The organism is Micromonospora sp. DH14 (assembly GCF_029809455.1).
In the GTDB taxonomy this organism is placed as follows: domain Bacteria; phylum Actinomycetota; class Actinomycetes; order Mycobacteriales; family Micromonosporaceae; genus Micromonospora; species Micromonospora parva.
Genome location: NZ_JARVKT010000009.1, coordinates 168609 through 226279, shown reverse-complemented (window position 1 = coordinate 226279; position 57671 = coordinate 168609). Strand labels below are relative to the sequence as shown.

Here is a 57671-nt window from a genome sequence, read left to right as displayed (position 1 = left end):
GCACCAGGAGTGCCTGGCCCGCCAGCAGGAAAGGTCGCCGACCGACACGAGCGAGTACTTCGCCGACTGCGCGGATCTCGACCCGGTTCGCCAGGAACGGCTGCCGATCGCCGCCGACTTCCTGCCGGGGGTGTTCAGCTTCGCCGAGCAGGCCGAGTCGCTGCTCTATTTCCTGATCGCGTTCCTGGTGCTGTTCGGGTTCCTGGTCGGCGCCTCCTACATCGGCGCGGATCTGAACTCGGGCGGTGTGGTGAATCTCCTGCTCTGGAGACCGCGTCGGTTGACGGTGCTCGCGGCCAAGTTGGGCACCCTGCTGGGCGCGGTGCTGGCCCTGTCCCTGCTGGCGTCGGCGGCCTACCTCGCCACGTTCTGGGTGATCGGGCAGAGCGCCGGGTTGCCGGGCCGGCTGGACGGTGACTTCTGGCGTTCGCTCGGTGCGCTGCACGGCCGGGGCATGGTGCTGGTGTTGCTGGCCTCCGCGCTGGGCTTCGCGATCGCCACGCTGGGCCGGCACACGTCGGCGGCGCTGGGTGCGGTGGCGGCGTACGCGGTGGTGTGGGAGTTGGGCGGCCGTCTGGTGCTGCAGATCATCGACGCCCGGCGGCCGGACCGACTGATGCTCTCCAGCTACATCGGGGCGTGGCTCAGCGGCGAGTCACGGTTCTTCGACCCGCAGCTCTGTGCCGCCACCGCCGGCACCGGCTACTGCTCGGGCCTCTACACCCTGACCTGGGGCCCGGCGCTGCTGGTGCTGGTCGCGTTGACCGGCGGGCTGACCGTGCTGGCGTTCGCCGTGTTCCGTCGCCGCGACCTGATCTGACGCCGCACCGGGCCGCCCGTCCCGTGATGGGCGGCCCGTCGCACCGGGGCGGGCCGGTAGGCGGCAAGGGCTTGCGACTCACCGAGCCGCGGTGAAGTATTCCTTCACATGACCGCCGCAGCGGGCTCAGCCGACGGTGGAGCCGAACACCTCGTCGCGCACCGCGTCCAGGGCGGTGCGCAGCGCGCCCTGGAGGATCGGCTCCTCGGTCAGCCCGGTCGGCACCACCCGCGGCTGGACCAGGGTGATCGCCGCGACCTCCTGCTGCACCCGGTCGGCGAGGGCCGCCCCACCGGCCTGGCCCACCTCGCCGGCGAGCACGACGAGCGGTGGGTCCAGCACCACGCAGGTGCTGGCCACGCCGAGCGCGAGCCGGCGGGCCAGCTCGTCGAGCATCGGGCCGCCGTCGGTGCCGGCCGCGACGGCCGCGCGGACCGCCTCGGCGGCGTCGGCGTCCGGGTAGCCGTGTTCAGCGGCAACCGCGCGCACCGAGTCCGCGCCGACCAGCTGCTGGAAGGCCGGCTTGGCGCGCCGGGAGACATCACGCGGGATGGGCGCGCCGGGCACCGGCAGGTAGCCGATCTCGCCGGCCGCACCGCTGCTGCCGTGGTGCAACCGCCCGCCCAGCATGATCGCCAGGCCGACGCCGGCACCCACCCAGACCAGCACGAAGTCCGCCAGCCCCCGGGCGGCGCCGGACTGCGCCTCGGCCACCGCGGCCAGGTTGACGTCGTTCTCGAAGACCACCGGCGTGTGCAGGTCGTCCCGCAGCGCGGCGAGCAGGCCGCTGTGCCAGCGGGGCAGGTTGAAGGCGAAGGTGATGTCGCCGGTGCCGGGGTCGACCAGGCCCGGCGTGCCGAGCACGATGCGTCGTACGCTGCTCAGCTGCGCCTGGGCGCTGCTCGCCGCCTGCACGACGGCGTTGTGCACCACGCCCACCGGGTCGTCGGTGTCCCGGGTCGACTGTTCCACCCGGCCGATGACGGCACCGGTGATGTCGGCGCACGCGGCCACCACCCGGTCCGGCCCGACGTCCACGCCGACCACGTGCGCGCTGCCCGGGCGGACCGCGTAGAGCTGGGCGTTCGGCCCGCGCCCGCCGGCCTGCTCGCCGACCCGCGCGACGAGGCCGCGCTCCTCCAGCCGCTCGACCAGCTGCGAGGCGGTGACCTTCGACAGCCCGGTCAGCTCGCCGAGTCGGGCCCTGGTCAGCGGGCCGCGCTCAAGGAGCAGCTCCAGTGCGGCACGGTCGTTGAGCGCCCGCAACAGGCGGGGGGTGCCGGGCAGCCGGGTCGCACTCATGACACGTCCTCTAGTTTTAGTAAACTTTGCTAACTGTAAACCGACCTGCGAACGGGTAGCCGTAGCGTAACGGCCACCCGGCGGTGGGACGCTCGGCCAAGTCGGCAGGGCCAGGACCACCACCGGTACGACGTTTCGTACCCGCGGGACACCGAAGGGGGAAGATCACGTGGGGTTGGATCCAGGACTGCGCCGGCTGGCGCTGGGCACGCTCCTCGCCGCGTACCCGGGACCGGTCCCGCCGGACTGGGCGGTCGACCTGCTGGCCGACGGCCTGGCCGGGCACACCCTGTTCGGCACCAACGTGCACGACCCCGCCCAGGTGGCGGCGAGCACCGCCGCGCTGCGCGCCGGTCGGCCGGACGCGCTGATCGCCATCGACGAGGAGGGCGGTGACGTGACCCGGCTGGCGCACGCCACCGGCAGCCCGTACCCCGGCAACGCCGCCCTCGGTGCGATCGGCGACGTGGCCCTCACCCGGCGGGTCTACCAGTCGATCGGCGCCGAACTGGCCGCGCTCGGCATCACCGTCAACCTCGCCCCCACCGTCGACGTCAACACCGCCGACGACAACCCGGTCATCGGCACCCGGTCCTTCGGCGCGGATCCGGTGCGGGTGGCCGCCCACTCGGCCGCCGCCGTGACCGGGTTGCAGGCCGCCGGCGTGGCCGCCTGCGCCAAACACTTCCCCGGGCACGGCGCCACCGTCAAGGACTCCCACCACGAGCTGCCCACCGTGGACGCGGCGCTGAGCCTGCTCCGCCAGCGGGACCTACCGCCGTTCGCGGCCGTCGTCGCCGCCGGCGCGCGCGCCGTGATGACCGCGCACATCCGGGTGCCGGCGCTCACCGGCGCCGACCCGGCCACCTTCAGCCGCGCCGTCCTGGTCGACCTGCTGCGCACCGAGTACGGCTTCACCGGCACCGTCATCACCGACGCGCTGGAGATGAAGGGGGCCGCGGTGGCCGCCGGCGGCGTCGGGCCGGCCGCGGTCCGGGCGCTGAGCGCGGGCGCCGACCTGCTCTGCATCGGCGCGCGGGTCGACGCCGAGCTGGTCGAACGGGTGGCCGCCGAGATCGTCGACGCGCTCGCCGACGGCCGGCTCGCGAGGGCGCGGGTCGAGGAGGCCGCCGGTCGCGCCGCCGATCTCGCCGCCTGGACCGGGGCCGCCAGCGGGTCGCCGGCGATCGAGGACGCCGATCTGGGGTACGCGGCGGCGCGCCGGGCGGTCCGGGTGGACGGCCTGCTCACCGGCCTGGACCAGCCACTGGTCGTGCAACTGCACACCGAGTCGACGATTGCCGAGGGTCGGGTGCCGTGGGGCCTCGGTCCACACCTGGACGGGGTGCCGGAGATCCGGGTGATCGCCACCGAGACCGACCCGGCCACGCTGCGCGGGTTGGCCGGCGACCGTCCCATCGTGCTGGTCGGGCGACACCTGCACCGGCTGCCCGGCGGCCCGGAGCTGATCGCCGACCTGGCCGCCCAGCACCCGGTGACAGTGGTGGAGATGGGCTGGCCGGCGCAGTGGCGGCCAGCGGGCGTCCGCGCCTTCGTCACCACCTACGGAGCGAGTCACGCCAACGGTCGCGCCGCCGCCGAGGCGCTCGGCCTGGCCGGTTGACCTGCACGCTACGTCACTGAGCAATTTGGTCCGACCTCCGGACCAGCCGCAGGTCAAGTCCACTTTTCGACACTCCGAACCGACAGCTTCAGCCTTGCCCCGAGCGGGTTAGATACGTAGCGTGATCGACACGTAGCGGCTCGCCCACTGCGGCGGCCGTTACACCCGGAACCGGGGCCTGGGGGGAGGTTGCGGACCGTGGATCCGGCCCGGGATCCACGGTCCGCGCCCAATGCCGGCTCAGCGCGGGTAGACCCCGTACGCGCGCCAGCCCCGGTCCGGGAACCCGGCCGCTTCGGCCACCCGGGCCGAGGCATGATTGTCCCGCTCGTGCAGGTAGGTGGGCACCGCACCCTCGTCGAGCACCCGCCGTGCCGCCTGGGCCACCAGACGACGGGCGAGGCCGCGCCCCTGGGCTGCCGGCACGGTGCCAACTGCCAACTCGTGCCCGTACGCGTCGTGTCGTTTGATCCCGGCACCGGCCAGGTAGGCGCCGTCCGGGGCACGAACCACGAGCACCGGCCGGTCGAAGAGCCGGAGCCAGGGCGGCAGCCCGGCAGCTGTCGGTTCGGTCCACTCCCCCACATCGGGCAGCGGCGCGGGGGCCACGCTCCACCGGAAGGGGCCGTCGTGTACGCAGAATTCGGGCCGGCCGACGGCCTCCGGCAGCGCGGCGAGCAGGCGGTTCGGCGTACGGCGGGCCAGCGCGCGGATCGCGGCCACGCGGTCCGGTGCCACGGAGAGCACGGTGCTGCGCCCGGTGTCCACGGCGAGCGCGGGGCGCAGTCGGCCGTCCCAGGCCGGTTTGGCCCGTCGCTGCGAGGCGACCACGTGCAACCCCGGCCCGGCCGGCCACTGGCCGAGCCAGCTGGCCAGGTGCAGGTGAAGTCGCCGGTCGAGCATGCGCACCTCCCCGGTCACCCGACCCGTCGTGGATCACCGTACGCCGGACGGCAGGGCCGGGCGCAGGATACGTCAGAGCCGAGTGGGCAAGGGGTACGGGAACCAGTGGCACAGATCGACCGTCATATGTATTTCCATATCTGGACACCTTTCTTTGGGACGGTGAACGCATGCCGATTCAGCCGAACGACCACTACGAGCAGGACCCTGAGCGACTCTGGCGGGCGGCGGAGGCCGTCGGCGGCAATCCGCCCCAGCCGCGCTACCGCAACCCCCGGACGATCGGCAGCGGCGACCTGTCGTGGGCCGGGCTGAACAAGCTGCCCGCCGGCAGCTCCAGTCGGCACCGCCTGAACACCCACTGACGCCGGCCGTCACGGCGCGCGCCGGGGAGCACGGGGGGCGACACACCGGGGGAGGTCCAGCGGCGGCTTTCGCACACCTGTCGGGTAATTTCTTGTGGTCCCTCATCCCGGCCTACGACAGGAGAAGCTCCGCGCATGGGCAAGAAGACGATCCACGTCTCCGACTTCACCGGCACGGTTCTGCAGCAGGACGACGAGGTGGTCCGCGTCGTCGTGCTGGAGCACCCGGACCTGGTCGCCGGGCCCGTGCAGTTGGACGCCACCCCGGGCGAGGTGGAGAACATCGACGACGCCGCGCTGGACGTGGCGGTGGTCGAGATCCACGACCGGCACGGCGGCGGTGAGCCTCGCCGGGTGGTGCTGACGGCCAGCGAGTTCGACGCGATGGCCACCGACGTGCCGATGGCACAGCTGCTGAAGACGGCCGAGCGGGTCCGTCCTCCCAAGGCCCGCAAGAGCGCCGAGAAGATCGACTACGGCACGCTGGAGCACGCCGGAAAGCCGCACCGGGGCCGGGTCACCGAGGAGGAGGCCCGACTGGTGCGCGAGCAGCTCGACGAGGTCAACAAGCGCCTCGCCGACGCGGGCGTGCGCCAGATCGACCCGACCGATCCGGAACACGCCATGCGTTACGGCTTCCCCGAGCTGCCCTGACCCCGGGTTCTCACTTCTTTCCGACGATGGCGGCGAGGGCGGCGGCCAGGGCGGACTCGACCGCCGCCTTCTCCAGGCCGAGCGTGCTGAGCACGCCGTCGCCGTCCTCCTGCTCGAGCAGGGCGAGCAGGATGTGCTCGGTGCCGATGTAGTTGTGCCCGAGGCGCAACGCCTCCCGGAAGGTCAGCTCCAACGCCTTCTTCCCCCGCGCGTCGTACGGGATGAGGTCCGGCACCTGGTCGGCCCGGGGCGGGAGGACTGCAGTGACCGTCTCCCGTACCGCCTCGGGGGTGGCGCCGCGAGCGGCCATCACCCGGGCGGCCAACCCCTCCGGCTCGGCCAGCAGGCCCAGCACCAGGTGCTCCGGGCCGATCTCGGCGTTCCCGCTGGCGCGGGCCTCCTCCTGGGATGCCATCACCACGTTGCGGGCGCGCGGGGTGAACCGGCCGAAGCCGGCGTTGGGGTCGAGCGCGGCGGCGTCGGTCGCCTTCGGCACGAAGCGCTTCTGGGCAGCCTGCTTGGTGACCCCCATGCTGCGTCCGATGTCGGTCCAGGAGGCGCCCGAGCGCCGGGCCTGGTCGACGAAGTGCCCGATCAGGTGATCGGCGACCTCACCGAGGTGGTCGGCGGCAATGACCGCGTCGGTGAGCTGGTCGAGCGCGTCGCTGTGCGCCGTCTTGATCGCCTGGATCAGGTCGTCGAGCTTGACGTGGTTACCGATCTGGAGAGGATCTGTCATGCGTCAACCATAGGTTGACGCACCGCACGCGTCAACCATGAGTTGACGATCGCTTCTGCTCAGGCGGCGTACTCCGGCAGTAGCTGGGCAACGGCCGCTGGCGAGGGCATGGCGGCGATCTCCTCGGCGACCACGCGGGCCGCGTCGCGCTGCGCGGCGGTGCCGTGCCGTGGCAGCAGCCGGTGGACCTGCTCGGCGACCGCAGCCGCGTCCACCTCCCCGGGGAGGAGCCGAAGACCGAGCCCGGCGGCGGCGAGCACCTCCGCGTTGGCGAACTGGTCCGCGCCCTGCGGCAACAACACCTGGGGTACGCCCGCCGCGAGCGCGCCGAGGGTGGTGCCACTGCCGCCGTGGTGCACCACCACGTCGGCCAGCGGCAGCAACTCCGCCTGCGACACCCACCGGTGGACGCTGACCTGGTCGGGGATCTCACCCAGCTGTTCCACCGGCACCCGGCCGGCCGCGACCACCACCTGCGCGTCCAGCGCCGCCAGACCGGCGACGGCAGTGCGCAGCAGCTCCGGCGTGCCGAACGCGGTACCGAGGGTCAGGTAGATCAACGGGCGGGAGGTCCGGAGGGTCACCCGCCCGGGCAGCGGAGCCGGTGTCGAGAAGGCGACCGGCCGCAGCTCGATCCGGCGTTCGGTGGCGAGGAAGCCCCTGTCCTGAAGCGACGGCGGCCAGATGTCCAGGTGCGGCCGACCGACGACCTCGGCATTCCTGGTGGGCAGCTCCAGACCGATGCCCTCGGGAAACATCCGGCCGAACCCGTGCCACAGACCCGGGGTGCCGGCCCGGTGGGCCGCCACCGCCGCCCCCGGCAACCCCCACTCGTGCACCACCAGGTCGGGGCGCAGGCGCGCCAACTCCGGTGCGAGATCCTCGGCGTACACCTCGTAGAAGGCGTCGCCGGGGCGGAACGGCCGCAGGCCGAGCGCGGCCAGTGGCGCGTGCACCTCCGTACCGGCGGCGAAGTGGACCTCGTGCCCGGCGTCCCGGGCGGCGATCGCCAACGGGATCAACGGATACGTGTGACCGACTGACGCAAGACTGGCGAACAGCACGCGCATGGCGTCGGACCCTACCCGCCACACCGGGGCCCCGGCGCCGGCCCAGATACCGTGGGCTCCGGTCGAACGCGGTCACCGGCGGGAAGGGCGGGTCATGCGTCTGCACGTGGGGTGCGCGATGTGGAGTCACCGGTCGTGGCCGGGCCACCGGCTGCCGCCCACCGAGCGCCTGCGCCACTACGCCAGCTGGTGCGACGCGGTGGAGGGCAACACCACGTTCTACGCGACCCCGGCCCGGGACACCGTCGCCTCGTGGGCTGCCCAGACGAGCCCCGACTTCCGGTTCGTCCTGAAGCTCCCCAAGGTCATCACGCACGAACGGCGGCTCACCGACGTCGGCGAACCGCTGCGCGCCTTCCTGGACGCGATCGAACCGCTCGGCCCGCGCGCCCACGCCCTCTGGATCCAGCTACCCGGCTCGTTCGCGCCCGGCGACGTTCCGGCCCTGGGCCGTTTCCTGCAACAGCTTCCGCAGTCCCACCGGTACGCGGTGGAGGTCCGCCATCCCGCGTTCTTCACCGACGCCCACCCAGCCCGACTGCTCGGGGCGACCCTCGCCGCCGCCAACGCCGAATGGATCCCCTTCGACACCACCGCCTTCTTCGCCAGCCCACCAACCAGCGACGCGGAACGGGACGCCTGGACCAGGAAGCCGCGCGTGCCGCTGCGATCGCTCGCGCTCACCGACCGGCCGATCGTGCGCTACCTCGGTCGCGACGACCCGACGCGCACCGTCGAGGGGTGGCAGCGCTGGATCGACGTGACCGTCACCTGGCTGCGCGAGGGGCGCGCCCCGACGGTGTTCATCCACACCCCCGACAACGCCGACGCACCGGCGCTCGCCCGCCGGTTCCACGACGAGGTACGGGCGCGCGTACCGGGACTCGCCGCGTTGCCCGAACCGATCCCGGTCGAGCCGCTGACCCTGTTCTGACCGGGACCGCTCAGCCCTGCTGGTCGAGCAGTTCGTCGAGGTGGGTCGCCGTGCTGATCAGCGACAGATGGCTGAACGCCTGTGGGAAGTTGCCGATCTGCTCACCGGTCGGCGCGATCTCCTCCGAGTAGAGGCCCAGCGGGTTGCTGTAGGTGAGCATCTTCTCGAACGTCAACCGGGCGTCGTCGATCCGGCCGGCCAGCGCGAGCGCCTGCACGTACCAGAAGGTGCACATGTTGAACGTGCCCTCGGTGCCGGCGAGACCGTCCGGCGACGCGCTCGGGTCGTAGCGGTAGACCAGGCTGTCGGAGACCAGACCGGTGTCCATGGCGCGCAGCGTCGACTCCCACATCGGATCGGTGGGCGAGATGAAGTTCAGCCCCGGCATCGCCAGCAACGAGGCGTCCAGGATGTCCGAACCGTAGTGCTGCACGAACGCGCGTCGCTCCCGGTGGAAACCACGGGTCATGACCTGCTCGTAGATGGCGTCACGCTCGGCGGACCAGCGGGCGATGTCGCCGGGGCGGCCCCGGCGCCGCGCTATGCGGATGGCCCGGTCCAGCGCGACCCAGGACAGCACCCGGCCGTACGTGAAGTCCTGCCGACCGGACCGGGTCTCCCAGATGCCGTCCTCGGGTTGGTTCCAGTGCTCACAGAGCCAGTCCATCAACCCGGCCGTCTTGCGCCACCCCTCGTACGGCGCGATCAGGCCGTTGCGGTCGGCGAGCTCCAACGAGACGAGCGCCTCGCCGTAGATGTCGAGTTGGAGTTGGTCCGCCGCTCCGTTGCCGATCCGCACCGGCGCCGAGCCGCGGTATCCCTCCAGGTGGCCCAGCACCTCCTCGGGGAGGTCCGGTGAGCCGTCGATGCGGTACATGATCTGCAGGGGCATGGCGCCGTCGCGTGCCTCACGGATACGCGCGTTGAGCCAGAGCAGATACCTCTGCGCCTCGTCGGTGAAGCCCAGGCGCAGCAACGCGTGCACGGAGAAGGACGCGTCCCGGATCCAGGTGTAGCGGTAGTCCCAGTTCCGCTGCCCGCCGATCTGCTCGGGGAGCCCCGCGGTGGGCGCGGCGACCAGGGCGCCGGTCGGCGCGTACGTCATCAGCTTGAGGGTCATCGCCGACCGCTCGACCACCTCCCGCCAGCGGCCCTTGTAGCGGGAACCACCCACCCACCGTCGCCAGTGGTCGCGGGTCTCGGCGAGCAGTTCGCACGCCTGCTCGGTGCTGAGTGCGCGGGGCGCGCGCGGGGCACCGACCGTCTCCAGGGCAACCCCGCCGATGTCGCCAGCCTGCAGCGTGAACCGCGCGGACACGCCGTCGGCGTCGCGGTGGAGGTCCCCCACGTGGAACGCCCGCTCCACGTCCTTGAAGGCGGCGAGGGTGAAGGTCAGCGTCGGGCTCCGGAAGAGGTCACCCTCGGGGTGCACCTCCAGCTCGAACGGATCGCGCCCGTAGTTGAACCGTGGGCGGCACTGGACGCGGAACCGCATGGTCCCCCGGACCATCCGGACCAACCGGATCAACCGGTGCTCATCGGTGGCCTGCGCACCGGTCACGGGCATGAAGTCCAGCAGCTCACCGACACCGTCGGCGGTGTGGAAGCGCGTGATGAGGATTGGCGTGCCGGGCAGGTAGAGCTGTTTGCTCGTGTAGTCGACACCGTCGGGCGAGAGCTGGAAGTGGCCTCCGTTGCGGCGGTCCAGCAGCGCGCCGAAGACGCTCGGCGAGTCGAAGCGGGGCGCGCAGAACCAGTCGACAGTGCCGTCCGTGCTGATCAGTGCGGCGGTCTGCAGATCACCGATCAGACCGTGGTTCTCGACTGCCGGGTAGCTCTCCACGCTGTCCCCCGCCACTCGTACGGGCATTGGCGGGGACTACCCGTGAGCTGACGAAAGATGCCGCCCGTCGGTGTCGGTTCTGGCCCGGTACGACGCGTACCGTCGACATCGGCCCCGTCCCGGCACCAACGCCATCGACGAGAGGACAACACATGAGCCTGCGCGGATTTGCCACACTGAACATCTGGGCGGACGACGTGGCAGCGGCCACGCGGTGGTACGCGGACCTCCTCGGCGTCGAGGCGTACTTCATGCGCCCGGGCCCCGACGGACGCCCGGCCTACACCGAGTTCCGCATCGGGGACTACCAGGCCGAGCTGGGCATCATCGACCGCAGGTTCGGGCCGGCCGGCGCGGCGGGCGGGCCCGGCGGTGTGGTGATGCACTGGCACGTCGACGACCTCGACGCGACCGTCGAGCGGCTGTTGGCGATGGGCGCCACCGAGTACCAACCGATCACCGCGCACGGGGACGGGGGGTTCATCACCGCGTCGGTGGTCGACCCGTTCGGCAACGTGCTGGGTGTCATGCAGAACCCGCACTACCTCGACGTCCTCGCCGCATTGAAGGCGACATGACGGTTAGTGGGCGGGATTCGGGGTGTGCGGTAGTTTGCCCAGCTGGCGCCAGTTCGTCTCGGCGACGTCGACGCCGTAGTGCCTGGCCGCGGCGAGGATGTTCTGGAAGGCCAGGTCGCGGTCGGCGTCGGTGACGCCCTGCACCTGGTCGAACCGGGCGATGGCGTTACGGACATGACCCGCGTCGGTCATCGGCTCCTTGCGCTTCCCGGGGAACGCGAAGACGCTCTCCGGCAGCTCACGCTTGTCCTTGTCCGACAGGGTGCCGTGCTTCTCGTGGGGCTTCCAGGTTGATGTCATCGCCCAGCATTACCCGCATGCGGCCCGGTAGCACCTCCGGAGCCGGCATTATCCGGACGATCGCCACCGACAGGATCCATACCATGCCGGCACCACCGGTGGAGCCGGGGGCCAGGCCCGTGTCGGCCTGGCCCCCGGGGTCTGGCCGGTCAGCTACGCAGCGTCCACTGCTGGTTCGTGCCGCCGTTGCAGGACCAGAGGATGATCTTGGTGCCGTTGGCGGTGGCGGCGCCATTGGCGTCAAGGCAGAGCCCGGACTGGGCGTTCGTGATGGTGCCGTTGGCGTTGACGTTCCACTGCTGGTTCGCACCGCCGTGGCAGTCCCAGATGATGACCGCGGTGCCGTTGGCCGTGCCGGCCCCGGAGGCGTCCAGGCACTTGTTGCCGTACACGGTCAACTGCTTGCTGGCGGTCTGGGTCCACCGCTGGTTGCTGGCGGTGGAGCAGTCCCAGAGTTGGGTCTGGGTGCCGTTGGTGGTCGAGGAGTTGGGCACCTCGACACAGCGGCCGGACTGGCCACCCACGAGCTGCCCGTTGCCCGTACCGCTGCCACCGCCCTGCTGCTGCCGGACGATCGACGTCGACTCGGCCGACCGGTTGCCCTGGGCGTCGACGACGTAGAGCCGGTACTCGCCCTGGGTGCTCGGCACGGCGATGGACGTCGCGGTGCCGGACGCCCTGGTCATCGTCGCCCCAGCGGTGAAGGTGGTGGTGCCGTACGGAGCCAGCCAGACCGACTTGGTGGCGTCGCCGGTGCTGCGAATCGGGATCGACGCGGTGGCACTGGTGACGAAGGTGCTGGCCGGCAGCACGTAGTTCGGCGCGGAGAAATTGCTCGCCGGAATGATGTCCCGGTACGCGTCCTCCAGACCGGAATTCGCGGCGATTCCGTACGCCGTGGCCGGCCAGACATAATCCGAGGAGACGATGATGTCGCCGATCGTGCTGTTCGGCAGGTTCTTGTTCGAGACCTTGTTGATCGGCCCGTAGATCTGCGTGATGCTCAGGTCGTGCTTCCGGCCGAAGTCGTCCGAGTTGATCATCCAGGTGACGTTCTTGTCGATACTCAGGACATTGTCCCGGAAGGTGATGAACGCCGATCCCTCATCCGGGTGCAGGCCGTACTTGTGGCCGGACGGAACACCCTGCAGATAGTTGTTGGTGATGGTGGTCCCGGGCTGACTGCCGAGCGTGTAAATGGGTGCCGTGTCGCTGAGTCGCTGCACCGTGTCGATGATGTGGTTGTAGCTGATGGTGTTGTTCCGCGCGGTCGTGGTCGGTCGGTTCGGCACGATCGAGCCCGACGATCCGTCGAAGTTCCACCAGCCCCACCCCAGTGTGATGCCGGACCACGGGGCCTTCTCGATCCGGTTGCGCTGAATCGTCAGGGTGTCGACGAAGTACGCCGAGATCGGGCTGTGCCCGTTGAACAGCACCGCGCTGTCGTACAGGTAGTTGTTCTTGATGTCGATGTTCTTCGGTAGCCCTTCGACCTGCGGGAGGTACTTCTCCCGGTTGGTCGACGTGCCGTCTCCGATGTAGACGTGCTGGGGATGGCCGACATTGATGGCCGACCCGGCGATGTCGTTGGTGGCGTTCCCGATCAACTGGGTGCCCTGCACGTCGTTGACCATGCTGATCCCGTCGGCGCCGGTGTGCTCGATCCGGTTGCGTTGCAGCACGAGGCCGTCGGCGTTCTGGATCTGGACGATGCCGGGGGTGACGTCCACGTTGCGGTAGTGGTAGACGTGGAAGTTGCCCTTCGCGTACGCCTGCGCGCCGAGGTTGCCCTGCTGGGCCTGCTTGAACGACGATCCGGCGACGTTGAACAGGTTCCAGTCCGAGTGCCGGATCGTCAGCCCGGAGAACGTGATGTTGCGGGCGTGGCTGGTCGTCGAGGTGCCGGCGACCCGCAGCACTGTGGTCACGTTGTTCGGCGCGTAGACCGTCGCTGTCGACATGTTCTCGGCGCTGGCCTTGTAGTAGTAGACCGTCTTCGCACCCTTGTCGTAGTAGAACTCACCGGGCGCGTCCAGGAACTCGTAGGCGTTCATGAGCTTGTGGGTGCCGCCGACCTGGGCGTTGCCGTTGAAGGCCCCCTGGGCGATGGCCGCACCCGGCTGCTGGAACAGGGCGACCCGGCTCCCGCCGTCGGTCGTCACCTGCCGGACGCCCACGATGGCGGTGGTCCAGGTCGTGCCCGTCTCGATCTCGATGTCGTCCTGGTTGCGCGCGATGGCGGGGAAGTCGTTCTGGTTGTACCTGGCGCCGTCGCACTGCGACCCCGACTCCCAGGCCCAGGCGGCCTGGCCGGCGGTGATGTTGTACGTCCCGAAGCACCCGCCCGAGCTGACCGTCTTCGTCGCCATGACAGCGCGCTTGTCGTTGACGTAGAGCGCCCGCAGCTTGTTGGCGCGGTCGAGCGGCGCCTTCCAGATGTTGCCGCTGTGCTGGGTCCACCCGGTCACCTGGACGCCGCCGTCGAGGATCGGCTTCTCGTTGGAGTAGGCCCCGTAGCTGACCCGGAATCCGTTGGTGCCGGAGTCGCTCGCCCCGAATTCGATCGTGCTGCTCACCGGATAGGTGCCGCCACGCAGATAGACGTTGATGTCGCCGGTCATGTTCGCGCTTATCGGGCGAACGACGTCCCGGGCCCGTTGGATCGTCTTGAATGGGGACTGGAACGTGCCTGGATTGGCATCGTTGCCGTCGGGGGCCACATAGTAGGTCGCCTGGACTGCGGCCGAGGCCGGCAGTTGGTGTGTCAGCACGGCCGGCAGCATGGCGGCGACAAGCGCCGCCGCCGCCAACAATGACGTTCGCGCGGTGGGTATGGCTGACTTCACGTCTGTTCCTCTCACTGGTCGTCGACGTGTGGGCGCCCAATGTGGGTATCGAGCGACGAGTACGGAACAGGGACGCCACCAAGGCCGGCGGGGACTTTCGTCGCCCCGACCGCACTCTTTGTTAACCGCCCCGAAATTCTTAGTGGGAGCGTAGGTCACACGTCTGACCAATGCAACCGTCAATTGGGGGGCGTCTATGCCTAAATGCGCCCGGACCGGGCAGATCGGCCAGGGCGCTCGGGTGGCCCCGGGTGCGTCGTCCGACGAATCAGCACCGACGAGCTGACCCTCGCCGGATGTCGGTGCCACCAACTGCGCTGACTCGAGACGCGGCCGCACGCGCGCGGTGCGCTGACCGGCCACGAGTGTTCACTGTGACTCCAGGCCCGCCGGCGAGGGGGCACAGGTGGCACGACGCTCCTTTGGAGCTGAATCGTTTACGACATCGCCACCACGCGGTCCCCCATGACGCCGCCGCCACGCGGTCCCCTCGCGCGGTTCGTCGCGACACCACCGCCACGCGGTCCCCCACGACGCCGCCGCCACGCGGTCCCCTCGCGCGGTTCGTCGCGACACCACCGCCACGGGTTTCCTCGCCTGATTCGTTTGCGGCATCAGCTCCATAGGCACGGCGGTACTGCGCCCCGCCCACACCGACGCTGACCTGCACGGCGAGCTGACCGACCACCAGTTCGGGGCCGGGCCGACGATCGACCCGGCCCCGAACGCCGGTCAGCTGATGGAGAACTCCGCCAGCCGCAGCGGGGAGTCGAACACCAGGTACAGGTCGCGGGTGCCGACGGCACGGGCCAACTCGGTGCTGGTGCTGACGTACCGGTAGTCGTCGCCGGTGCTGGGCACGGTGGCCGTGCCGAGCAGCCGGCCGGTGGGCGACCCCAACCGGATCTGGATGGTGCCGGCACCCGCACCGGCCTTGGCGGCCTTCGCGGTGAAGGTGCGTGCGTCGGCGCGCAGCGCGGAACCGTCGAACGAGATCCACTGACCGGCGGCGGTGGCACCGACCGCCGTACCGCTGGGTTTCGTCTCGTCGACCAGCCGGACCCCCGCGTACCTGTCGAAGTTCTCCGCCCTGGTGGGCCGGGACAGGTCCCGCGCCGGGATCGTCTCACCGCGGACCCGGACCGCGGCGCGGGCCCGGATGTCCTCGGCGGACGCCCCGACCATCAGGTCGTGCACTGACGACTCGACCACCCACCGGCTGCGGGTGACGTCCCAGTGCGCCAGGTCCGCGGCGGGCAGGCGCAGGGTCACCGTACGGGTCTGCCCGGGCGCGAGCCTCACCTGCTGGAACGCCTTGAGCTGACGGACCGGGGTGATGTCCCGCGAGGTGCGCTGGTGGGTGTAGAGCTGAACCACCTCGGTCCCGGCCCGGCTGCCGACGTTCGTCACGTCGACACTGGCCGTGATGGTGCCGTCGGCTGCCACCGACTGGGCGCCGGCACGCAGCTGGCCGTACCGGAACCTGGTGTACGACAGCCCGTGGCCGAACGGGTAGAGCGGCTTCGCGGTGCTGTACAGATAGGTCTGCCGGGACGAGATGATGTCGTACTCCAGCAGGTCCGGCGGCAGTTGCGAGTCCGACCGGTACCAGGTCTGGGTGAGCCGGCCGGACGGGTTGCGGTCGCCGAACAGGACGTCGGCGACGGCGTGACCGGTCTCCGCGCCCGCGTGGGTGGTCCAGACGATGGCCGGTACGTGCTCCTGCTCCCACCGGATGGTGACCGGGTAGCTGGTCTGGAGCACCAGCACGGTCCGCGGGTTGGCCCTGACCACGGCCTTGACCAGCGCCTCCTGGCCGGCGCTCAGCGCCGTGGAGGTCCGGTCGTGCGCCTCCCGCCCGTTGATGAACGGGTTGCTGCCGACCACCAGCACAGCGGTGTCGGCCGCCTTGGCCGCCGCCACCGCCCGCTGGATGCCACTGCTGATCAGCTCGCGACTGAAGTGGGTCGCGGCGGCCGGGGTCGATGCGCCGAGCTTGAGGGCGCCGTCGTCGCCGATCGTCACGTACGTGTCGGCCCCGAACCAGCTCTCCTTGGTCTCGTAGCCGACGTAGCGCAGCACCACCGTTCCGTCCGGCTGCGGCTCCAGCTTGAACTGCTGCTGGACGTACCAACCGTTCGGCTGCTCGTCGCGGGTGACGAACGGCCCCCAGTTGTAACCGAGGTAGCGGCCGTTGGCGGCGTTGCGCAGCGTCACCACGTCCTGCCCCCAGTCGACCACGTCGAACTGGGCGACGAGCGCCGGGGTCGCGCCGGTCCCGAGAACCGGGTTGGCGTCGGTGGTGCCGGTGGCCGAGACGTACTTGCCGGTCCGTACATCCTTCAGGGCGATCCGGTCCGCGCCGTCGAGCCCGCTCACACTGGCCGAGTCGCCCAACCGTTCACGGATGCCGTCCAGCGCCGTCACCTGGTACGGCAGGTCCCCGCCGTACCAGTCGGAGTAGAGGGTGTCGCCCAGCGGGCCGAGCACCGCCACCTTGCGGGTCCGGGCCGGGTCCAGCGGTAGTGCCTGCCGCTCGTTCTTCAGCAGCACCATCGCCTCGCCGGCGGCCTGCCGGGCCAGTCGCTGGTGTTGGGGGCTGTTGATGACCTCCGGGGTGATGCCGCCGTACCGGCCGCCGCCCGGGTCGAACTCACCCAGCCGGAACCGGATGGTCAGGATGTCCCGGATCCGGGCGTCGACGTCCGCCTCGGTGATCAGGCCGGCGGCCAGGGCCTGCTTGATCGCGGTGACCGTCGGCTGGGCGTTGGTGTCGTCGGTGATGAAGCTGCTGAGCCCGGCCTTGATGATCGCCGCGTTCGCCTCGGCCTGGGTGCTGTAGTACTTCTGCGAGTTCACCAGGTTGTTCGGCGCCCAGGCGTCCGTGACGTTCATCAGGGTCTGGTCGGTCCAGCCGCGGACCACGGTGTCCAGGTCCGGGTCGACTGTCGCGGGACGTCCGTTGACCAGGTTGTAGGCGGCCATCATCCCGGTCGCCGCGTCGGCGGCGATGGCTGGTTTGAAGGCGGCGCGGTCGTACTCGTTGAGCACCCGAGGTGGCACGTTCGAGGAGGTCACGTCCCGCCGGACCTCGTTGTTGTAGGCCAGGTAGTGCTTGAGGGTCGGTGCGCTCTTCAGGTGGTCCGGGTCACCGCCGGTCATTCCCGAGCCGTACGCGGTGGAGATCGCACCGGTGAGCAGCGGATCCTCGGAGTAGCCCTCCTCGTTGCGACCCCAGCGGGGGTCGCGCAGCAGGTTGACCACCGGCGCCCAGAGGTTGAGCCCCCAGACCCGGGGGTTCTGCGCGTGGTAACCGCGCGCCTCGTCGCCGACGGCCGAACCGACCTGCCGGATAAGGTCGGTGTTCCAGGTGCTCGCCATTCCCACCGGTTGGGGGAAGGCGGTGCCGCGAGCCTTGACCACCGCACCGCCGTTGTCGATGTCGGTGGACCAGGCAACCCCGTGCAGCGCCTCGGTGCCGGTCTTGAACAGGCCGATGCCCAGCCGGGGAACGGCCGGCTGGTACTGGTGCAGCCAGGAGATCTTCTCGTCCTGGGTGAGACGGCCGAGCAGGTCGTCGACCCGGGCGCTCACGGGCAGGTCGGGATCCCGGAACGGGTAGGTGGGCTCGGCGAGCGCGGTGCCGGGAACGGCCGGTAGGGCTAGCAGGGCAAGCGCGAGCGCGGTGATTCCGCGCCGAAGGCGCCAGTTCCGCATGCGGTTCTCCTCATGTCGTACGACAGACGCCCATGCGGGCGCCGAGGCCGTGTGACCAGGCTCGACACCCGGCTGACGGGCCTGAACGACGAATCGTCGAAGCGCTTCGACGACCCGGCCGCGTCACGACGGCCATGATTGTGGTGATCCGCGCAACTATAGATGTGCGCCAATGACTCGGCAATACCGGTCGGCAGTGCCCGCCGTTGGATCTCAGCGCCGGACCACGTCACCCGACGCCGGCTGAGCGGCGCCCCCGAGCGAATCAGCGCGGTTTCAGCACCCTTTCAGGCCGCTCAATACGTTCGCGGCATGACACCCAAACGTTGCACGCGCGCCAGGCGCGGGACCGCCGTGCTGGCGATGATCGCGGTCACCGTGGCGAGCGCGCTCCTCGGCGAACCCGCGTCGGCCGATCCCGTCCCCGTCCCCATCCCGCAGACCGCCCTCACCGATCGGGCCTTCGGCCAGGTCGCCGAGACCCACCTCCAGGGTGCCGATCGGATCACGGCGGCAGTGCTGTCGGCCGAATTCGTCCAGTGGCACCGGCTGCACCCGAACGCCACTGCCGAACAGGCACAGACCCAGCTCACCACCCGCAAGCAGCTGCTCGACAGCTCGCTGACCGCGTTCGACCGGCTCCTGCCCGAGCAGGACCTGCTGCTCAGGTCCGTCGACATCCTGCTCGGTGCGCCCGGCGGCGACACCCGGACCTCGCCGGAGATCACCGGCCTGGTCGGGGCCGTCATCGGGAAGACGGTCGAGGCGTGGGACACCCGTGAGGAACTCGCGTCCGGCGCGCTGCGGACCGCCCAGTGGCTGCGCGGTCGTGACGACGCTCTCGCCACGGTCTGGTCCGCGATCCGACAGGCGGCCGCAGCCAGCGCACCTGTCGCCACCGCCTGGAACGCCGTCCTGGGCGGACCGTTCGCTGTCGACATCACCAGCAGTTACCAGGACCTCAGCCAGGATCCCGGGCTGTCCCACGTGGACCTCGCCGCGATCCTGGCGTTGCAGGGCGACTCCGGGGCGTTCGTCGCGGCGGCCAAGCAGCAGTTGGCCGCCCTGCACGCGCAACTGCTCGGCCTCAGCCTGGAGATCCGTCTCGAAATCGGCGAGAACAACCAGAAGTGCCCGCCCGAAGGGCCGCCGAGCGCCGCGTGCACGGCAGCGGCGAAGAAGGCCGCGGAGGACCGGGACAAGGACCGGCAGCAGACGATCTCCGACGTCAAGGCCGGGGTGGGCATGGTCTCCACCCTCATCGGGTTCGCCGACCCCGACGCCGGCAAGAAGTCCAAGGTGATCGGCGAGGCGGTGCTCACCACGATCAGCGCGATCTCCAAGTACGCGGCGGCGATCACCGGCCGCGGCCTGGCGGGCTCGATCTTCAGCACCGCGACGCTGGCGATGACCGGGAACATCTTCGGTGCGGTGATGTCGGTCGTCGGGCTCTTCGGCAGCAGCGCCCCGTCGCTTGACGCGCAGATCCTCGCCCAGGTCAAAGCGTTGCGCGACGAGGTGCGGGCCCTCGGCGACGAGATGCGCGCCAGCTTCGCGCGGGTCGAGGCCCAGATCAACACGGTGTACGCGAACATGATGGCCCAGTTCGACAAGTTGAACGCGGCGATAGCCGGCAACACCGCGCAGATCACCCTCGTGCAGCAGCAGGTCGCCCAGCTCGGCCTGCGCCTGGAGGACATCGCCGCCACCGTCCTGGCCGCGATCGGCGACGCCACCCTGCACGACGCCCGCGCCGACATCAACAAGTACCTCGGCTACCTGGAGAACTTCGGCCAACCCATCCCGACGTACAACGAGTTCGTCGGCCCGGAGAACGAATTCCACCTGGCCGCGACGCAGTTGGCCAGCGGCGCCGCCTTCGTGGTGCCCAGGACCGACGCCGACAACCCGGCGATCGACCCGACCACCGTCCTGAACAGCTTCGGCGAGGCCCGGTCGATCAACTACCTGGCCCGGGTCGCCAGCGGACGGGACCCGTCGATGGTCGAACCGTCGACACCGGTCGGCAACCCGACCGTGTGGAACCTCGGCGCGCAGGCGTACGCCATGTTGATGCTGCAGAACCCGACGTACGCCGCCCAGGTCAGCACCGGACGCGCGGCGCAGATCGAGGCGGAGGGCACCCGCATCGCCGACCTCGCGGCCAGCTTCGGTCGGCCGGCCAACGGCAACGCCAACGGCCTGATCACCGGGTTGGTCGACGAGTACGTCGGTGCCACCAACGAGCTGTCGACAGCGCTCGCCGCGGTACGGACCAACGAGGTCCAGGCCCGCTACGAGCCGGACGCCAACGGCGTACAGGTGAGGACGCCCAAGAACTACGACCTGTTCTGGGACACCGACAAGCCGCTCGCCCCGGCGCCGACGAAGCCCGACGAGGCGACGGTGCCGTCGTGTGCCGGCAGCAGGCAGATCGACCGACCCGGCAACGTCCGCTACGACCTGATGTCGAACGTGGTGCGGGCGCTCCAGTACGCGTACACGCCACGCCTCGACGAGCCGCCCGCCGGCGTACGGGAGTTGCCCGAGGTCGGCTACTGCTACACGCCGAGCTGGGTGCACACCCGGACGACGGGCTACGGCACCGGGGTGATCCGCTACTACGGCAAGCTGCGGTTGCAGATCCACAGCCGGTTCCGGCTGAACTCGACAGCGGCCTGGCAGAACTCCCGGACCGCCGACTACACCTGGCCGGACGAGCAGGTCTACCAGATCGACTGCGAGCTGTTCAGCTGTGACAGCGAAACCACCCCTGAGCAGGGCCTGACCCAGAAATGGCCAACCGGCCGGTACGCCTTCGCGAGCGCCGCGACGGCCACCAACAACACGGCGCTGGACACCACGCTGACGCCGACCCTGCGCGGTTTCCTCCAGGCCCGGCAGAAGCTGATGTACGACCGGGTCCGGGACCAGAGCACGCAGGTTTCCGGGCCGATCCCCACCGCCCTGAAGAAGGTGAACACCGCAGCGCGGCTGTTGCAGGCGTACACCCGGTTGGGTCTGCCCAACGCCCTCGACTCCGACGACGTGTTGTCGGCGAACCTGTTCGGGCAGTACCAGCTTCCGGTGAACATGCCGACGGACGCCAAGATCGGCAATGCCTACGCCAGGGCAAGCGGGAACTACACCCTCTGCGGGCCCACACCGTGCCCACTCGACCCCAGCCGTCCGCTGCGCGACCAGGTCAGCCTCAAGGTGCCCTGCGAGCCTGCTGTCGACTCGTCCAACCTGCCCGGTGACCCCCTCGGCGACTGTCTGATCACCAGCGCGCGGTCCCGCGCCAACGCGCTGATGCAGCGGTACGAGGTCTGGGCGGACCAGATGACCGCCGGGCTGCACCACGAGCGGGTGCCGTGGATGAACGACACCCTCGTGGGCCTGCGCATCACCACGCGCCTGTCCCACGCCAGCTGACTCAGGCGTTGCCGGCGCCTCCGGGCGCCGGCAACGTGTCACCCCACGCAGAAGGCGCGCGTCGCCGACGCCCACACGGTGATGATCACCACGTTGAGTGAACTCTCCCCTGACGGAAGGGTAGCTTCGCGGTTGGCTGTCGAGGCGAGGCCCGGTGGCTCCTGCGGTGACGGTGACCGACTCCGGGCCCGTTGAACAATCTGTCGCTGACCGGTGGGCAGCTGCCCGACCTGGGGCGAACAGTGCGCGTCCACGGGACGCCCGAGTGGAAATGGCTGTATGTCTTCTGTGCTGTCCGCTGTCAATCGACCGCGTCTGTCCCGCCCGTCCTGGCTGTCGCCGAAGGTGTTCCGCACGGAGGTCCTCGCCGGTCTGGTCGTCGCCCTGGCGTTGATCCCGGAGGCGATCTCCTTCTCGATCCTCGCCGGGGTCGACCCCCGGGTGGGGCTGTTCGCCTCGTTCACCATGGCGGTCACCATCGCGATCTGCGGCGGCCGCCCGGCGATGATCTCCGCCGCGACCGGGGCGATCGCCCTCGTCGTCGGGCCGTTGGCGAAGGAACACGGGCTGGACTACCTCATCGCCGCGGTGATCCTCGGCGGCGCGATCCAGATCCTGCTCGCCGTGCTCGGCGTGGCGAAGCTGATGCGGTTCATCCCGCGCAGCGTCATGGTCGGTTTCGTCAACGCCCTGGCCATCCTCATCTTCGCCGCCCAGTTCCCGCACCTGCTCGGCGTGCCGTGGCTGGTCTACCCGCTGGTCGCCGTCGCTCTGGCGATCATGGTGGGACTCCCCCGGCTCACCCGCGCCGTTCCGGCACCGCTGGTCGCCATCGTGGTCCTGACCATGGTCACCGTCTTCGCCAGCGTGGCGGTGCCCACCGTCGGCGACGAGGGTGCCCTGCCGGACAGCCTGCCCACCCTCGGCCTCCCGCAGATCCCCTGGACCATGAGCACCCTCACCCTCGTCGCCCCCTATGCCCTGGGGATCGCGCTGGTCGGGCTGATGGAGTCGCTGATGACCGCCAAGCTGGTGGACGACATCACCGACACCCCCTCCAGCAAGACCCGCGAGTCCTGGGGCCAGGGCGTCGCCAACATCGTCACCGGTTTCTTCGGGGGAATGGGTGGCTGCGCCATGATCGGCCAGACGATGATCAACGTGAAGTCCTCCGGCGCCCGTACCCGGTTGTCGACCTTCCTGGCCGGTGTGTTCCTGTTGGTCCTGGTGGTCGCGCTTGGTGACGTGGTCGCGGTGATCCCGATGGCGGCGCTGGTCGCCGTGATGATCATCGTGGCGGTGTCGACGTTCGACTGGCACTCCGTCGCCCCAGCGACGCTCAGGCGGATGCCGTACGGCGAGACCGTGGTCATGCTGGCCACCGTCGCGACCACCCTGGCCACCCACAACCTCGCCATCGGCGTCGTGGTCGGCGTCCTGACCGCCATGGTGATCTTCGCCCGGCGGGTCGCCCACCTGGTCGAGGTCACCAGCGTCCTGGACCCGGACGGCACCACCCGGATCTACTCGGTGCACGGCGAGCTGTTCTTCGCCTCCAGCAACGACCTGGTGGGCCAGTTCGACTACGCGAACGACCCGGAGACAGTGGTCATCGACATGACCCACGCCCACGTCTGGGACGCCTCATCGGTCGCCGCCCTCGACGCCATCACCACCAAGTACGCCGCCCGCGGCAAGACCGTCGAGATCATCGAGCTGAACAAACCCAGCGCCCAGATCCACGACACCCTCGCCGGCCAACTCGGCGTCGGCCACTGATGGTCACCACCAGCCGGGACGACACCGGGTCGGAGCAGCAGCACCGCTCCGACCCGGCCACCGGCCGCCTCATGCAGATCGGCGAAGCCGCCGACCGGGTCGGACTGAGCATCCGCACCATCCGCCACTACGAGGAGGCCGGCCTGATCGTGCCCTCCGCCCGCAGCGAGGGTGGCTTCCGCCTCTACACCCAGCCCGACCTCGACCGCCTCGCCGTGGTCAAACGCATGAAACCCCTCGGCTTCACCCTCGACGAGATGCGCGACCTCCTCGCCGTCCTCGACGCCCTCGACACCGCCACCGGCGTCGACCGTGCCGCGCTGCTCGACCGGCTCGCCATGTTCCACACCGCCGCCTCCGCCCGCGTCACCGCCCTGCGCGACCAACTCGCCCTGGCCGAAGGCTTCGCCGACACGCTCAGCGCCACACTCGACCACCATCAGCGCCCACCCGTCTGAAGGCCCCCAATCGGCGGCGATCGACGGAACAGGGCCTACCGTCGTTGATATGAGCAATGACCCTCAGACCTGGGTGCCCGAGTCGTGCACCTTGCCGAGCGCACAACAGCCACTGCGACTGGCCGAATTCGACGACCTGTTCGCCACCGCCCTGCTCCAGCAGGAACGGTTGTCCCCCACCGCACTGCGGTGGCGTCTCGACCCGGCCGCCGAGGCGACCACCCGGGACCTGACCGCCCGGGAAAGCTCCTGCTGCTCGTTCTTCTCGTTCACCATCGCCGCCGACGCCGGCGCGCTACGCCTCGACGTGCAGGTGCCGGCCGCGCACGTCGCCGTCCTCGACGCGCTCGCGCTGCGCGCCGCCGCCCGGATGACGGCGTGACCGGATCGCCCAGCAGCCACGTCGCCACCGCAGCCGGGCCACGCCCGCGGCGATCCGCCCCAGGCGGCCCGGCGGCAGCGACTGCCGACGCCCGACCAGCCCACCGGCCTGATCGTGGACCGCGCCACCTCGGTACGGTCCACCGGTGACCGTCGTCCGCTCGATCCTGCTGTTCATCGTCGCCGCCCTGTTCGAGATCGGCGGGGCGTGGCTGATCTGGCAGGGCTGGCGCGAACACCGCGGCCTGTGGTGGATCGCCGCCGGGGTCATCGCCCTCGGCGCGTACGGATTCGTCGCCACCTTCCAACCCGACCCCAACTTCGGGCGCATCCTCGCCGCCTACGGCGGCGTGTTCGTCGCCGGATCCCTCGCCTGGGCCATGATCGTCGACAGGTTCCGGCCCGACCGGTGGGACGTCATCGGCGCCGGCATCTGCCTCGTCGGCGTCGCTTTGATCATGTACGCGCCGCGTTCGGCAGGCGGCTCCTGATCGCCGCAGAGCGGGCGGGTCGATCGCGCCGCTCAGAGTTGGCGCAGGATCACCGGGTCCTTGATCTTTCTGGTCGGCCGCGATCAGCGTCGCCGCGACGTCCGTGACGGTCGCCTTCAGCAGCCGTCTGACACGGCGTCCGGCGAAGGTGGGTGGAGCAACGCGGCGCAGCGCCGCGCGGGAGGGGCCCGGCCCGGTCGACCAGGGAGTTCGGCTGATCAAGCGGGTAGGCTCGTCACCGCTGCGTGCTGCGCTGACCGCCCGGCACCGAACAATCACGCTCGCGCCGCTCCAGGGGGACGTCACCACGTGAGCACCCACTCGATGTTGCTGTTCGTGCTCGCCGCCGTCGCGGTGATCGTCGCCGTGCGGTGGGTGGCGGCCCGCACCGGACTGCCGGCGGCGGCCCTGCTGCCGCTCATCGGCATCGCGTACGCGCTGCTCCCGGGCCCCAACGTCGGGCTGGATCCCGACCTCGTGCTCATGGTCGTGCTGCCGCCGCTGCTCTACAGCGCCGCACTGGACTCCTCGCTGCTGGACATCCGCCGCAACCTGCGCATCGTGGTCAGCCTCTCGGTCCTGCTGGTGCTTCTCACCGGCGTCCTCGTCGGCATCGGTTTCCATCTGTTCGTCGCCGGCGCCACACTTGCCGCCGGAATCGCGGTCGGCGCCGCCGTCGCACCACCCGACCCGGTGGCCGCGCTCGCGGTGGGCCGCCGGGTCAACCTGCCACCGAAGATGGTCACGATCATCCAGGGTGAGGGACTGCTGAACGACGCCACCGCCCTGACGATGCTCAGCGTCGCGGTGGCCGCCGCGGTGGGCGGTGAGTTCTCGTTCCCGGCCGCCGTCGGCCAGTTCGTGCTGGCGGCGGTCGGCGGGGTGGCGGTGGGAGCGGCCATCGCCTGGCTGGTACGTCTGGCCCGACCGCTCACCACCGACCCGCTGCTGTCGAACGCCATCTCGCTCGCCACACCGTTCGTGGCCTACCTGGTGGGTGAGGAGCTGCACGTCTCCGGTGTGCTCGCCGTGGTGATCGCCGGTCTGATCGTCGGCCACCAGACGCCCCAGCTCGGCTCCGGCGCCGCCCGGTTGCAGACGAGCGCCGTGTGGCGGCTCGTCGACTTCCTCCTCGAAGGCTTCGTCTTCCTGCTGATCGGCCAGCAGCTCCCCGAGGTCGTCAAGGGCCTGCGCCAGTACGAGACGTCCACCATCGTCATCGCCGTCGCGGTGTCGGTCGGGGTGGTGCTGCTGCTGCGCCCCGCCTGGCTGGTGCTGACCCAGTCCCTCCCCCGGTCGCTGCACAGCCGGTTGGGCGGCATATCCGAGCAGGACGACCCGGACGAGCCCGGTAGCGCCCGGCAGGTCGCCCGCGCCGACCGCAACGCCGAACGGCTGTCCCTGCGCGAGGTGACGGCGCTGAGCTGGTCGGGCACCCGTGGGGTGATCAGCCTGGCCGCTATCTTCACCCTGCCGTTGACCACCAACAGCGGCGCCCCCTTCCCCGACCGGGACCTGCTGCTGTTCTGCACCTTCGTGGTCGTCCTGGTGACGCTCGTCGGGCAGGGCCTGACGTTCGCGCCGCTGGTGCGCAGGCTGGGCCTGCGCGCCAACGAGGCCGACCAGGCCCGGGTACGCAACGAGGCCCGCTCGGCGGCCGTCGAGGCCGCCCTGGCCCGCCTGGACGAGGTCGCCGCCGCGGATCCGGGCAGCGCGGTGGCCGTCAACACCACCCGTACGCAGCTGCTGGCCCGCCTGGCGCGCTACCGCGGGCGACTCGACCTGCTCGAGCAGAGCGGGTCGTCGGAGCTACCGACCTCCCCGCAGTACGAGACGGCGCTCCAGGTCCGCCGCACGGCGATCGACGCCCAACGGGAGGAACTCGTCCGCTGGCGGGACAGCGGTCGGCTGCCCGACGAGGAACTGCGCGTCCTGGAACGGGAACTCGATCACGAGGAGTTGCTGCTGCCCAAGCGGACGTCCAGCTGACCGGCCGACAGTGCGGTCAGTCGTGCTGGCCCCGGCCTATCGCCCCCCGCACCAGCGCCGCGGCCTTCTCGGGGTCCAGGCCGCTGGCGATGAGCAGGTCGTGGGCGATGGTCCGGAACTCGCCCACGGCGATCATCCCGGAGTAGCCCAGACGGTGACTGTGCAGGTGGGTGGGGTCGCGGACGGACCCGCCCTGCGCGCGTCCGACCAGCTCGACCGCCTCCAGGATCCGCTCGCGCGGCTCCCGTGGCTCCTCCCGGGCGATGATCGCGCCGCGCAGGTCCTGCGCGCTGTCGGCCAGCAGGTCGATGGCGGACGCGAGTTCCTCCGGCAGCGGCTCGTCGTCCTTGAGCGCCGTCGTGAGCCGCCTCGCCAGAGATCGGCAACTGTGCAGGCTGCGTTCCAGATGCCGGATCGACTCCGCGTGTAAGGCGAACGAGTCGCGTTCGTGCCAGCGCAGCGGCGCGAGTCGTACCACCTCCTCGGCGGCTTGCAGCCCGTCCCGTAACGCGACGATCTGCGGGCCGAGGTTCCGCAGGTCGCGCAGGCCCTGCTCGGCCTGCCCGAGATCACGCACGCGCAGCGCCGCCGCCACGTGGTGCATGGCGGTCACCGCGGGACCGACCACTGGCTCGGCCAGTCGGTGCAGTGTCCGCCGCGGATGGATGGGCACCAGCAGCAGACTGACCGCCAGCCCGATCAGCCCTCCGACCGCGGCGTCCACGAACCGGGGAATGGACAGGTCACGGACCGGTGGTTCGAGGGTGGCGATGAGCACGGCCGTACCGCCGGCCTGGGTGAGCAGCGAACCGCCACCCTTGAGCAGGATGGCCACGATGATCGCCAGCAGGACCACTCCACCGGTCTGCCACGGCCCGATGCCGAAGAGCGGCATGAGCGTGTCCCCCACGGCGAGCCCGAGCACCACCCCGACCAGCAACTCGATGGTGCGCCGCAGGCGGGAGCCCATCGCGGCGGCCGTGATGCCGACCGCCGTGGTGGGCGCGAAGACCGGGGACGGATTGCCGAGGAACTGGTACACGACGAACCAGGCGAGCCCCGCCGCGATGGCGGCCTGCACGGCGAGCAGACCGTAGAGCCGGAACCGCCAGGAGCGTACGCGCCACGCCTCCCGCGCCCGCTCCCGCAGGCTGCCGAACACCCGGTCGACGCGAGAACGCCCGTGTGGTGCCGAATCCCGGTCGGCCGCCGAATCCTCGCTCGCGGGCATGTGCGCCGCTTACCCACCGAACGAGGACCTATCCGCGCTGCGACGCCCACGCGGGGCCCTGTTGACCGCTGCCCCGCCGGTGCGGGTGACACCGACCGGCGGGGCAACGATCACGGTACGCGGACTACCTCTTGGTGATCTTGATCGTCGCCGTCCGGTAGTTGTTGCGCCTGTCGTTCTTCGTCGGGTCGTAGTTCTTCTCGATGTTGCCGGCGCTGTCGACCGAGAACCAGCGGAACGTGGTCGTCTCGGTCACGTGGAACACCTGCCCCGGCTCACGGAACTCGGTGGCCGCGTAGCGCGGCGACTGGAGCGTGGGTCGGCTGCCGTCGGTCGTGTAGTAGATGGTGGCCGGCTCGCTCGTCTCGAAGCGTACGTCCACCGGCCCGCGGTAGGTCCCGGCGCCGGGAACGAGCTGCGATGTCGGGTTCTTCCTGTCCCGTCCCCAGTCCGCCGCCACCCGGAACATCTCCATGATCCCGTTGGCGTACTCCATCGTCTCGGCGTGGCCGCTGACCAGCTCGGGGTTGCCCGCCCACTCCGGCTGGAACGAACCGCCCTGCCAGTTACCGGTGGCCGGGTTGTAGACGGAGCCGCCGACCTCCCAGCCGAAGGCGTAGATCCCGTAGGTGTGGTACAGGTCCTCGCGCACGTTGCCGGCGGAGGAGTAGAGGACGTCGGACGAGCCACCGACGTTCTCCGGAGTGACGACGGTCTCCCGGTGCGCCTTGACCTGCGACAGGATCCGGGCCGCCGACTGCCAGTAGAACGCCTCGTCACCCAGCGGCGGACGCGGCGTGGTGATCCGGCCGTCCGCGATGTACGCGCCGGGCTGCCAGAACAACTGGCCGCCGTTGGAGTGCACCGACATCATGAACTTGATGTTCTTGTACTTCTCGACGAGCCAGATGATGTTCTTCGACTCGGGCTCGGACAGCTCCTCGGGGCCCTGGTAGGTGCCGCTGACGCAGTTGGTCGACCCGCCCGCGTACCCGTCGTGACCCGACCCGACCCGGTAGTTGCGGTTCAGGTCGACGCCCCAGGAGTTCCGCTGCCCAGGATCGGCTGTCGCGTCCGGGCAGTGGTTCGTCATGTTCTTCCGCTGCGAGGCGAAGTTGTAGAAGCTGTAGTTCGCCCCGTCGGGGTTGTTGGAGAGGATGAAGAAGACGTCGGTGTTGTCGACGATCTCCTTCGTCTCCCGGTCGGACCGGTAGTTGTGCACCAGACGCTCGGCCGACTCCAGGCTGGTCGTCGCCGGCACCCACTCGCGGGCGTGGTCCTGCGCCTGGATCAGGACACCGGGCTTCTTGCCGTCACGGTGCTTGCCGATCCGCAGGACGGGAATCGTGACCGGCCCCCGGGGCACCTCACCCTCGGGTGCGCCGACGCGCTTCTGGTCGAGGAAGTCGGTCAACGCGACCGGGCCGGCCGTCGGCGCGACGACGCCGGTGCCCGTGTTGGTGCGGTACGGGTGTGCCCGGTCGATGAGGCCCTCAGACCGGGTCCGCAGCGCGTCCGCCACCTGGGTGGCCGTGCTCGCCGGAGCGCCGGAGGCGTCGGTGGCGAGCAGGACGCGGACCGCCGTGCCGGTGACCTCAACGGCGAGCGGCAGGTCCGCCTCCGGCCGGTCCACGAACTCGACGGTGACGTCGTTGCCGCCCTCGTGGCCCCACGCCGCCGAGCTGACCACGACCGCCGACTGCCCCGTACCGCCGATCGTGGCCTGCGCCTTGCGCTGGTAGCCGTTGGTCTGGTTCGGGAGGTAGACGATCTCGGCGATGTCCGGGTACTGGCGGGCGATCTCCTTCGCCCGGCTGTAGAGCTGCTGCGGGTGCTTGTACCCGTCCACGAAGTCCGACTTGTAGGACGGGTCCGCCGTCAGCGGCGGCGGGGCGTCCTCCAACCAGTCGGAGACCTTGCCGGTGGCGACGCCACCGGTCGAGCTCGTGACCCGGATCTGGGTCGGCCGCGCGTCGAGCTTGAACAGGTTCCGGTGGAACATGTACTGCCCGGAGTCCACGAAGCGGCTCATCGTCCGGGCGAAGCCGAACGACGTGCCCCGGCCCGAGTCGTTCTCCAACTGCATCTCGACCACCGGGTCCGCCTGCTGTCCCTCGGTGGTGCGCGCCTCGACGTACAGGAAGCCCTGGCCCTTGGTGGTGAACCAGTCGGCGCGGGCGATCCGCACCGTCGCGTCGTGGCTCGCCGGCTGCGCCGCGCGGGCGGCGGCGTTGCCCTGGAGGCCGCCGTCGGCCTCGTCACTCCAGACGAAGCCCGCGTCGTCGGCGAGGACCTCGACGCCCATCGCCGTCAGTTCGGTGATCTGCTCGGCGGTGACCGCCGCCTCGCCCTCGATGCCGGTCGGCACCCGCTTGAGACCGTGTTCGAGGTCGAAGCCGGCGGCGACGACCTTGTCCAGCATGTCGGCGCCGGCCAGCTTGACGTGTACGCGGCGGACCTGGTCCCGGTTCTCCAGCTGGGATCGTGCGGAGCCGGCCGTGGCGGCCGACTGCGCGGGATCCGCGCCCGCCGGCCCGGTCGACACGAGGACGCCCGCCAACAGTGCGGGCAGCGCCACGAACGCGATGCGCCGTTGTCTGCGTCGCATTGTCCCCTCCTTCTCCTTGCGACAGGTGGATGATGTGCTCGCGACCATCCACAAGGGAGGATGGTTGACGCTCGCGCACCCTGGGTCGGGGCACGGTGACGGTTGGCGTAGCGAGGAGGTCCGGGAGGCCGTGCGCGAGTTGGCTGAGCGTATGCGGATCTTCGACGGCATCGGCTCGGATCAACGTAATTTGAGCATTACTTGAGGCACCGCACGACGTCGCAGCGCGCCCGGGGTGACGAGCTGTCGCGCGCCCTCGCCGACTCCCGTTGACCGGCCGTGGTTGATCCGGCACCGTGCTCAGTCTGTGTGACCTGGGCGGGTCTCAACCCATCTTCACGGTGTACGAGAACGTCCCGTGAAGGCGAGGTTGTGAGCGTGACCTGTCACGCGTACCCGAACAGGACCGACCTGTCGGGGCGGACGGACTGCTGGCCGCGCGTGGTCACACCCTGAGCGAGGTGTTGGGCAGCCGATGAGGCGTTCGGCAGCGCTGATGCGTCGCGCTTTCGGGATCTACATCGGGGCGGCGCCCTGGGCGGCGGCGGTCAGCCGACGTGGAGACCGAGCACAAGATCAACCGGCGGCTGATGACGCTGCGGCGCACACACACCAGCCTGCTCATCTCGCACCGTCTCAACACCGTCCGGGAGGCGGACAGCATCGCTGTCCTCTCCGGCGGCCGCATCTTCGAACAGGGCAGTCACGACGAGCTGATGGCAGCGGGAGGACGCTATGCCGAACTGTTCCTTCTCCAGGCGTCCGGTTACGACGACGCGATCACCACTCGGACCTCGATGTGAACGCTAACACGCTGCTTCGGGTGTCGCTGTTGGGTCCGCTCGAGGCATCCGTGCTGGGGCAACCGATGCCCGTCGGCGGCCTGGGGCGACGGGCGCTGCTGGCGGCGCTCGCCGTCAACCTGGACACGGTGGTCGGCGTCAACCGTCTCGTCGAGGTCATCTGGGACGATCAGCCGCCGATGACGGCGACGACGAAGCTACAGGGGCACATCTCCGCCCTGCGGCAGAGCCTCGTACGCCTCGGCGGCCCGGACGCCGTGCACATCCTGCAGACCCGCCCACCGGGGTACGTGTTGTGCGCGCGGCTCGCGTCGACCGACCTCGCCCGTTTCGACGAGCTGACACGACGTGGCGCTGCCGCACGTCTACCCGACGGTGCCGAAGACCGCGTCGCGGCGCTCTCCGCGGCACTGCGGCTGTGGCGGGGGGACGCCTGCGTCGACGCCCGCGCACCCGGGGTGGCGGTCCTGGCGGCGTCACTGGACGAGCGACGCTGGCGGGCGATGGAGGACCTCGCCGAGGCGCAACTCGTCCTCGGTGACCACAACGCCGTCATCGACGCGATGGAGCCCCTCGTGCGCCGATGGCCGTACCGGGAACGGGCCTGGGAGCATCTCATTGAGGCGCACATGAGACGCGGCGACGTCGCCTCCGCCCTGGCCGCCCACGACCAGCTGTGCGAGATCCTGGCCGGGGACCTCGGGGTGACACCCGGTCGACGCATCGGCCGCCTGGTCAGCATCATCCGCGCCGGCAACCAGCACTGACACCGAGAGCCACGGCGGCACACCGCAGCGTTAGCGAATCGTAAGTGGTCGATGACATCGTGCCCCTGTCGACGAGCCGCCGTATTGGCGGAGAAGAGGAGAGGTCAGATGATCAGCAGGTTGAGCGACAAGCTACTGGCCGCGCTGCTACCGAAGGCCAAGGCGTCCGCGTGCAACATCTGCACCCTTGCCTATACCGGGTGTGGGGGGCCGTTCTGCTATTACTACTACACCAAGTCTGTGGCGGGTCAGGTCCGTTGCTACGCCAACACGGCGAAAAGCTGCGATGCGCCCTACGTCAGCTACAGCCTGGGCTGCTGCTGAACCTCGTCGATCAGCCGCCGCCGGCCTGGCCTCACCGCCCGGCCGGCGGCGGCATGCTGGAGAGCCAACGATGGAGGGCGGGATGCGTCGATGCTGGGGATAGCCGCAGCGCAATGGCGGGTACGGCTGCGTCGGTCGCTGGCCCTGCTGTCGATGATCGCCATCGCGGTGGCGGGATTCACCCTGCTGACCGGAGCGGCGGTCACCGCACGTCTGGACGCCGTGGGCGCCGCGACCGCCAACTACCGCCCCGTCTACGACCTCCTGGTCCGCCCGAAGGACGCGGTGCTGCCGCTGGAGCGGGACCGCAACCTGGTCCAGTCGGGTCAGTTGGCGGGCATGCGCGGCGGTATCACCATGGAGCAGTGGCGTGCGGTCCAGGCTGTGCGCGGGGTGTCGGTAGCCGCGCCGGTCGCGATGATCGGGTACGTGATGCGTACCGTGCCCGTCACGGTCGACCTGTCCGAGCACCTCGACCCGACCGCTGAGCGCCAGGTGCTGCGGGTGCAGCCCACGTGGGTGACGGACGCCGGGCTGAGCCGGATCCCGGACGGGCCGGCGTTCCTCTACGCGACACGCAACCAGGTGGAGGTGACGCCCAACAGCGAGCTGAAGAGCGGCGGGGGTCTGCCACCGCCGGAAGAGGTCGACGCCGACGGCCAGCGGGTGCGGATCTGCCCGCCGGCAGCGGGGACCGACGCGGACGAATGGCTCTCGCCCACGGACCCCCGCGCCCGATCGTCGTTGACCTGCGTCGGCGGCACCGGGTCGACGGATCGCGAGGGAAAGCCGACGCGACCGACCGTCACGCTGGTGTGGACGGTGCCGTTCCTGATGGCCGCGGTCGACCCGGATGCGGAGGCCGCGCTGGCCGGACTGGACCAGGCCGTCACCTCCGGCCGCTACTTCACCCCGGCGGAGGCGCCGACGTCACGGCGACTTGACCAGATGCCGTACCCCTACTCGGTGTTACCGATCCTGATCGCCGACCAACCCCAGGTCGATCGGACCCTCGACGTCACCGTGCAGCGCCTGAACCCGGACGCGACCGAGCTGGTCCGGACGTCCGCCGACGACCAGCGGCTGCGCGCGGCCCTCGGTGACCAGTCGGGTACCCCGATCGGCCAGAAGTCGACGTCGGTGGTGGAGCCGTACCGGGACATGGTCGACCGGATGCTCCGACCGGGGGAACTGGGCGTCGAGTACGACCTGGCCACGACGAACACCATGTGGCTGCACCAGTTCTGGACCGTCGGGCCGGCGAAGATGGTGCCGGACGGGGACGGTCTGCGCGCCCAGCCAGATCCGTACGATCTCAAGATCTGGGGCCAGGGGGCCGACGACGGCGGGTCGTCCCGGCACGTTCCGATGGAATTCGCGGACACCAGCGTGCGCAGCGATGTCGCCGTCCACCGGAACCTGGCCCACGGCTACGAGCCGCAGCCCGGGGACGTGAACATGCCCGATGCGGCGCTCGGCGCGGTGGGCACCTTCGACCCCGCCAGGGTCTCGCTGGGCAGCGCGTTGTCGGCGGTGCCCATGGACACGTACTTCAACCCCGGTGCCGCCGGCGCCGACGCGGCGTCCCGGCAGGCGTTGGGCGGCCGGCACCTGGCCCCGAACGCGAACGTCACGGGACTGCTCAGCCAGCCGCCGCTGATGCTCACCACGATGTCGGCCCTGCCCGCCATCTTCGACCCGGGCGCCTACAGCACCGAACCCAGCTACCCGGAATACCAGCTCAACACGGCCGCCCCGATCAGCGTGGTGCGGGTCCGGCTGGCCGGGGACGTCGGCATCGACCCGGTCTCCCGGGAGCGGGTCCGCGTGATCGCGGAGGAGATCGCGCAGCGCACCGGCCTCCAGGTCGACATCACGCTGGGATCGTCGCCGACCGCCATGACGGTGCACTACCCAGCCGGGAACTACGGCCGGCCCGATCTCGCCGTCGCCGAACCGTGGGTGCAGAAGGGCGTCGCGGCCGTGCTCGTCCGCGCGGCCGACCGCAAGAGCGTACTGCTGTCCGTCCTGGTGCTCGCGGTGTGCGCGCTGGCGGTCCTCAACGCCAACACCGCCGCCATCCGCGCCAGACGCACCGAGTTCGGCATTCTCACCTGCCTCGGTTGGGGCCGAAGACAGCTCCTTCAGTTGATGTTCATCGAGATCGTCGGCATCGGGCTCGCCGCCGGCATCGCGGGCACCGGCATCGCGCTCGGGATCGCGTTCGGTCTCGGGTTGCACATAGCCTGGACGCACACCCTGCTGGCCGTACCCGCGGCGGTGGCCCTCGCCCTGCTCGCCGGTGGCTGGCCGGCCTGGCGGGCCGCCCGACCCGATCCCGGCGAGATCATCCGCCCCGCCGTCCTGGGTCTCGCCGTACGCCGGCAGGCCCCCCGCCGGCTCGCGACCCTCGCCCTGTCCAACCTTGCCCGCACACCCGGCCGGACCGTGCTCGGCGCGCTGAGTCTGATGATCGGGGTGGCCGCGCTGACCATGCTGCTGGCGATCACGTTCGCGTTCCGTGGGGCGCTCACCGGCACCCTGCTCGGTGCTGCCGTCACCCTGCAGGCCCGCACGGTCGATCACATCGCCGTCGCGGTCACCATCGTGCTGGGCATCGTGTCCGTCGCCGACGTGCTCTATCTCAACATCTCCGAGCGCGCCGCCGAATTCGCCCTGTTCGGTGCCGTCGGCTGGACCGACACGATGCTGAACCGGCTGGTCCTCGTCGAGGCGGCCGGCATGGGCGTCATCGGCGGTACGCTCGGTGCCGGCGTCGGCCTGGGGGCGGCAGCTGCCTTCGCCGGAGGCATCACCGCGCCCATCCTCTGGTGTGCCGTGGCAGCGCTGGCCTTCGGCGTCGCCGTCTCCGCCGTGTCGGTGGTGGTGCCGATCGCCGTGCTCCGCCGACTGCCCACCGCCCAACTGCTCGCCGACGGGTGAGCGGCAAAGGAGTAGGTCCATGCAACGGACGTCAGCTGCGGCGTCGACCACCGCCACCACGTCGTTGGTTCGTCTCACCGGTGTGCGGAAGTCCTTCCCGCTGCCCGACGGCGCGCCACTGGTCGCGGTCAACGACGTCAGTCTCTCGATCGCCCCTGGCACCGCTGTCGCGTTGACGGGGCCCAGCGGCTCGGGCAAGTCGACGCTGCTGCACCTGATCGGCGCCATCGAACGCAGCGACGGTGGATCCATCGACGTCGCCGGCCAGGAGGTGACGGGGCTGTCCGGCCGGGCGTTGGCGGCGTACCGGCGGGGGATCGGATTCGTGTTCCAACGGTTCCACCTCCTGCCCACCCTCACCGCCCTGGACAACGTCGTGGCGCCGCTGATTCCGTTCCGAACCGACTTCGACAAGGCCGCCCGCGCCCGGGAGTTGCTGGCGATGGTCGGGCTCGCCGACCGGGCCGCGGCCCTGCCGTCGCGACTCTCCGGGGGCCAGCAACAGCGAATCGCCATCGCCCGCGCACTGATCAACCAACCTGCGCTGCTGCTGGCCGACGAGCCCACCGGCAACCTCGACAGTCAGACCGGCACCGCCATCGTCGACCTGCTGCTGCGGCTGCGCGACGAGCAGGGCACGACGCTGATCATGGCTACCCACGACACGGGCATCGCCGCGCGCTGCGACCGGGCCGTGCAGATGCGGGACGGCCATCTCACCAGCCTGAACTCCTAGGGCGTGGGTAAACTTCCCCGGCCGTCCAGAGTCGACTGACGCCCGCATCCAGCCGGTACGGTGAACCGACCGTCGGTCGGACCGGCCGGCGTGAAGGAGGGCTGCGTGGCGTCCAGGAAAGCCGACATCGCTGCCGAGCAGGCGTACTTCGACGCGGCGGCGGCGCACCGCGACCGGCGACGCGAAGGGCTGCGGCAGCTGCCATCCGCAGCCGCCCACACCGCCGCCGCCACCCACCTGCGGCGGTACGCCGACGCCGCCGAGCGGGCGCTGGGCGCGGCGGACGAGGCGGTGGCGTTCGGCCGGGTCGACACCGAGACGGGCGAGACCCGCTACGTCGGGCGACACCTGATCCGGGACGTCGACGGCGAGGTGCTGGTGGTCAACTGGCACGCGCCGGCCGCCGCCGGCTGGTTCGAGGCCACCGTGGGCAATTCGGCGGGGGTGCACCGCAAACGCGCCTTCACCTGCGCCGGCAACACCATCGAGGACATCACCGACACCATCCTCGCCGAGATCGGCGAGGCGGTGGACGCGCACCTGCTGGCGGAGTTGACCCGCGGGCGCACCGGCACCATGCGGGACATCGTGGCCACCATCCAGGCCGCCCAGTTCGCGCTGATCCGCGCCCCGCGCGACGAGGTGCTGGTGATCGAGGGCGGCCCGGGCACCGGCAAGAGCGCCGTGGCGCTGCACCGGGTCTCCTGGCTGCTCTATCAGCACCGCGACGAGATGGCGCCGCCGGACGTGCTGGTGGTCGGGCCGCACCCGACCTTCGTGCGCTACATCGGCCAGGTGCTGCCGGCCCTCGGCGACGACGGGGTGGAGCTGCGCGACATCAGCCGGCTCGCCCCGGACGCGCCGCGCGGGCGCACCGAACGCGACGCGGTCACCCGGATCAAGGGCGAGGCACGGATGGCCGGCCTGCTGGCCCGCGCGTTGGACGCTCGGATCGGCACCCCGGACCCAGCCGAGCGGCTGCTGGTCGGCGGCCGGTTCGTCACGCTACCCGGCGTCGAGGTCGCCGAGACGCTCGCCACGGTGCGGGCCGCCGCCCTGCCGTACGCGGACCGTCGACGGCTGCTGCGCGACCGGCTCGCAGTCCTGGTCGCCGCCCGCGCCGGCGTGGACCCGACCCGCTCGGACGCGGTCGGGAATCTCACCGACCGGCTCTGGCCACCGCAGACGCCCACCGGTTTCCTGCGCGACCTGCTCGGATCCACGGCGCGGCTGCGGGCCGCCGCGGCGGACGAGTTCACTCCGGCGGAGGTGGCGGCGCTGCACCGACGCGGCGCGGACCGGTTGTCCCGGGAGACCTGGTCGGCGGCGGACCTGCCGCTGCTGGACGAGTTGGCGCACCTGATCGACGGGCCGGGCCGCCGGTACGCGCACGTGGTGGTGGACGAGGCGCAGGACCTGTCCCCGATGCAGTTGCGCGCGGTGGCGCGGCGCAGCGCCAATGGGTCACTGACGGTGGTCGGCGACCTCGCCCAGTCCACCGGCAGCTGGGCGCGTGACTCGTGGGACGAGGTGCTCACCCACCTGCCGTCGACACACCCGGCCCGGATCACCCCGCTGCGGTACGGCTACCGCGTACCCCGGCAGGCGTACGCGACGGCGGCGCCGCTGCTGCCGGTGGCCGCGCCGGGCGTGACGCCGGTGGAAGTGGTCCGGGACGGGCCGGCGGACACCGGCGTGCACCGGGTCGGCCTGGCCGAACTGCCCGGCCGGGCGGTCACCGTGGCGCGGGAGCACGCCGAGGCCGGCCGGTTCGTCGGCATCGTCTGCCCGCCCCGGCAACGGCGAGCGGTCGAGGCGGCGCTCGCCGCCAACGGCATGACCTGGAGCAGCGCCGACCGGGGCGAGTTGGGCGGCGCGGTCAACCTGATCAGCCCGCAGGAGGCCAAGGGCCTGGAGTTCGACGCGGTGGTGGTGGTCGAGCCGGTGGAGATCGTGGCCAGCGACGAGCGCGGTCACCGACTGCTCTACGTGGCGCTGACCCGCACCACCGGGCACCTCGACATCGTCTGCACAGGTGATCCGGTGCCGCTGGACGCGCCGGTGCGGCCCCGGCCGCTGGCGGACGTCGAGCCGGGCGCGACCTTCACCCGGCGGGAGGCGCACCGGCTGGCCGAGCATCTCGCCGGTCAGCTGCGCGGTGCGGCGCCCGAGGCGTACTGGGCCGACGTGCTGGCCGAGCTGCGGGCCACCCTCCTGCCGGAGGGCGCGGTCAGCTCCGGGCGGCCGACGGACGGCTGATGGCGGCCGAGTCGAGCCGCCGGCCCACCGTCCACTGGAGGATGTCCTGCTCGATGTCGGCCTTCTTGGCCTTACTGGGCACCGCGATGCCCAGCTCCTTGGCCAGCGCCCGCAGCTTCGCCACGGTGAGCCGCAGGTCGGCGAGGTAGCGGGCGCCGGCCGCCCGGTCGCCGATCGCCGCGAGGTCGGCGCGGACCCGCTCGGCGTCCACGCCGGAGGTGGTCGCCGCGGCTGCCGCCCGGGGGGCGGGCCGCTTGTCGACCACGGCCAGCTTCGCCGTGCCGTCGGCCAGCGCGGCGAGCTGGTCGGCGGGCAGCGCGCGGACGAACTCCGCCACCCGCAGGAGTACGGCGTGGGCGAGGTCGGCGGGTTCGGACACCGGTGGCTCTCCTTCTAGAGGCGGGTGCGGGCCAGGAACTCGCTGGCCAGCTGCTGGAGCTCGTACTGCACCCGGTCGTTGGCGTTCGGCACCAGCACGGCGGGCAGGTGCCGTTCGCCGGCCGTGCCGAACAGGGTCTTGTTCTCCCGGATGGTCTGCCGGAACACCGGGACCTCCAGGTTGTCGGTGAGCCGCATGTAGTTGCGCGACGCGGTGATCGGCCCACCGGCGGCGTACTGGATCATAGTGAACACCACGCCCAGATACTGCGGGTCGATGGTCGGGCCGGGGGCTGCCACCCGGTTGAAGTCGCGGACCAGCTCGGAGACCTTGCTGCGTAGGTAGTCGATGCCGAGCGTGGAGAGGTAGTCCGGCTTCGCCGGGGTCAGGATGTGTTCGCTGGCCACGATGGCCGTCCGGGTGACCATGGTGAAGTTGGGCGCGCAGTCGATCAGGATGTCGTCGTACCCGGCGAACTCCTCGGTGGCGAGCGCGTCGGCGAGCGCCCGGTGCAGCGGCAGGAAGTGCGGGCTGCCGTGCTGGAACCGGGACCCCCCGAGCGCCGCGGCGAGATCCAGGTCGACGTCGACGAGTTGCAGGTGGGAGGCGATCAGGTCGAGCCGGCCGCCGTCGGGCAGCAGCGCGTTGACCGGCCCCGGGGTGAGCACGTACGGGTGCAGTGCGGCGGTGGGCTCGTCGGCCAGCACCGAGCCGAACCACTGCAGGACGGTCCTCTCGTACGCGAGGTCGGTCTCCCACTCGGCGGCCGGGTAGAACGAGAAGGTGAGGCTGGCCTGCGGGTCGAGGTCGATCAACAGCACCCGGCGGCCCCGGGCGGCGAGCTCGGCACCGAGGTTCATGGTGATCGTGGTCTTACCGACGCCGCCCTTGTAGTTGATGACGGACGTGATGCTCATGCCGGTCCCCGCATCGCGACATGCTCTCAGGAACCGGCTCATCGGTACAGCTGCTCCCGGAACGGCAGTAGCCCGCCCGACCGCCCGCGACATCCGTAGCGCCGAGTGGATCAGCGAACCTAACGAATAGCTGACATGCGACGGCCAAGCTTGCTGGCATGCGAAAAGCGGACATGAAGACGACCGGCCTGGCGGTCCTGCTGCTGTCGCTGACGGCCTGCGGCAGCGACCCGAAAACGCCGGAGCCGCAGGTGGCGGCGATCCCGGGCGCGAGCGTGTCGGCGAGTGTCAGCCCGGCCGGTCCGACCAGCGGCGCCGATCGTCAGCTCCCCCTCGGCGCGTCCAAACAGGAGATCGACCGCCTCTACGACGCCTATTACGCCTGCTGGACCCAGCACGGCGTGCCGTCAGCGCCCGCACAGGGCGGAAGCGGCGGCCCGCTTCTCAGTTACAAGATGGACCAGAAGAAGTATCAGCCAGCCGTGGACGCCTGCGCCGACAAGGAGCCGCTGGGCCCTCCGGAGCTCGACCCTCAGCAGAACCCCCACTTCGCCGACGACCTCCGCGAGCAGTTGCAGTGCGTCCGGAGCCACGGCCTGTCGATGGAGATCCGGCAGGCGGGCTCCGACAACCCCAGCATCTGGGTCGCGCCGGAGACCAAGGCCAACCTCGAAAGGGCGAACAGCGCCGCGGGAATGGAGATCCAGCGTCAGTGCGAGATCTCGGCCTTCACGAAGAAGTAGTCGACCGTGCGGACGAAAACCCTCATCATCATCGCGTGCGTGGCGCTCGCCCTGGGCGGCGTGGTCTACGCCGTCCACACCAACACCGGCGATGACTCTCCGGCCGCCCAGCCGGCCGCGGCGAAGGTGGCCACGGCCGAGGTGGTCCGGACCGACCTCTCCGACTACTGGACCGAGAGCGGCACGGTCGGCTATCGCAAGCAGCGCACCCTGCGGGGCGTCGCGCCCGGGGTGCTGACCTGGCTGCCACGGTCGGGCAGCACCATCGCCCGGGGTGACACCCTGTATCGTCGCGGCGACCGTCCGGTCACTCTCTTCTACGGGTCGTCGCCGATGTTCCGCGACATCGACACGGTCGGCATGGTCGGCCGCGACGTCAAAGTGCTGGCCGACAACCTCCGGGCGCTCGGCTACCAGATCGGGCGCCAGCCGGCACCGGGAACCCGGGTCACCGTTCAGGGCGGACCAGCACCGGCCCAGAGCAGCCAGGCCACGAACGACGAGGCCAGGCCGGAATCGCCGGCGGCAACACCAGGTACGGGCACCTACAAGACCGTCGTGAGCAGCCAGGACGCCGTCTTCACCCGATCACTCAAGGATGCCGTGCAACGCTGGCAGGCCGCCAAGGAGATACGTCCGGCCACCGGCACCGTGGCACTCGGCGACATCGTGGTGTTGTCCGGTGCGGTGCGGGTGGGCGCGGCTTCGGCGCAACTCGGCGACGACGCCGCCGGCAACCTGATGGCGATCAGCGATCAGGCCAAGGTGGTGTCCGTCGAGATCGACGCGAGCCGGGCCAACGACATCCGTAGCGGGCAGAAGGTGCAGATCACCTTGCCGGACAGCGCCGAAACCAGCGGCACAGTCAGCTCGGTGAGCAGCAACATCCAGGCCGGCCCGTCGGACGGCGGCGACCCCGGCCCGGAGGGCCCGAAGGTGCAGGTCGTCATCACGGTGGACAAAGCCCCGGCGATCCAGAACATCAGCTCGGCATCCGTCGAAGTCCGGTTCACCGGCACCACCGAACGCGACGTACTCGCCGTCCCGGTGGGCGCACTGCTCGCGCTCAGCAGCGGTGGCTACGGCGTACAGATCGCCGACGGCGCGCTGACCGCGGTGAAGGTGGGCCTGTTCGCCGACGGCATGGTGCAGATCACCGGTACGGGAATCACCGCCGGCACCCGGGTGGTGACGACGTCGTGACCGCGGTACTGGAGATCTGTGGTGCCAGCCGGCGCTACGGCGAGGACGTGACGGCGCTGCGCGACGTCTCGTTGCGAATCGACGCGGGCGAGTTCGTCGCCATCCTGGGACCATCCGGATCGGGAAAGTCCACCCTGCTCAACATCATGGGCACGCTGGACCGGCCTACCGAGGGCCGGGTGCGGATCGGCGGGCGTGACGTCACCACGATGTCCGACCGGCAACTGTCCAGCCTGCGCGGCCGCTGGCTGGGCTTCGTGTTCCAGCAGTTCCACCTCACCGACGGGCTGACCGCGACCGAGAACGTCGCGACCGGCCTGCTCTACGCAGGCGTGCACCGCCGTCACCGCCGGGCGCTGGCCCTGGCGGCACTGGAGCGGGTCGGCCTGGCCCACCGCGCCGGCCACCACCCGCAGGCGCTCTCGGGCGGCGAACGCCAACGGGTGGCGATCGCCCGGGCGCTGGTCAATCAGCCCGCGCTGGTGTTGGCCGACGAGCCGACCGGGGCGCTCGACGTGGCCACCGGCTCGGCCGTGCTCGACCTGCTCACCGAGCTGAACCAGGGTGGGACCACGATCGCGCTGATCACCCACGACCATGAGGTGGCCGCCCGGGTGCCCCGACAGATCCGCATCCTGGATGGCCGCCTGGTGTCCGACTCCGCGTCCAGGGGTGAGCCGGCATGAGGGCTACCCGTCAAGCGGCGAGCGTGGACCGGGATGCCGCGCCGGTCCGTCTGGCCCCAGCCGACCTGGTCGGCCTGGGCCTGCTCGGCATCCGCACGCGCAAGGCGCGAGCCGCCCTGTCGGCGCTCGGCATCGCGATCGGCATCGCCACCCTGGTCCTGGTCACCGGGATACCCGCGTCGAGCCAGCGGGCGCTCGATGAGAAACTGGCCGCCCTGGGCACCAACCGACTGCAGGTCACGCCGGCGCCCAACCGCGAACCACCGGTCAAGCTCCCCGTCGAGTCGGTGGACATGGTGTCCCGGATCGCGCCGGTCACGGTGGCGAGCGCGACCGCCGACTTCGGGCTCAACGTCGCCCGCTCCGACCGGGCCGGTGCCGGCGACTACAACGCCATCGCGGTTGTCGCCACCAGGTCGAACCTGCTCGCGGCGATCGCCGGCCGGGTACGCGCCGGCCGTTTCCTGGACCCCGCGATGGCGCGCCTGCCGACCGTGGTCCTCGGCTCGGTCGCCGCCCAGCGGCTCGGCTTCGCCACCGTCGACCTCTCTCAGCCCGTCCAGGTCCACCTTGGCGGGAAGCGGTTCAGCGTGATCGGCATCCTCGACCCGGTGGCACTCGCACCGGAGATCGACCGCTCGGCGATGATCGGCTGGGAGGCCGCCGACCGTTGGCTGCGTTTCGACGGACACCCGACCCGGATCTATGTGCAGACCACCGACGCCCAGGTGATGGCGGTGCGCTCGGTCCTGGCCGCCACGGCCAACCCGGAGCATCCGAGCGACGTACTTGTCAGTCGTCCCTCGGACGGGCTCGCCGCAAAGCAGGCGGTGCAACAGACCTTCAGCTCGCTGCTGCTCGGGCTGGCCGGGATCGCGTTGCTCGTCGGCGGCATCGGGGTGGCCAACACGATGTACATCTCCGTGCTGGAGCGACGCCGCGAGATCGGGCTGCGCCGAGCCCTGGGCGCGAATCGGGGCCAGGTGCGCATCCAGTTCGTGACCGAGTCGATCGTGCTGTCGACGCTCGGCGGAGCAGCCGGGGTGGTGACCGGCGCGGTGGCCGTCGCCGGCTACGCCACCCTCCAACACTGGCCGGTGACCATCCCCGAGGCGGCGGCCGTCGCCGGGATGGGAGGTGCGCTGGTCATCGGGGTGTTGGCTGGGGTCTATCCGGCGATGCGGGCGGCCTCGCTCGACCCCACCGAGTCACTGTCCAGCGTCTGAGCTGCCGTTAGGAATCTGTCAGGTCGGGCCGGAAAATGGTTCGGTGCCGCGGCGGCGGCCTACCATCGCCGGCATGTGTGCGATGGTCCTGGTCGCCGACGACGATCTGCGGCACGCGGAGGGGATCCGCCGCTACCTCGTGGCCGCGGGCCACGAGACGATCGTGGTGCACGACGGGCGGGCGGCGCTGGACGCCGCCCGCCGCGACCGGCCCGACCTGCTGATCCTGGACGTGATGATGCCGGGAATGGACGGCTTACAGGTATGCCGCACCCTACGGCAGGAGTCGGAGGTACTGGTGCTCATGCTCACCGCGCGCAGCGCCGAGAGTGATCTGCTGCTCGGACTGGAACTCGGCGCCGACGACTACCTGACCAAGCCGTTCAGCCCGCGGGAACTGGTGGCCCGCACCCGTACCCTGCTGCGCCGCGCGGCCCGGGGAGCGCCCGCCCCGGCCGGCCGGGGCATCCGGCAGATGGGTCGGCTCAGCGTCGATCCGGTCGGGCATCAGGTGACGGTCGACGGCGAGCGGATCGAGTGCACCCGTGGCGAGTTCGCCATCCTGGTCGCCATGTCCGAGCAACCGGACAGGGTCTTCACCCGAGCACAGCTACTGCACCACACTCGTGGCATCGACCGCAGCTCCACCGAGCGCACCATCGACGTCCACGTGATGAACCTGCGCCGCAAGATCGAATCCGACCCGAGGCGTCCCGAGCAGTTGCTCACCGTGCACGGTGTGGGCTACAAGCTGGCTCTGGGCACGACACCGTGAGCAAAGGCCAGGTACCGCTGCGGCACAGCCTGGTGACCCGGCTGCTGGTCTCCTCCGTGGCGATCGCGCTCGCCGCGATCTCGGCCACCGCCTGGCTGGCCGCGACAACCACCACCCGCGCGATCACCGACGAGCAGGGCGGCGCGGTCGCCGACCAACGGGCCGTCTACGAGGAGCTGGTCGGTTACGCGGCCACTCACCACGACTGGTCCGGGGGCGCCGCCCTGGTTCACTCCCGCGCCGCCGAACTGGGCCGCCGCATCACACTGACCACCGACGATCACCAGATCATCCTCGACTCGCAGGACGGACCGGCGCTGCGGAACACCCTTCCGTCGGCCGTGGTGGACCCGCTCAACGTCGACCTGGGCCTGACCGGCGGCACCGAGCACATCGATGAGCGGGCCGTCGGGCCCTACACCGTGCCGACCGAAGACCGGTACGTGCTGAATGAAGTGGCCGAGAACACGCTCACCTGCTTCAACAAGATGGGCTACGACGGCACCGTCGAGGTCGCGAAGACCGGCCGCCCGAGCGTCGTCCTCACCACCGTCCGAGCCGAGGCCGAACGGCCACTGACCCGCTCCGCGACCGAGAGCTGCGGATTCGAGCTCGACAGCCTGGTCAGTCCAGCCGAGAAGAAGGCACTCCAGACACTGACCACCCTGGCCGCCCGCTGCCTCAGCCTGGGTGACCGCGCCGCCTCCCAGCTGCGCATCACGCCGACCTTCGAGGCATATCTCGGCGAGTCTGCGGTGGTCCGGACCGCGCACGAGAAGATCGAGGTGAAGCCGCCGTCGCTACTCAAACCGGCCGGGCCGGCCGGCGTCGTGCAGGGCTGCATCGAATCCGGGCGCAGGACACAACTTCGACCGTACGTGGCACCCCGCGCGCTGCTGTTCGTCACCGCGCCCGGCACGGGTCGCACCACGCTGAGCCTGTCCGGCGGCAGCATCGGACGAATTGTGGCGGTCACCGGCGCGGTCCTGCTCGCCACCGTCGCGGCGACAGTGCTGATCGGCCGACGCCTGGTACGGCCCTTGCGCAACCTCGCCGACGCGGCCGAACTGCGCATGCCCGCCCCGGTGTCCACCCGCGACGAGATTGGCCGATTGGCGCGCGCCCTGAACGACTCCGCGGAGCGCCGGGAACGGGCCGAGGCGCAACGCCGCACCATGGTCAACGACGTCGCTCACGAACTGCGTACCCCGCTCAGCAACATCCGGACCTGGCTGGAGGCGGCCCAGGACGACCTGGCCCCGACCGACGCCCAACTGCTGGCGATGCTGCACGAGGAGGCACTCCTGCTCCAGCACATCATCGACGACCTCAGCGACCTGGCGGCCGCCGACGCGGGCACGCTGCGGATCGACCCGGAGCCGACCTGTTTGCGGGACGTGCTCACGCACGTGGTCGACAGCCACCGGGGCGGTGCGCTCGCGGCCGGGGTGCGCCTGGAGCTCACCGTTGCGGGAGATCCGGTGGTGCAAGCCGATCAGGTGCGCCTACGACAAGTCGTCGGCAATCTGATTTCGAACGCCATCCGTTACACCTCACCGGGCGGCTCGGTCACGGTCGGGGCGACCGGCACCACCATTTCCGTCCGGGACACCGGCAGCGGCATCAACCCGGCCGACCTGCCGAAGATCTTCGACCGTTTTTGGCGGGCCGACGAGTCGCGCAGCCGGGTGACGGGCGGCAGCGGGCTCGGCCTGGCGATCGCACGTCATCTGACCGAGGCACACGGCGGCACGATCGGGGTGGAGAGCGAGCCGGGCCGGGGCACGCTCTTCACCATCCGACTGCCAGGCCTCGGCGGCTGAAAAGGAAGCTTCGCGCCCTTCCTCTACGGAAGAACGCGCAGCTTGATGCTGGTGCGCCGCCAGAGACTCGAACCGAACCCGCCACTCGGGACCCGCTGTTGGCGAACGGTGCGCCGGAACGGCGACATGGGTAGCCGGCTGAGCTGCTCTACCGGGATGGAACGTTCGGAAGCAGGTCGTCGTCGCGTCCGGTCTGGGGTAGCCCGGCGGCAGCGGCGATGGCCTCGACGGCCTCGTCCAGTCCGGTGGTCTCGGGTAGGACGAGTTCGTCGGGCCAGCCCAGGACGTCGTGGGCGGCGTACCAGCCGCTCATCTGGTCGGTGGTGAACTCCGTGGCCTGCGGGCGGGTGAGGTGCCGGCGCAGGGTCTCGGCCAGGGACACGTCGAGGTAGCAGAACAGCGACCGGCCGCGGTGGTCGTCCCGCAGAGAGGTCAGCATGTTTCGGTAGCGGCTGGTGTGCATGATGCCCTCCAGCACCACGTGGTAGCCGTGGTCGAGGGCGAACCGCACGGTCTGCCCGATCAACGCCGGTGCCGCGCCGCCGGGCTTGTCCCGTTCGCGTAGCACGATGCGGCGCAGGTAGTCCTGCTCGACCAGGGCGCAGCCCCGGCCGTGCCGGCGTCGTAGCTCGCGGGCGATGCTGCTCTTGCCCGAGCCGGAGTTGCCCCGGACGCAGACGAGGATCGTGTCCGAGCTGCCAATGGGTTCAGCGACCACGATGCCTCCTCGGCTTCAGACGTTGCGGACGGTGAGGTCGAGGGCGGCGACGGTCAGCCGGGTGAGGTCAGGAAGTTGGTCCTCGCCGAGGGTGACGCCGCGCAGGTTGTCCAGCGGCCCCTTGAGGCCCTTCAGCCGGCTGCCCCGCAGGTCGGCGCCGTCGAGATGGCAGGAGTCCAGTTCCAGCCCCGCGAGGTCACATGACCGCAGGGCGACGCGCGGTAGCCGGCAGGACGACCACGCGCCGTTGGTGAGAGTGCAGTCGGTGAACGCGACCGAGCCGCCGGCGACGACGCGGTGAAAGGTGGCGTAGTCGAACCGGCAGCCGTCGAACAGGACGTCCTTGAGGCGTACGTCGGTGAGCCTGGTGCCGGTGAACCGGGAGCCGATGATCGCGCAACGTTCGATGGTGATGCCGGTCAGAGTCGCGCCCGAGAAGTCGGTGCGGGTGATCTCGCAGCCGTAGAGGCTGCCGGCTTCCCAGGTGCTCTCGCTCAGGTCCACACCGGTGATCAGGCTGCTGCGGACGCGGGCGTCCTCAAGGTGCGAGCCGCGCCACGCCGCACCCTCGACGAGTGCCTCGGTGAGGCCGCCGGCCAGGTCCGTCATGGCGTCGAGGTCGTCCGGTTCGAGGTCCGGCAGCAGGACCTTCACGTCGCCGATCGTGGTGGTGCGCATGAGTCCTCAACCTGTGCGGGCGCGGGGTGGGCACGGCACCCGCGCGTCCCGTGGGCGCCGCTGGACCATGCACAACCATCTGCGCGAACAGGTCCGCCAGCAGGTGGAGGGCCGCAACAGTCAGCCCACCGCCGCCCTGGTCGACTCGCAGTCACTGCGCGGTGCGGAAACCGTCCGGCGCTGGTCCCAATGCGTCATGATCATCGTCATGATCCGCCGCCTCGCCCGCCACCAAAACCCCTGAACCCCTTACTTACCAGGGTCTGAGCGTTACGGGTTCTCTGCGAAGACCTGGGCCGCGACCTGGTAGCCGTCGAACGCGCGTGCTACGCCAGCGTAGGCCGCGACCTGAAGAAAGACCTCGGCGATCTCTTCCTTGGTGGCGCCGGCGTTGAGCGCGATGCGGAGCTGACCACGGAGGGGCTCCAGGACGCCGAGTGTCGCCGCGATGGTGACGGACACCAGTGCCCGCGTCCGTGTATCTAGGTGCTCGGTGCGCGGCCAGACGTCGCCAAAGGCGTGCATCGTCGCGATCCGTTTGAAGTCTGCGCCGTTAGCTGGCTCACCAGGCGTGGCGCCAAGAAAGCGCTCCAAGCGGAAGCCCAGCAGACGCTCAGCCGTGTCCAGTGCGGCGGCGTACCCCGGGTCTGTCGGATGGTTTGTCGTCACGATGCTCACTCTCCCATGCACAAGGACGAAGTAGGCGATATCCGGTATGTCGAAGGTGACTGAGGATCGTCACCTCAGTCGAGCTGATCAAGAAGGAACGAGCCTCGGCCCATCAGCCCCGACGCGGTTCAGGTCGCCGCCCGGTCGCCGTCGTTGGGCACGGACCGGGCAGCCTCTCGCTGTGGGAGCCATGGCTGACGGCCGCTGGCCGGCCCCGGTGGTGGTGCCGGGTCGGCCAGCCGACCGAGCCGCCTGTTACCCGAGACGGAGTCAGCGCATGGTCAGGAGATCTGCCAATCGATCGGATGCTCGCCCGGCCGCGGGATCAACGCGGTGAACAGCGGACTGGGCTCTGCGAGGACGGCGGTACGGAACTCCGCCCAGTAGCCGTCGGTGCCCAGGATCTGCTTGGCCCTGGGAATGGCTGCCGAGTCCGGCGCGGAGTAGTAACGCACCTTGGCGTTGTCCCCGTCGACGGCGGCTCGATACACGACGTCGGCGGTAATCGACGGGTCGGAGCCGGTTGGCGCGTTCTTGGAGAAGAACGCATCGATTCCAGCCTGATAGTCCGCAGGGACATCCTGCGCAATGTCGATCTTCGTGAAAATGCGGGTGGAGTGCTGTCCGGGCAGAACGGCCTTGACCGCGATGCCGAAACCGGCCACCTCCAGGCTCATCCCCTCACTCAGGGCCGCCACGGCTGCCTTAGAGGCAGCGTAGACGGCGCTGTACGGATAACCCTGTTCAGCGGTCAACGAGGAAATGTTGATGATCGTTCCGGAGCGCTGGGCGCGGAAAATCGGCAGGAAGGCTCGGCTGAGCGCGATCAATCCGAACACGTTGGTCTGGAACTGCCGGTGGATCTGGTCCATGCTGCTCACCTCCACCGGCCCCATCTGGTAGAAACCCGCATTGTTGACCAAGACGTCGACCTGTCCGAACTGCTGCACGGCGGTCTGCGCAAAGGGCCCTGCCGCCTGCTCGTCATCGACGTCCAGCAGCAGCGTCCTGACCCGCTCCAACTCATCGTGCACCGTCAGGTCGGCCTCCTTGCGGACCGTCGCGACCACGTTCCAGCCTTCGGCGGCAAACTTCTCGACGATGGCCCGGCCCATTCCAGTCGCGGTACCGGTCACCACGATCGTATTCGACATGGAGAACTTCCTCTCCTATTAGTCCCGGCCCGGATATCCGTGCCCTCTATGGCTTTGCTGCTGTCCGGGCAAGTGGTGGCTTGCTGATGTGTCCTAGTGTCATCGTGGTACATCGGGCCGGCCAGGTTCGGTTTTTCATGGGAAAGACAGTCCCAGGTATCCGCCGGAGCCCGGGGGTAGATTGGTTTCATGTCCAAGCGCCCGGCGTCCAGCGTGAGCAATCCGCTTGCCGAGTTCCTGCGGGCCAGTCGTGCACGTATCCGGCCGGACGACGTCGGCCTACCCGACGGCGGTCGGCGGCGCCGCGTTCCCGGGCTGCGCCGTGAAGAGGTCGCCCAGCTGGCCAATGTCAGCGCGGACTATCTGGCCCGGCTCGAGCAGGGACGCGTCACCACTGCGTCACCCGAGGTCCTCGACGCCCTCGCGGACGCGCTTGGTCTCGACCGCGACGGCCGGGAGTACTTGCACTCGATCGCAGGGCCGAAACAGCGCCCAGGATCCCGTACTCAGACCACGTCGCGGGTTGACCCGCAGACCCAGCGATTGCTCGACAGCCTGTACGAAGTTCCCGCCTACGTATTCGGCCGGAGACTGGATATCCTCGCCTGGAATCCCCTGGCCGCTGCCTTGTTCACCGACTATGGGGCACTGCCGGAGCGGCATCGGAACCTTATCTGGCTCACTTTTCTCGATCCGGATTACCGGGTAATGAACACCGACTGGGCCAGGGCCGCCCAGGAATGCGTCGCCCACCTACGCATGGAGGCCCGGAACTACCCGAGCGATCAGCGCCTGGCTGAACTTGTCGGGACTCTCTCCGTCAAAGACGCGGACTTCCGCACATGGTGGGGCAGCCAGCAGGTGACCGGCGCCGCACTGCGCCGCAAGATTTACCAGCACCCACTGGTCGGCCCACTCACCCTCGATTCGCAGCAATTCGACGTCAGCGGCAAGCCCGACCAGCACCTCGTGGTGTTCACCGCCGAACCAGACAGCTCATCCCACGAGGCACTGAAGTTGCTCGCCCAGTGGGCGAACACGCCGGTGGCGTGAAATCCCCGTTGCGAAAATACCCTGCCTCGGATCCAGCATCGTGGTTGTAGACCCGACCCGTGGCCGGCTCGTGAGCGTCGTGATCGATCACAAATTGTGGTCTGGGGCGGCGCGTAATCGGGCAGGGCATTCAGAGAGGGCCGACACCATCAGTGCCATCGGCAGCCGCAGCCGTGTCCGGTAATGAGGGTGACAGGCCGAGCATGGCTGCGGTGAGATGGGACCGTCACCGTACGCGATGGGTCATGGCGCGATGGAGCAGCCTCGATCCGACAGGCGGCGGGGAAAGGACAGCTGTGCAACTGGTCGCGGGCGAACCGATGGGGTATCTGGGCGGTGACACGGTCGTCGAGGTGGACCACCCGGCAGTGCGGGCGTTAGCTGGTGAACTCCGCGCGGCGTACCCGGACGACGTCGACTTCACGCGGGCCGCCTTCGAATGGGTTCGTGACCGGATCCGGCACTCCGTGGACGCCCAGGATCCGCGGATCACCGTCACCGCCGGCGAGGTGCTCAGCGCCGGCGTCGGCCTCTGCTATGCCAAGTCGCACCTGCTGGTGGCCGTGGCCCGGGCCGCCGGCGTTCCGGCCGGGTTGTGCTATCAACAGCTGACCGACGGGAGAGAGCCCTTCCTGCACGGCCTCGTTGCCGTATACCTCGCGGGCCGCTGGCATCGCCAGGACCCGCGCGGCAACCGCATCGGCATCGACGCCCAGTTCCGGCTCGGAAGTGAGCAACTGGCCTACCCGATCACCGACCGCTCGACCGGCCTCGATCTTCCTGAAGTGCACGTGCGGCCCTCGCCCAATGTGATCGCAGCCCTGCGCGGTGCTCGAGACGCTCTGGAACTGTGCCGCGCCGGGTTGCCCGCTACGCCCTGAGCCGGGACAGCGGATGCCGGACATGAAGATTCGCGGCAACACGGCCGTACGCGAAAGGCCCCGACCCGGTGTGAACCACCAGGTCAGGGCCTTGCTCGTTGGTGCGCCGCCAGGGACTCGAACCCCGAACCCGCGGATTAAGAGTCCGCTGCTCTGCCAGTTGAGCTAGCGGCGCTCGCTGACAACGGTGAGCACCATACCGGGTCGCTTCCCACCTCCCGGCAACGGGACGAGATCAGGCCACGTCGCACGGACGGGCGGCGGGGCTGTCTCGCTCGGGAGGGCGGAGGACCAGCCGGCGGGTAGCGTCGGAGCCATGTCGTTGGAGGCGATCGGTGCGCTGCGGGAGCAGGTACGTCGGACGGTGTACGAGTATGTGGTCGCGCGAGCGGAGCCGGTGAGCCGCAACGAGGTGGCCGAGGCGGTGGCCATCGGGCGTACCCTCGCAGCGTTTCATCTGGACAAGCTGGCCTCGGCCGGCCTATTGGAGGTGACCTTCGCAGCGCGCGTCGGCGGGCCGGGGGCCGGGCGGCCGGCGAAGCTGTACCGCCGGTCATCCGTGGAGCACGCAGTCGTGCTGCCGCCCCGCGACTACCGGCTGCTGGCCGGCATGTTGGCGAGCGCGATCGAGCGGGTCGGCGCGGAGCCGGCGGCCTACGCGGCTGCCCGTGAGCAGGGCGCGAAGCTCGCCGGGGGTGCGGCAATGCCGCGCCTTGTGGAGCTGGGCTACGAGCCGTTCGAGGACGCCGACCGGACGATCCGGCTACGCAACTGCCCGTTTGACGTGGTGGCCCAGTCCCATGCCGGGCTGGTCTGCGGGTTGAATCATGCGTTGCTTGAAGGCGTGCTGGGTGAGGGTCATGTCGTGCGGCTCGACCCGGAACCGACCGGGTGCTGCGTGACGGTCCACTCTAAAGACAATGAGGATTGACATAGACGGTAGCTTGGCCACATGACCGAACATCACCTCGCGCAACTGAACATCGCCCGGCTGCGCGCTCCGCTCGACAGCCCCGAGCTTGCCGACTTCGTCGCCCGGCTGCCCGAGATCAACGGCCTCGCCGACGACTCGCCCGGCTTCGTCTGGCGACTTCAGGACGAGTCCGGCGACGCGACCGCGCTGCGACCCTTCGGAACGGACGTCATCGTCAACCTGACGGTGTGGCAGTCGGTCGAATCGCTGAGCGCCTTCGTGTACCGGACGGTGCACCTGGAGCCGATGCGTCGGCGCCGGGAGTGGTTTGTCCCCCTCGACGGGCCGCACCTGGTGCTGTGGTGGCTCCCCACCGGCGTCCTGCCGACCGTCGGCGAGGCGGCCGAGCGACTCGACCTATTGGGCCGCGACGGCCCCTCGGCAGCGGCGTTCACGCTCCGCGAGCCGTACCCCGCTCCTGGCGTGCTCGCCGCCTGACAGCAGCGGACCGGGACACGAAAAAGGCCCCGACCGGCAGAGATCTGCCAGTTCAGGGCCTTGCTCGTTGGTGCGCCGCCAGGGACTCGAACCCCGAACCCGCGGATTAAGAGTCCGCTGCTCTGCCAGTTGAGCTAGCGGCGCTCGTCGGCAACGGAGAGAACATTAGCACCCCTCCCGAGCGGGCTCCAATTCGGTTACCCGGGTCCCCCCTTCGGTCGAGCTTTGCCGGCAAAAAGCACCAAACCGACCATCGCCGCCAAGATCGGGGCGTGGGTTGCGGCGGCGATGCGGCACGATGTCCGCCAGGTACGCGAGAACAGAGGTGGGCATGGCACGGTTCACGCGAGCCGGGGCGGTGGTGGGCGCTCTGGCCCTGGCGGCGTCGCTGGCACTGGCCGGGTGCGGCGGCGACGAGAAGAAGCCGGAATTCGTTGGTGGGGCGTCCTCGGACGCGAGTGCCGCCCCTGGTTCAGCCGCGCCGTCGGCACCGAGCGCTCCGAGCGGCCCGCCGCTCACCCTGAGCCCGGCCGACGGCACGAAGAACCGGCCGGTCAGCACGGAGATCAGCGCGAAGCTCCCGGGCGGCGGGAAGGTGTCCGCGGTGACCCTGACGGCGGATGGTGGCGGCTCGGTCGAGGGCAAGCTGCGTACCGATGGTTCGTCCTGGGTGCCGTCCGCGCCGTTGAAGTGGGGCACCCGCTACACGGCCACGGTGACGGCGAGCGCGTCGGACGGCACGAGCAGCCAGGGCACCAGCAGCTTCACCACGATGGCCAAGCCGAAGTCGACGATCGGTTCGGGCCTGTACCTCTTCGACGACAAGAGCTACGGGGTGGCCATGCCCGTGGTCACCGAGTTCCACCCGGGCATCCCGAAGAAGGACCGCGCGGCGGTGCAGAAGCGGATGTTCGTCAAGACCGACCCGCCGCAGCCGGGTGCCTGGCACTGGGTCAGCAACGGCACGCAGGCCTACTACCGGGCCCCCGAGTACTGGAAGCCCGGCACCACCATCACCGTGCGGATCGCCCTGGCCGGCATGCCGCTGAGCAACGGCCGGTACGGCGACATCGACCGCAAGGCCACCGCCAAGATCGGCCGGTCGTTCGAGATGAAGGTCGACAACGCCAACAAGAAGATGACGGTGTACGAGAACGGCGCGCCGGTGCGCACCATCCCGGTGAGCCTGGGCAAGAAGAGCACGCCGTCGTCGAGCGGCACGATGGTGGTGATGGAGAAGAAGGAAGCCACCGTCTTCGACACCCGGGACGACCCGGACCCCGCCAACCGTTACGTGACCGACATTCAGTTCGCCCAGCGGCTCACCTGGGGTGGCGAGTACATCCACGCCGCGCCCTGGTCGGAGCACGTGCAGGGGCGGCAGAACGTCTCGCACGGCTGCGTGAACGTGTCGATGGCGAACGCCCGGTGGTTGTTCGACAAGACCCGGATCGGTGACCCGATCACGATCAAGGGGACCGAGCGCAGGATCGCCGCCGGCAACGGTTGGACGGCGTGGAGCCTGAGCTGGTCGGAGTTCATCAAGGGCAGCGCGTTGTCGGTGCCCAGTGGTGGAGCCGGTCCGGCGATCTGAGGCGTCGGCTCGTTGCGCCGGCTCCGTCGTTGGCGGGGCCGGCGTACCCTTGCACTCCCGCCGCGCGAGGGCGGCGCGGCGACCCCACGATCCCCACACGAAGACGAACCAGGCTCACGAAACGCCGAATAGTAGCAGAATTCGGACACTATTGATGGCGTGTTTCGGTTCACCCTCGGCAACCGGGGCCGGCTCTGGCGCGTCAATAGGAGACGATGGGGCAGCGACCACGACTGTGAGGGAAAACATGCGAGCTAGCCAGGACCAGCTGATCAGGCCCGGTGGGCGACGCCGCGTGTTCGCGGCGGGGCTTCTCGCCGTGGCGCTGGCCTTCACCTCCGCCTGCACCAACGGTGACGGCGGCAAGCCGTCCTCGTGGCACGGCGGCGGCGAGAACCCGGCACCGAAGGCCGCGGCGACGATCAGTGAGCCGGCGGCCGACGCCAAGGACGTACCGGCGTCCACCGGCATCACGTTCACCACCAAGGACGCCGTGGAGACCGCTGTCGAGCTGAAGGACTCCACCGGCAAGGCGGTCGAGGGCACCCTCGCCAAGGACGGCACGTCGTGGCTGCCGGCCGGCGCGCTGGCGTACGGCACGAGCTACACGGCGACAGTGACCGCCACCGGTGACGACGGGCGTCCGGCCACCGCGACCAGCACCTTCACCACCATGACCAAGCCCGGCAACCAGGTTCGGGTGAGCAGCTTCCTCGGTGACAACCAGGTGGTCGGAGTGGGCATGCCGCTGATCGTGAAGTTCAGCCGGAACATCCCGGAGGACTACCGCGACGACGTGCAGCGCCGGATGACAGTCACCTCGACCCCGGCGCAGGAGGGGATCTGGCACTGGGTCAGCCCCACCGAGATCCGGTACCGGCCGAAGGAGTTCTGGAAGCCCAACAGCACTGTCTCCTACCGGGTGCAGGCGGGTGGCCTGCCGATGGGGGCGGGTTGGTACGGCCGCGCCGACCTCTCGGTGGACGTCAAGATCGGCGCGGCGGTGGTCATGACTGTCGACAACAAGACCAAGCGGATGACGGTGACCCGCAACGGCTCGGTGATCAAGACCATCCCGGTCAGCCTGGGCAAGAAGAGCACCCCGTCGTCCAGCGGCACCATGGTCGTGATCGAGAAGCTGCGCAAGACGGTCTTCGACACGTTCGAGGAGCTGGGCCCGGAGGAGGGCTACCGCACCAAGATTGACTTCGCGCAGCGCCTCACCTGGGGCGGCGAGTTCATCCACGCGGCACCCTGGTCCGAGGGGCAGCAGGGCAGCGTGAACGTGTCACACGGCTGCGTGAACGTGTCGATGGCCAACGGCGACTGGCTGTTCAAGAACACCCAGATCGGCGACCCGATCACCGTCAAGGGCACCGAGCGCAAGCTGCAGAACGGCAACGGCTGGACCGACTGGAACATGAGCTGGGACGAGTACGTCAAGGGCAGTGCCATTCCGTACGAGCCCCCGGCCGACCCGGACACCACCACCCCGAGCCCGGACGCGACGAGCACCCCGTCCGCCACGCCGACCGCCTGAGCCACCTGACGAGAAAGCCCCCTCCGCGGAGGGGGCTTTCTCGTGTCTGCCCCTAAAACGGCTCAGGCCCCCTCCGAAGAGGGGGCCTGAGCGGTGAAACCAGTGGGGTGACTGATGGGAATTGAACCCACGACAACCGGGACCACAACCCGGTGCTCTGCCAACTGAGCTACAGCCACCATGCCGCCGTCGCCCGGTCGATCGCTCCGGGCGGGGTGCGGACCAATAATAGCCACACCACAGCCAGGCACGTCCAGCGGGTTGCCGGTCGGCGCCGGCGGGGTCAGAGTTCGGCGGCGATGGCCTTGGCGGTCTCGACATCCGGGCCGGGCAGCGGGACGAAGACGGTGCGCCGGTAGTACTCCAACTCCCGGATGCTCTCCCGGATGTCGGCCAGCGCCCGGTGCGCGAGACCCTTCTGCGGCTGGCCGAAGTACACCCGTGGGTACCAGCGACGGCAGAGTTCCTTGATCGACGACACGTCGATCATCCGGTAGTGCAGGTGCGCGTCGAGGTGGGGCATGTCCCGGGCGATGAAGCCCCGGTCGGTGGCGATCGAGTTGCCACACAGCGGGGCGGTACGCGGGTCCTTCACGAAGCCGCGGACGTACTCCAGGACCAGGTCCTCGGCTTCGGCGAGAGTCACCGCCGAGCGGCGGACCTCTTCGGTGAGGCCGGACTTGGCGTGCATCGTCTGCACGATCTCCGGCATCCCCTCCAGCGCCGCCTCGTCGGCGTGGATAACCACGTCGACACCGTCACCCAGCACGTTGAGGTCGGGATCGGTGACCAGTGCCGCAACCTCGATCAGTTTGTCCCTGCCGAGGTCCAACCCGGTCATCTCACAGTCGATCCAGACGAGGAGATCAGCCACCGGCACAGCCTACGCGCAGCCCACGCCCTGTGGCTGCGCGCTCTCGGCGGACCGGCCCGCTAGGGTTTCTGCGTGCCAGCAGAACCCGTCGCGCCGCCCGCCGTCACCGAAGACGATCCCGGCGGTCGTACGGTCCGTCGCCTGGTCGCGGTGGTGGCGCTCAGCGCCGTGCTGCCAGCGCTCTACCTGCCCGGCCTCGTGCACAACTTCTTCGATCTCAAGATCTACATGTCAGCGATGGACTGGTGGCGGGTCGGCCACCCGCTCTACGACTACGTGCAACCCGACCGGGTGCAGGGCGAGCTGTACTTCACCTACCCGCCCTTCAGCGCGCTGCTGCTGTGGCCGTTCGGTCTGCTGCGGCTCGGCGCGACCGTGGCGATCTTCACGGCGTTGACAGTGTTGGCAGTGGTGCTGACCACCCGGTGGCTGGTGATGCCGGTGATCGACCGACACGGCCTGCCCCGAACGTTCACCCTGGTCACCGCCGTCCTGCTGGTGCTGGCGGTGGAGGGCATCCGGGAGACGATCACCTTCGGCCAGATCAACATGTTGCTGGTCGTGTTGATCCTGGCCGATCTACTGTTCGCGGTGCCGCGGGCGCGACGCTGGGCCGGGGTGGGCGTGGGGCTGGCGACGGCGCTCAAGATCTTCCCCGGCATCTTCATCGTGTATCTGCTGGTCACCCGCCGGTGGCGGGCCGCCGCGGTGGCGAGCGCGACCGCTGCGGCGGCGACACTGCTGGCGGCGGCGATCGCCCCGCGCGACTCGTGGCGGTTCTGGACCCACGAGCTGTGGACCACCGAGCGGGTGGGGCGCACCGACATCGTCGGCAACCAGTCGCTGTTCGGCCTGCTCAGCCGGTTCACCGCCCCGGAGAAGCCGGACCGGCTGCTCTGGCTGCTGCTGGTCGCCGTGGTCGCCGGCTACGGGCTGTGGCGGGCCGCCCGCGCGGCCCGGGCCGGTGACCCGTTGACCGGCCTGACGTTGACCGGGTTGGTCGGCTCCCTGGCGAGCCCGATCACCTGGACCCACCACATCTACTGGTTCGTGCCGGCGGTGGTGCTGCTCGCCGACGCGGCGTTGAGCGCCAACCGCCCCGACGAGGTGCGCCGACGTCGGTGGCTGGCCGCCCTCGCGGTGGCCATCACCGCCCTGACCATCTACGGCGTGGTGACGTTCCAGGCCTGGGGTGTGGCGCCGGTCCGCACCCGTGACCCGTTGGACTTCCTCCTGCAGAACACGTACGTGCTGCTCAGCCTGCTGCTGCTGGTCGCGCTGCCGGTGCGGTCGAGGCTGCGTGCGGAAAATCGCACCAATTGGACAGACCTCCCGAGTAGCCATGATCGGCGCTAACCTGTCCTCATCTACCTCAAGCGTCGCTCGGGTAGCACCGATCCCCCGGTGAGAGTGGCCCTCCGCGTCGGCAGCGCGGAGGGCCACTCGCC

General features: G+C 70.1%; 50 protein-coding genes and 3 tRNA genes (1 of these 53 only partly in view). 33 read left to right on the top strand and 20 right to left on the bottom strand.

Annotated features, from left to right (window positions below; translation table 11 throughout):
• A protein-coding gene (locus QCZ28_RS15020) for an ABC transporter permease subunit (RefSeq protein ID WP_279517238.1) crosses the window boundary here: on the top strand, positions 1-820 show its 3' portion. Its footprint begins 191 nt before the window's first position; only the last 820 of its 1011 coding nucleotides appear in the window; the start codon falls outside the window, past its left edge; the stop codon is at positions 818-820.
• Between the two features lie 126 nt (positions 821-946).
• Here QCZ28_RS15020 and QCZ28_RS15015 read toward each other — a convergent pair whose 3' ends face one another.
• The gene (locus QCZ28_RS15015; protein ID WP_279517237.1) at positions 947-2122 is read right to left on the bottom strand and encodes an ROK family transcriptional regulator; all 1176 of its coding nucleotides are present in this window, start codon (positions 2120-2122) and stop codon (positions 947-949) included.
• 169 nt (positions 2123-2291) lie between these two features.
• Here QCZ28_RS15015 and QCZ28_RS15010 point away from each other — a divergent pair, with 169 nt between their 5' ends.
• The gene (locus QCZ28_RS15010) at positions 2292-3746 is read left to right on the top strand and encodes a glycoside hydrolase family 3 N-terminal domain-containing protein (protein ID WP_279517236.1); all 1455 of its coding nucleotides are present in this window, start codon (positions 2292-2294) and stop codon (positions 3744-3746) included.
• Between the two features lie 240 nt (positions 3747-3986).
• Here the strand turns inward: QCZ28_RS15010 and QCZ28_RS15005 are convergent, their stop codons facing one another.
• On the bottom strand, positions 3987-4649 hold the full coding sequence (locus tag QCZ28_RS15005) for a GNAT family N-acetyltransferase (RefSeq protein WP_279517235.1): 663 nt from the start codon (positions 4647-4649) through the stop codon (positions 3987-3989).
• Between the two features lie 170 nt (positions 4650-4819).
• On the opposite strand from QCZ28_RS15005, the gene QCZ28_RS15000 reads away from it, so the two are divergent.
• Positions 4820-5014, top strand: coding sequence for a DNA repair protein (locus tag QCZ28_RS15000; RefSeq protein ID WP_279517234.1), 195 nt, complete (start codon positions 4820-4822; stop codon positions 5012-5014).
• A 135-nt stretch (positions 5015-5149) separates the two neighbouring features.
• Positions 5150-5668, top strand: coding sequence for a hypothetical protein (locus QCZ28_RS14995; RefSeq protein WP_279517233.1), 519 nt, complete (start codon positions 5150-5152; stop codon positions 5666-5668).
• 10 nt (positions 5669-5678) lie between these two features.
• On the opposite strand, the gene QCZ28_RS14990 is transcribed toward QCZ28_RS14995, so the two are convergent.
• Together QCZ28_RS14990 and QCZ28_RS14985 are read right to left on the bottom strand one after the other, a co-directional pair.
• On the bottom strand, positions 5679-6407 hold the full coding sequence (locus QCZ28_RS14990) for a Clp protease N-terminal domain-containing protein (protein WP_279517232.1): 729 nt from the start codon (positions 6405-6407) through the stop codon (positions 5679-5681).
• Between the two features lie 59 nt (positions 6408-6466).
• Positions 6467-7477 carry a glycosyltransferase gene (locus tag QCZ28_RS14985; RefSeq protein WP_279517231.1) on the bottom strand — a complete coding sequence of 337 codons (1011 nt, stop codon included), beginning with the start codon at positions 7475-7477 and terminating at the stop codon, positions 6467-6469.
• Between the two features lie 118 nt (positions 7478-7595).
• Between QCZ28_RS14985 and QCZ28_RS14980 the strand changes: the two genes are divergently transcribed.
• Complete coding sequence (locus QCZ28_RS14980; protein ID WP_279517258.1) at positions 7596-8411, top strand: DUF72 domain-containing protein; 816 nt, start codon at positions 7596-7598, stop codon at positions 8409-8411.
• Positions 8412-8421: 10 nt separating this feature from the next.
• Here the strand turns inward: QCZ28_RS14980 and QCZ28_RS14975 are convergent, their stop codons facing one another.
• Positions 8422-10254, bottom strand: coding sequence for a glycoside hydrolase family 15 protein (locus QCZ28_RS14975; RefSeq protein WP_279517257.1), 1833 nt, complete (start codon positions 10252-10254; stop codon positions 8422-8424).
• Between the two features lie 152 nt (positions 10255-10406).
• Here QCZ28_RS14975 and QCZ28_RS14970 point away from each other — a divergent pair, with 152 nt between their 5' ends.
• On the top strand, positions 10407-10832 hold the full coding sequence (locus QCZ28_RS14970; protein WP_279517230.1) for a VOC family protein: 426 nt from the start codon (positions 10407-10409) through the stop codon (positions 10830-10832).
• A gap of 3 nt (positions 10833-10835) precedes the next feature.
• Here QCZ28_RS14970 and QCZ28_RS14965 read toward each other — a convergent pair whose 3' ends face one another.
• From QCZ28_RS14965 to QCZ28_RS14955, 3 genes are all read right to left on the bottom strand, one after another.
• A complete protein-coding gene (locus QCZ28_RS14965) occupies positions 10836-11132 on the bottom strand; it encodes a DUF6582 domain-containing protein (protein WP_279517229.1) in 297 nt (98 codons plus the stop codon).
• Between the two features lie 149 nt (positions 11133-11281).
• Entirely contained in the window at positions 11282-13978 is a 2697-nt protein-coding gene (locus QCZ28_RS14960) for a ricin-type beta-trefoil lectin domain protein (RefSeq protein WP_279517228.1), read from the bottom strand.
• Positions 13979-14710: 732 nt separating this feature from the next.
• Positions 14711-17695: a glycoside hydrolase family 3 protein gene (locus tag QCZ28_RS14955; RefSeq protein WP_279517227.1), complete on the bottom strand. Its 2985-nt coding sequence runs from the start codon at positions 17693-17695 to the stop codon at positions 14711-14713.
• Positions 17696-18007: 312 nt separating this feature from the next.
• On the opposite strand from QCZ28_RS14955, the gene QCZ28_RS14950 reads away from it, so the two are divergent.
• From QCZ28_RS14950 to QCZ28_RS14925, 6 genes are all read left to right on the top strand, one after another.
• Positions 18008-21130, top strand: a complete 3123-nt coding sequence (locus QCZ28_RS14950) for a hypothetical protein (RefSeq protein ID WP_279517226.1) — start codon at positions 18008-18010, stop codon at positions 21128-21130.
• Positions 21131-21409: 279 nt separating this feature from the next.
• The gene (locus QCZ28_RS14945) at positions 21410-22909 is read left to right on the top strand and encodes a SulP family inorganic anion transporter (RefSeq protein WP_279517225.1); all 1500 of its coding nucleotides are present in this window, start codon (positions 21410-21412) and stop codon (positions 22907-22909) included.
• A gap of 71 nt (positions 22910-22980) precedes the next feature.
• Positions 22981-23367: a MerR family transcriptional regulator gene (locus tag QCZ28_RS14940; protein WP_279517256.1), complete on the top strand. Its 387-nt coding sequence runs from the start codon at positions 22981-22983 to the stop codon at positions 23365-23367.
• 49 nt (positions 23368-23416) lie between these two features.
• Positions 23417-23749 (top strand): hypothetical protein, encoded by a 333-nt coding sequence (locus tag QCZ28_RS14935; protein ID WP_279517224.1) that lies wholly within the window; start codon positions 23417-23419, stop codon positions 23747-23749.
• A 145-nt stretch (positions 23750-23894) separates the two neighbouring features.
• Entirely contained in the window at positions 23895-24239 is a 345-nt protein-coding gene (locus QCZ28_RS14930; RefSeq protein WP_279517223.1) for a YnfA family protein, read from the top strand.
• A gap of 324 nt (positions 24240-24563) precedes the next feature.
• Positions 24564-26228, top strand: coding sequence for a Na+/H+ antiporter (locus QCZ28_RS14925; RefSeq protein ID WP_279517255.1), 1665 nt, complete (start codon positions 24564-24566; stop codon positions 26226-26228).
• A gap of 16 nt (positions 26229-26244) precedes the next feature.
• Here the strand turns inward: QCZ28_RS14925 and QCZ28_RS14920 are convergent, their stop codons facing one another.
• Both QCZ28_RS14920 and QCZ28_RS14915 read right to left on the bottom strand, forming a co-directional pair.
• A complete protein-coding gene (locus QCZ28_RS14920) occupies positions 26245-27390 on the bottom strand; it encodes an FUSC family protein (RefSeq protein ID WP_279517222.1) in 1146 nt (381 codons plus the stop codon).
• Positions 27391-27583: 193 nt separating this feature from the next.
• A complete protein-coding gene (locus tag QCZ28_RS14915; RefSeq protein WP_279517221.1) occupies positions 27584-30067 on the bottom strand; it encodes a M14 family metallopeptidase in 2484 nt (827 codons plus the stop codon).
• Positions 30068-30092: 25 nt separating this feature from the next.
• Here QCZ28_RS14915 and QCZ28_RS14910 point away from each other — a divergent pair, with 25 nt between their 5' ends.
• The 7 genes from QCZ28_RS14910 (at position 30093) to QCZ28_RS14880 (ending at position 37899) form a co-directional block, all read left to right on the top strand.
• Complete coding sequence (locus QCZ28_RS14910; RefSeq protein WP_279517220.1) at positions 30093-30272, top strand: hypothetical protein; 180 nt, start codon at positions 30093-30095, stop codon at positions 30270-30272.
• Between the two features lie 352 nt (positions 30273-30624).
• Positions 30625-30870, top strand: coding sequence for a hypothetical protein (locus QCZ28_RS14905; RefSeq protein ID WP_279517219.1), 246 nt, complete (start codon positions 30625-30627; stop codon positions 30868-30870).
• 20 nt (positions 30871-30890) lie between these two features.
• The gene (locus QCZ28_RS14900; RefSeq protein WP_279517218.1) at positions 30891-31637 is read left to right on the top strand and encodes an AfsR/SARP family transcriptional regulator; all 747 of its coding nucleotides are present in this window, start codon (positions 30891-30893) and stop codon (positions 31635-31637) included.
• A gap of 108 nt (positions 31638-31745) precedes the next feature.
• Positions 31746-31961, top strand: coding sequence for a hypothetical protein (locus QCZ28_RS14895; RefSeq protein ID WP_279517217.1), 216 nt, complete (start codon positions 31746-31748; stop codon positions 31959-31961).
• 90 nt (positions 31962-32051) lie between these two features.
• A complete protein-coding gene (locus QCZ28_RS14890; RefSeq protein ID WP_279517216.1) occupies positions 32052-34904 on the top strand; it encodes an ABC transporter permease in 2853 nt (950 codons plus the stop codon).
• Between the two features lie 19 nt (positions 34905-34923).
• A complete protein-coding gene (locus tag QCZ28_RS14885) occupies positions 34924-35640 on the top strand; it encodes an ABC transporter ATP-binding protein (protein WP_279517215.1) in 717 nt (238 codons plus the stop codon).
• Between the two features lie 105 nt (positions 35641-35745).
• Positions 35746-37899, top strand: a complete 2154-nt coding sequence (locus tag QCZ28_RS14880; protein ID WP_279517214.1) for a UvrD-helicase domain-containing protein — start codon at positions 35746-35748, stop codon at positions 37897-37899.
• Here the strand turns inward: QCZ28_RS14880 and QCZ28_RS14875 are convergent.
• Together QCZ28_RS14875 and QCZ28_RS14870 are read right to left on the bottom strand one after the other, a co-directional pair.
• The gene (locus QCZ28_RS14875; protein ID WP_279517213.1) at positions 37871-38278 is read right to left on the bottom strand and encodes a hypothetical protein; all 408 of its coding nucleotides are present in this window, start codon (positions 38276-38278) and stop codon (positions 37871-37873) included. The genes QCZ28_RS14880 and QCZ28_RS14875 overlap by 29 nt on opposite strands.
• A gap of 14 nt (positions 38279-38292) precedes the next feature.
• On the bottom strand, positions 38293-39195 hold the full coding sequence (locus QCZ28_RS14870; protein WP_279517212.1) for a ParA family protein: 903 nt from the start codon (positions 39193-39195) through the stop codon (positions 38293-38295).
• 158 nt (positions 39196-39353) lie between these two features.
• On the opposite strand from QCZ28_RS14870, the gene QCZ28_RS14865 reads away from it, so the two are divergent.
• The 6 genes from QCZ28_RS14865 to QCZ28_RS14840 all read left to right on the top strand — a co-directional run bounded on the left by QCZ28_RS14865 (position 39354) and on the right by QCZ28_RS14840 (position 45651).
• Positions 39354-39938, top strand: coding sequence for a hypothetical protein (locus QCZ28_RS14865; protein ID WP_279517211.1), 585 nt, complete (start codon positions 39354-39356; stop codon positions 39936-39938).
• A 6-nt stretch (positions 39939-39944) separates the two neighbouring features.
• Entirely contained in the window at positions 39945-41141 is a 1197-nt protein-coding gene (locus QCZ28_RS14860; RefSeq protein WP_279517210.1) for an efflux RND transporter periplasmic adaptor subunit, read from the top strand.
• On the top strand, positions 41138-41827 hold the full coding sequence (locus tag QCZ28_RS14855; RefSeq protein ID WP_279517209.1) for an ABC transporter ATP-binding protein: 690 nt from the start codon (positions 41138-41140) through the stop codon (positions 41825-41827). Before QCZ28_RS14860 ends, QCZ28_RS14855 begins: the two co-directional genes overlap by 4 nt.
• Positions 41824-43053, top strand: a complete 1230-nt coding sequence (locus tag QCZ28_RS14850) for an ABC transporter permease (RefSeq protein WP_279517208.1) — start codon at positions 41824-41826, stop codon at positions 43051-43053. Before QCZ28_RS14855 ends, QCZ28_RS14850 begins: the two co-directional genes overlap by 4 nt.
• A gap of 73 nt (positions 43054-43126) precedes the next feature.
• Positions 43127-43828: a response regulator transcription factor gene (locus QCZ28_RS14845; RefSeq protein ID WP_279517207.1), complete on the top strand. Its 702-nt coding sequence runs from the start codon at positions 43127-43129 to the stop codon at positions 43826-43828.
• On the top strand, positions 43825-45651 hold the full coding sequence (locus tag QCZ28_RS14840) for a HAMP domain-containing sensor histidine kinase (protein WP_279517206.1): 1827 nt from the start codon (positions 43825-43827) through the stop codon (positions 45649-45651). Before QCZ28_RS14845 ends, QCZ28_RS14840 begins: the two co-directional genes overlap by 4 nt.
• A 148-nt stretch (positions 45652-45799) precedes the next feature.
• Here the strand turns inward: QCZ28_RS14840 and QCZ28_RS14835 are convergent, their stop codons facing one another.
• Positions 45800-46369 carry a kinase gene (locus QCZ28_RS14835; RefSeq protein ID WP_279517205.1) on the bottom strand — a complete coding sequence of 190 codons (570 nt, stop codon included), beginning with the start codon at positions 46367-46369 and terminating at the stop codon, positions 45800-45802.
• Between the two features lie 15 nt (positions 46370-46384).
• The gene (locus QCZ28_RS14830) at positions 46385-47047 is read right to left on the bottom strand and encodes a pentapeptide repeat-containing protein (protein WP_279517204.1); all 663 of its coding nucleotides are present in this window, start codon (positions 47045-47047) and stop codon (positions 46385-46387) included.
• Between QCZ28_RS14830 and QCZ28_RS14825 the strand changes: the two genes are divergently transcribed.
• The gene (locus QCZ28_RS14825; RefSeq protein WP_279517203.1) at positions 47046-47291 is read left to right on the top strand and encodes a hypothetical protein; all 246 of its coding nucleotides are present in this window, start codon (positions 47046-47048) and stop codon (positions 47289-47291) included. The two genes, QCZ28_RS14830 and QCZ28_RS14825, sit on opposite strands and share 2 nt — an antisense overlap.
• A gap of 26 nt (positions 47292-47317) precedes the next feature.
• On the opposite strand, the gene QCZ28_RS14820 is transcribed toward QCZ28_RS14825, so the two are convergent.
• Together QCZ28_RS14820 and QCZ28_RS14815 are read right to left on the bottom strand one after the other, a co-directional pair.
• Positions 47318-47725, bottom strand: a complete 408-nt coding sequence (locus tag QCZ28_RS14820; protein ID WP_279517202.1) for a carboxymuconolactone decarboxylase family protein — start codon at positions 47723-47725, stop codon at positions 47318-47320.
• 272 nt (positions 47726-47997) lie between these two features.
• On the bottom strand, positions 47998-48870 hold the full coding sequence (locus QCZ28_RS14815; RefSeq protein WP_279517201.1) for an SDR family NAD(P)-dependent oxidoreductase: 873 nt from the start codon (positions 48868-48870) through the stop codon (positions 47998-48000).
• 189 nt (positions 48871-49059) lie between these two features.
• On the opposite strand from QCZ28_RS14815, the gene QCZ28_RS14810 reads away from it, so the two are divergent.
• Together QCZ28_RS14810 and QCZ28_RS14805 are read left to right on the top strand one after the other, a co-directional pair.
• Positions 49060-49923, top strand: coding sequence for a helix-turn-helix transcriptional regulator (locus QCZ28_RS14810; protein WP_279517200.1), 864 nt, complete (start codon positions 49060-49062; stop codon positions 49921-49923).
• 296 nt (positions 49924-50219) lie between these two features.
• The gene (locus tag QCZ28_RS14805; RefSeq protein WP_279517199.1) at positions 50220-50804 is read left to right on the top strand and encodes a transglutaminase family protein; all 585 of its coding nucleotides are present in this window, start codon (positions 50220-50222) and stop codon (positions 50802-50804) included.
• A 99-nt stretch (positions 50805-50903) separates the two neighbouring features.
• On the opposite strand, the gene QCZ28_RS14800 is transcribed toward QCZ28_RS14805, so the two are convergent.
• Positions 50904-50979: transfer RNA gene (locus QCZ28_RS14800), tRNA-Lys, on the bottom strand.
• A 141-nt stretch (positions 50980-51120) separates the two neighbouring features.
• Between QCZ28_RS14800 and QCZ28_RS14795 the strand changes: the two genes are divergently transcribed.
• On the top strand, positions 51121-51735 hold the full coding sequence (locus tag QCZ28_RS14795) for a helix-turn-helix domain-containing protein (RefSeq protein WP_279517198.1): 615 nt from the start codon (positions 51121-51123) through the stop codon (positions 51733-51735).
• Between the two features lie 21 nt (positions 51736-51756).
• A complete protein-coding gene (locus tag QCZ28_RS14790; protein WP_279517197.1) occupies positions 51757-52215 on the top strand; it encodes a DUF3291 domain-containing protein in 459 nt (152 codons plus the stop codon).
• A gap of 68 nt (positions 52216-52283) precedes the next feature.
• On the opposite strand, the gene QCZ28_RS14785 is transcribed toward QCZ28_RS14790, so the two are convergent.
• A tRNA-Lys gene (locus tag QCZ28_RS14785) sits at positions 52284-52359 on the bottom strand.
• A gap of 187 nt (positions 52360-52546) precedes the next feature.
• Between QCZ28_RS14785 and QCZ28_RS14780 the strand changes: the two genes are divergently transcribed.
• Both QCZ28_RS14780 and QCZ28_RS14775 read left to right on the top strand, forming a co-directional pair.
• Positions 52547-53809, top strand: a complete 1263-nt coding sequence (locus QCZ28_RS14780) for an Ig-like domain-containing protein (protein ID WP_279517196.1) — start codon at positions 52547-52549, stop codon at positions 53807-53809.
• Between the two features lie 247 nt (positions 53810-54056).
• A complete protein-coding gene (locus QCZ28_RS14775; RefSeq protein WP_279517195.1) occupies positions 54057-55349 on the top strand; it encodes an Ig-like domain-containing protein in 1293 nt (430 codons plus the stop codon).
• 103 nt (positions 55350-55452) lie between these two features.
• Here QCZ28_RS14775 and QCZ28_RS14770 read toward each other — a convergent pair.
• Together QCZ28_RS14770 and orn are read right to left on the bottom strand one after the other, a co-directional pair.
• Positions 55453-55528: transfer RNA gene (locus QCZ28_RS14770), tRNA-His, on the bottom strand.
• A 104-nt stretch (positions 55529-55632) separates the two neighbouring features.
• Positions 55633-56229 carry an oligoribonuclease gene (orn, locus tag QCZ28_RS14765; protein ID WP_279517194.1) on the bottom strand — a complete coding sequence of 199 codons (597 nt, stop codon included), beginning with the start codon at positions 56227-56229 and terminating at the stop codon, positions 55633-55635.
• Between the two features lie 66 nt (positions 56230-56295).
• Between orn and QCZ28_RS14760 the strand changes: the two genes are divergently transcribed.
• Entirely contained in the window at positions 56296-57579 is a 1284-nt protein-coding gene (locus QCZ28_RS14760) for a glycosyltransferase 87 family protein (protein ID WP_279517193.1), read from the top strand.
• Positions 57580-57671: the final 92 nt, after the last annotated feature.

What these genes read in the sequence shown, in the direction of transcription:
- QCZ28_RS14925 (WP_279517255.1), top strand. Translation starts at nt 24,564, where the DNA reads ATGTTGCTGTTCGTGCTCGCCGCCGTCGCGGTGATCGTCGCCGTGCGG.
- QCZ28_RS14850 (WP_279517208.1), top strand. Translation starts at nt 41,824, where the DNA reads ATGAGGGCTACCCGTCAAGCGGCGAGCGTGGACCGGGATGCCGCGCCG.
- QCZ28_RS15000 (WP_279517234.1), top strand. Translation starts at nt 4,820, where the DNA reads ATGCCGATTCAGCCGAACGACCACTACGAGCAGGACCCTGAGCGACTC.
- QCZ28_RS14885 (WP_279517215.1), top strand. Translation starts at nt 34,924, where the DNA reads ATGCAACGGACGTCAGCTGCGGCGTCGACCACCGCCACCACGTCGTTG.
- QCZ28_RS14810 (WP_279517200.1), top strand. Translation starts at nt 49,060, where the DNA reads ATGTCCAAGCGCCCGGCGTCCAGCGTGAGCAATCCGCTTGCCGAGTTC.
- QCZ28_RS14815 (WP_279517201.1), bottom strand. Translation starts at nt 48,870, where the DNA reads ATGTCGAATACGATCGTGGTGACCGGTACCGCGACTGGAATGGGCCGG.
- QCZ28_RS14845 (WP_279517207.1), top strand. Translation starts at nt 43,127, where the DNA reads ATGTGTGCGATGGTCCTGGTCGCCGACGACGATCTGCGGCACGCGGAG.
- QCZ28_RS15015 (WP_279517237.1), bottom strand. Translation starts at nt 2,122, where the DNA reads ATGAGTGCGACCCGGCTGCCCGGCACCCCCCGCCTGTTGCGGGCGCTC.
- QCZ28_RS14940 (WP_279517256.1), top strand. Translation starts at nt 22,981, where the DNA reads ATGCAGATCGGCGAAGCCGCCGACCGGGTCGGACTGAGCATCCGCACC.
- QCZ28_RS15005 (WP_279517235.1), bottom strand. Translation starts at nt 4,649, where the DNA reads ATGCTCGACCGGCGACTTCACCTGCACCTGGCCAGCTGGCTCGGCCAG.
- QCZ28_RS14870 (WP_279517212.1), bottom strand. Translation starts at nt 39,195, where the DNA reads ATGAGCATCACGTCCGTCATCAACTACAAGGGCGGCGTCGGTAAGACC.
- QCZ28_RS14790 (WP_279517197.1), top strand. Translation starts at nt 51,757, where the DNA reads ATGACCGAACATCACCTCGCGCAACTGAACATCGCCCGGCTGCGCGCT.
- QCZ28_RS14830 (WP_279517204.1), bottom strand. Translation starts at nt 47,047, where the DNA reads ATGCGCACCACCACGATCGGCGACGTGAAGGTCCTGCTGCCGGACCTC.
- QCZ28_RS14775 (WP_279517195.1), top strand. Translation starts at nt 54,057, where the DNA reads ATGCGAGCTAGCCAGGACCAGCTGATCAGGCCCGGTGGGCGACGCCGC.
- QCZ28_RS14895 (WP_279517217.1), top strand. Translation starts at nt 31,746, where the DNA reads ATGATCAGCAGGTTGAGCGACAAGCTACTGGCCGCGCTGCTACCGAAG.
- QCZ28_RS14965 (WP_279517229.1), bottom strand. Translation starts at nt 11,132, where the DNA reads ATGACATCAACCTGGAAGCCCCACGAGAAGCACGGCACCCTGTCGGAC.
- QCZ28_RS14865 (WP_279517211.1), top strand. Translation starts at nt 39,354, where the DNA reads ATGCGAAAAGCGGACATGAAGACGACCGGCCTGGCGGTCCTGCTGCTG.
- QCZ28_RS14950 (WP_279517226.1), top strand. Translation starts at nt 18,008, where the DNA reads ATGACACCCAAACGTTGCACGCGCGCCAGGCGCGGGACCGCCGTGCTG.
- QCZ28_RS14890 (WP_279517216.1), top strand. Translation starts at nt 32,052, where the DNA reads ATGCTGGGGATAGCCGCAGCGCAATGGCGGGTACGGCTGCGTCGGTCG.
- QCZ28_RS14915 (WP_279517221.1), bottom strand. Translation starts at nt 30,067, where the DNA reads ATGCGACGCAGACAACGGCGCATCGCGTTCGTGGCGCTGCCCGCACTG.
- QCZ28_RS14955 (WP_279517227.1), bottom strand. Translation starts at nt 17,695, where the DNA reads ATGCGGAACTGGCGCCTTCGGCGCGGAATCACCGCGCTCGCGCTTGCC.
- QCZ28_RS14985 (WP_279517231.1), bottom strand. Translation starts at nt 7,477, where the DNA reads ATGCGCGTGCTGTTCGCCAGTCTTGCGTCAGTCGGTCACACGTATCCG.
- QCZ28_RS14945 (WP_279517225.1), top strand. Translation starts at nt 21,410, where the DNA reads ATGTCTTCTGTGCTGTCCGCTGTCAATCGACCGCGTCTGTCCCGCCCG.
- QCZ28_RS14990 (WP_279517232.1), bottom strand. Translation starts at nt 6,407, where the DNA reads ATGACAGATCCTCTCCAGATCGGTAACCACGTCAAGCTCGACGACCTG.
- QCZ28_RS14995 (WP_279517233.1), top strand. Translation starts at nt 5,150, where the DNA reads ATGGGCAAGAAGACGATCCACGTCTCCGACTTCACCGGCACGGTTCTG.
- QCZ28_RS14970 (WP_279517230.1), top strand. Translation starts at nt 10,407, where the DNA reads ATGAGCCTGCGCGGATTTGCCACACTGAACATCTGGGCGGACGACGTG.
- QCZ28_RS14780 (WP_279517196.1), top strand. Translation starts at nt 52,547, where the DNA reads ATGGCACGGTTCACGCGAGCCGGGGCGGTGGTGGGCGCTCTGGCCCTG.
- QCZ28_RS14980 (WP_279517258.1), top strand. Translation starts at nt 7,596, where the DNA reads ATGTGGAGTCACCGGTCGTGGCCGGGCCACCGGCTGCCGCCCACCGAG.
- QCZ28_RS14825 (WP_279517203.1), top strand. Translation starts at nt 47,046, where the DNA reads ATGAGTCCTCAACCTGTGCGGGCGCGGGGTGGGCACGGCACCCGCGCG.
- QCZ28_RS14935 (WP_279517224.1), top strand. Translation starts at nt 23,417, where the DNA reads ATGAGCAATGACCCTCAGACCTGGGTGCCCGAGTCGTGCACCTTGCCG.
- QCZ28_RS14795 (WP_279517198.1), top strand. Translation starts at nt 51,121, where the DNA reads ATGTCGTTGGAGGCGATCGGTGCGCTGCGGGAGCAGGTACGTCGGACG.